Raw genomic sequence first — 52,515 nt, forward strand, 5'->3', positions numbered from 1 at the left:
AATTAGCCTGGCGACCATAGAAGGTTAGAACCACCTGATCCCATCCCGAACTCAGCAGTGAAATGACCGATCGCCGATGGTAGTGTGGGGTCTCCCCATGTGAGAGTAGGTCATCGCCAGGCACCATTTTTACCTTGAGTTCGCTCAAGGTTGCAAACCCCGATAGAGCAATCTGTCGGGGTTTTTGCATTGTAGCGAAAAAATATAAAGTGGATTAATTGCCCAACGGAGGCCACTGAAAAAGCCAGCTGTATTACCATTTGCCCAGCATTGGATTCCAGTTTGGCAGGCTGGTATGTCGTCCTGGCACATCATACTTGGCATGGAATATAGCTGAGTGATGTCCATATCGGAATAACCCGGGATGAAAAATGTTGCCATGGTATTGTCCCTGCATAGCAATAAAGCCTTTGATTTAAATTCCTCCTCCTAACCACTTCCCGGAACAGAAACTCTCAGCGGTCATTCAATTATCACGTCATAGCTGGCACTGCCACTGGCACCGGGTGCTAACTTCTCGCTGAATGACCAGATAATATCGCCACGATATCCTTGATAAGTTTCCTTACCATCGATGGTTCTGACTTTACATGTTTCGCGTAACGCTTCAGGGCACTGAACTTCACTGGCCAGCGATGTGAAGGGCGGCGTGCTGTCCCGAAGTGACAGCGATTGAATGGGCCCAGCCCCCGGATTACTGAAAAACAGGGTGTATCTCAGCATGTCACCGGGGCTGGCTTGATTGGCAGTGGATGGGCCTGTGCTTTCGCTCATATTTTGCACTTGTTTATTCAGTACCAGTCGTCCACTGCTGCCGGTGGTGACAGTAATGGTGTCGCGTATCCTTCGGGTAATTTTCTCTTCCTGGCCATGCTCTGCCATTATCCCGGCAGGCGCTTTGGTGAACTGTGCCGTGATCTCCAGCGTTGCCCTGAAACCGGACGGCGTTTCTGCAGGAACAAAAACCGAAGCATCAAAACAGATATTCTGACCGGCCTCCAGTCTAATGGGCTGAGATAGTTGGATATTGTCTTTTACTGCCTGATCACAGTCGGCTTCAAACAGCTGTACTGACCAGTTCAATGTCAGCGGCCGACCACTGCTATCGAGCCACTGGTAACTGAGCCTGGCATTACCCACCATAGAGCTGAAAAATGTATGGGTGAACCGGGTCGCCAGACCAGGTGCCACCGCCCGTTGATAATCCGGCGTCAGCGTCAACTCCGGAGTGCCCAGTACATAACCAAACATCGCTGGTGATTTCTGACTGGCTGCAACGGTCAGTTCAACAGGGTTGCCCTTCGCTCCGGGTTGCCAGTCTTTCAGCCCGGGCTGGTCTGGTAAAACTTCAACCTGGTAATTTCCCGGAAGAACATCAGCAAAGGTTAACAGTCTATTTGCGTCTGTTTTATCCTCTCGTTGCAACACAGGCATGCCAGACACTTTATCCAATTTAGTTAACCTGACATGAATACCTTGAAAGCCGGTTTCATTGGCCTGTCTCTCGCCATCGCGGTTCTGGTCTTGCCATATATCGGTTTTGATAGAGCCCGGAACAGAGCCTGTAGTGCCCACACTGAACTCCGAGGTATTGCCATGATCATCAATAACAATAGCCGCTAATGATCCGGTGAGCGGCATATTGGGAATTGTGAATTGGAACTGTTCCTGGGTGATCAGCTTGCTGCCCTGAACCGGGTCTATATAAGTGGCTCTGCCGTTATCCTTATCGTCGTTGGTACCTTCGATCCTCTCAAACAAATAGCGATACTCGCCGTTTATGACGCTGTAAAACTCGAGTTTGACCTTCGGCATGGCAAACCCCTCCACAATCAAAACACCGTTTTCCTGTCGTACATGGTTGATATAGGGAGCATCAATGCCACGATAAAAAGCCTTGGGTGAAGGGGCACCAACCGGGTTTTTGCCAATCACGGTATTAACCACACTGCACCCTTCATTACAGGCACTGGATGCGATAATGCCGTTCATATTGCCGGTGTTGCCGGAACCATTGGTCAAGGCGATGTGCTGCACCTTCTGACCACTTCCCTGCAATTGCAAGATGGCTTCCTGCGATACTTTGGTTTCCAGGTGTAAATCCGGGGCTTGCCAAAATGGTAATGACTTCTGTTCGGCTCCTGCTTTAAGCCCATCCTTGATTTTCTGAGGATCGGGATTAACTCGCTCTTCCGGGTTTGTCAGGCTGAACGCTCTGCCATTAATAATAAGTTGGCTTCGCTTAATCGCAGGCAATGACGTCTGAAGATCAGTTTTCCAGGTTGTACCATTGTTCGGATGCACTGTCGGCACAAATAGCATCTCTCCCGTACCGACACCGGCATTGGCATTGGCAATAAATTGACGCAAACTACCCTGCCCGGTATCCCCTGGCTGGGTAACAACATCAAAGCTGAAACCAAAATTCAGACGGTTATAGTCGTGTAATCCAGCGGGTACTTCAATCAGGTGTTCTGCACTTTCAGGTGTATTCTGATTCTTGAGTTCGTCACTAAGACCACCGGTTTTCCCACCATAGCAATAACCGGCAGTTGTTAACGTCACATCGCTGTAGTTTTTGCCAATACACCGGCCACCACGACTGCTCCAGGTTTGTTCAGGATAATAAACATTAACATCGTGAGCAGCTTTCAGGGTGGCAGCATCAACGGCTATCTGGTAACGGCCCTGGTCTTTAACGATAAACCGGTACTCTCCCCTCGGCCCGGTTTTTGTTTCCATCTTATTCTTATGGGCATCAAACAAAACCACGCGGGCATTGCTAAAATAGTCAAACGCCTTTTCATCACCTTCGGCCAAACGGTCTTCATTAACACTGCCAAGCCGGTGATGAAATAGACGACCGCTAAACAATCGCTCGCTTTTAAATTGGCCGATAAAAACGCTGGAGTCATATACCCCGATCCCCCTCTCACCGAGGGCTATTTTAACCTGGTACCACTCACCTGGTATTACCGGAATTGAACGGTTAATTACTTTGGTAACCCCCCTCATAGCAACGTGCTTACCTCGATGATCCCCGTTATCGATGTAGTATTCGGAGTTTTTGTCTTGATTCACGTATTTTGTGGAGACGGGGTCACCATTATCCAGAGTAGCTAAATTCACTGCCCGGTTTGCAAAGCCACCCTGAATATCCGGCCCACTGATAAAAAAACCGTAAGCATCAATATTTCCCAAGTTTTCGAGCCAGCCCCCATATTCATCAGAGCCGAAAACAAAATCGATTGAAATATTGTTTGACTTTGGCTTGATTTCAAATGTGATGATGACAGGATCGTGCTGCCAAACTTCTCCATCGAAGAGCTTGGCCAAGTCTGGATCGCGACCAAATTTTATGAATGCTGTACCAAGTTTATCCTTATTATAATAGCCAAGTGTACCCGCCTTTCCTGTGGAAATTACCAGTCCTTTAGAAATACCAATATTGGGGGTGTAATTTTCAGTGCCATTGCTGAAAGTACCAACCTGGGAATAGCTGTCATCATCGTCATAAGCAGCCTTAACAATTTTGATGTTACTGATCTCAACACCGGGACCCTGCAGGTTAGCTTTAACAGCATTTATAATTGCCAACCAGCTATTATGGCTTTCTATCTGGATCCTGGCTTGAAGGCTACAGGAAAAAAAACACATCAAAACAACAAAAAAACACCAGGCCAACGTCTTAAATAAACGGCTATTAACTTTTAAATAGCAGCATGAAAAACCACTCATTGAATCTGAATCCCAAACTTCAGGCATACCGACTGCCCTGGCATTAGCCCCTGGCTCCAGGTAGCGTTGATCGTTTGACCGGACACGCCATGCTCTCCTCCGTCACTCATTTCAGGAAGACCATGCAGATTATGCAGCTGGGTAAAATCCGTTGCCTTGTCATAAATCACCACATTATGAACCGGCTCACTGCCCTGGTTGGTAGCGGTCAGCTTATAAACGACACACTCACCCGGTTTGACCGGGAAAGTCTCGTTGGAAAAATGCGTTGGCAGCGAGCTGCTACAGTCCCATTCCGCCTGTATTTTGGTGATTACCACAATCGCATTGTTGGCCATTGATGAGTTTGTGACCGCCACAGACTGTTGCCCGCCAAACCGTGCGGTTAACGTGGTGATATTTTCACTACCCGGACTGGCACTGGCCGGGGCAAATACCTTGACGATCAGCTGGCGTGTTTCTTTGGCGGGCAGTGAGAATTCACCCTGAATCAACGGATCATCCCCATCTATCCGGCCATCGCTGTTTGTATCGTGGTAAACCAGTGACTGCCAACCCTCTCCACCCCGGGAATCTTCCAGATGCAGGGTAATCCCGGAGACCGTCTGGTTGCCGGGGTTACTTAACTGATGAATAAACGTGACAAAGCTGCCAGGGGATACCTGACTTCTGCCGTTATGTGTCAGGGTGATTTGCTGTTGCTCCTCAACGATCATGGCCAGGTGCAGCTGATCAGCAACACCCCGGTTAACCGGTGAAGCGGCCTTTACATAAAAGGACCAGGTGCCCGGTAGCAGATTATCGGGGAGTTCCACCAACAGGCTCAGCTTTTGCTGCTGACCGGCAACCAATACGCCGGTACCAGTGACCGTCTGATTAAACTCATTAACGAAGGACCAGCGAATACCATTCGGCAAAGTAACCCCTTCTTTGGGCAGCAGATCCAGCAAAGAACTGTCGGCCCGGTTGCCTGTATTGTTGACGACAATATGTTCAAACCGCAGAGTCTCACCCGCATTGCCGGTCAGCGTAACCACCGCACTGTCTTCCGGCCCCTGACCAGCGCCATTACCGTTCTGGCAATTTTCACAGGTCAGGTCCACCGAATAGTCAGCGGAGCCTTCAATCTGTAGCAATATATTCTCAGTGGTATCCTCCACCTTATAGCTGGCAAGGATATCAGTGGCTTTTAATTGCAGAGAGAAATCAGCCTGCTGACCAGGGCTGTTCTCTGGTAATTTCACCAGCAACCTGATCTCACGGTAACTGCCTGACTCAATGTCGTTTACCAGCAGCTCCGGCTGATCAATAAAAGGAGAGCATCCGCTATCCGCTGTCGTTAAACAATATTGAGCACCTTCAGGAAAGTTACTGCTTTCCAGGGTAACTTTGTACTGACTATTTGTTGTTCCACGGTTCCACAGGTAGTTGGTAAATTCCGCGATGCCTCCTGCAGTAGCGGATACCACTATTTGCGGTTCTCCGATGTATGGTTCAGAACTGTAGGGGCTGCCATTCAGGGCAACACCAAACCCCTTGATGGTCAGAGGGACAGAGTTGGTATTCTGTTTGACATTATCCGGGCAGGGCTTATCTCCACCCTTCTCACAGAAGGTATATTCAGCCACATTGTAAAGCGTTTGATTGGTGCCGCTTTTCACCCGGGTTTCAAATACCAGCTTCCCGTCATGGCGATGCACCGGAACACCAGCCTGATTAACAGACTGCTCAAGGCGAAAACGTAGACCTTCCGGAGTGCGAATACCCTCATCGGAAATGTGTACCTTTTCAGTCCCGTCATCGCTATACAGCCATGTGGAACCGCCTACGTAGTCCAGTTCAGCTGGCAGGCGATACAGCATTTCCACAACGCTGTTATCGCTATGACTATCCCGACGGGCAAATGACAACGTAGTGGTCACCGTGTCATTAATGGTGGCTTCCGCTTTGTCTGCCCTCTGAGTCACCTCATAAACAACCCCGAGACTGTGAGACATGGTGTCATAATTTACGGCCTGAAAACGACCCTGGCTCTCATGCTCATTGACCCCACTGCACTCGGGCTTAATAACCCGGGCAGAAAGAGTAATCGTTGTTTCAGCACTATCCGGCACCCAGGCCTTGACCAACAGGCCTTTGCTGTCACCGGGGGGCAGCAGGACCGGGCCTGTTACCCTGTCTTCCTCTGTCGTCTGACCGTCGTTGTTTTTATCAAAATAAAGCAGTGCATTGTGGGTAACCGTCAGCTGGTAGCTGGCGGTTATATTGCCACTATTGATTAGCCGATGGGGAAACACCAGCTCATCACCCGGTTTTCCCAAAAGACGCTGGCTATTTTCCAAACGGACGCCAGTGACTTCCCGAATCAGGGTGGTCACCTCATTGGAGTTGACCATATAACTTTGCTGATACTCATCAAGAAAATACGCCTGTGCCTGGCTGCGGATCAGGGTTCCCGGTGGGGTGGCAGCCAGAACAGGGCCAGCGATCAGCAGACTGAGCAGACACAGGGCAATACTCTGCCAGCAGAGCCGGGCGTAGAAACAAGGGGTTACTAAACGGCTCATGATCTAAACCAGTCAAAAAGCGATTCATCGAACTTGAACTGCAGGCTGAGATGCACTCCCTCAGCATTGTATTTTTCGCTGTCCAGATCGTCGTCCCGGAAACCTTCGATATTGTAATGAACGCCCACCCGCAGGTTACTGGCGACCAGATAATTCAGGCCGACACCAGCTGACCAGCGTACACTGTCGTCACCATTCACACTGAGCAGGCCGCTGCGCAGGTCCATATCCCAGCGCCGGTTCAAATCCCAGGTGAGGCGACCGTCGAACACCGTCGTCTGACTGTCAAAGGGGTCTCCGTCAAATTCATCGGTGACCCATTTGCTACCCAGGCGGCCGGAGAGGGTCAGGCCCGGGCGGATTTTACGGTTCTGATGGGTAGAGAGCAGATGCACCCGGCGATCTTCCTCCCGGTCATCATTTTCATCCCGTTCTTCTTTCCATTGATACAGATAGAGACCGTGCTGGACATTGTTCAGTTTTGGCCGACGGGCAAGTCCTAGCGTAAAAGCATGTTCCAGTCGCTGATCACCCTCGCCATCTTTCGGGTTTTCCAGCCGGAACTGTTCACGGATCAGGCCAGCCCAGTCACGATTTAACCGTCGCGCAATGGCACCATCCAGTCCGTAATAATCCTGCAGCTGTCCGTAGCGATACTCTATTCGCCCCGTAGCCCGCTGATTACCATGGCGCTTGTCGTCAATACCCACAGAGATGGCCAGGCCGTCATTGCTGCTGTCGCCACTGAGGGTGTTAATCCACTCGACACTGGGGGAGAGTGACAAGCCTTCGGTCACTTCCAACCGGGTATCCGCACCGTTGACCCACTCCAGCTGGTTACCATCGGTAGCCCCCTGCATACGGTATTCGGAATAGGTGTCGGTATTGGGCAACCAGTCACTTTTGACCCCGAAGGAGAACTCATTGCGATCGCTGTCACCAGACACCGGACCCAGGTGGTGATCCCGTTCAAACCGACCATACACGGAGACTTTTTCAGCAACCTGCCAGTCACTTTCCACCGCAGCCCGCCAACGACTGTCGGTAAATGCCTGTTCATATTCTGCAGAGAGGGAGGCGTCCTTATCCAGCAGGGTGAAACGTTTTTCAACACCCGCCTGAACGGTCAGGTATTCATTATGGTCCTCATCACTGCGCTGACGAATGTACCGGCTACCGGCGGTTAACTGCCAGCCGTTGCCTACTCGTTTATCCAGATAAACACCGGCGTTGTCGCCGGAACCGTTGCTATTGTCTTCCGAGCGGCTGACTTCCGCTTCGGCTCTCAGGTCGAGGCTGTCAGTCAGTGACTGTTTGTGCTTAACACTGCTCTCTTCCCGGCCGACAGATACTCCGCCGCTGCTGTTGGTAAAGTGTTGATCCGCTTTCGCCCAGGTGATCTCGGTTTCTCCTTTACCTGACCATTGTAGTTTAATCTTGATACGGGTGGCGTTGCCGGTCTGCTCATTAATCAGCGAGGGGTTGTTATCGTCCACCGTTTTACCGGTCATCCTGGCACTGGAAATGGCGACTGTGGTTTTCTCCGTTGGCTGGTATTCAACCCAGACACCGGCAATCTCACTGCCTTCGGTACTGTGCTGATCCAGGGTGTAACTGATGCCTGCGGTGACCTGATCCCCCAGTTTCTGCTGCACACGACCACCGGCCACGGTATAGGCTTCGCCATCGTCCTCCACCTCGTAGCTCACCCGGATTTTCTGTGGGTTGCCCTCGTCATCCCGACGGTTGACCGGAGCAGTGAATTTCAGATAGCCACTGAATTCATCCAGGGTGTAGTCGCTGCCCCGGCCCAGGGTGGTGGAGCTGAGCATCAGGCCCGGATTATCCCTGCTCCACACTTCCAGAGTGATGGTTTCGCTGTGGCGGACAATGGGTGCACCTGCCAGCCGGTAGTTCATCGCTGTACCATTGGGTTCGATGATCTCGCTGCGCAAGCTGTTTTCCGGCCGGGCGGCAAAGGTCTGAATACGGGTGCTGCCATTGTCATAGATGGCGTTGATGCCAGTGAGATTGCGCTGGGTTTTGGCCAGATCGTATTCCGCACTTTGGCTGTTGGTCTGGTAATCCCCCCACATAATGCTATTCAGGCCGCGCTCAATTTTTGCATAGAGTTTGCTGCGGCTCTGGGCTTCGTATCCTTTCTCGCTGGCATCGCCGGTGATGGGGTAGTAATCATCCGGATCCACATCACGGAACAGTTCGGCATCGTCGTTTTTATCACTGTCGTAGGAGAGGGTCAGTTGGGTGTCTTTGGCGATATCCCCTTTGACAAACATCGCTGCACGGGTGCGGGTCACCTTTTCATCTTCCGTGGCCGAGAGCAGGTCAGGCATGGTGCCGCTGTTGATATCTACCAGGCCCACCGCCATTAACGGCCGGGAAGGGGCTACCTGGGTGATGGTCGCCTCACCGGACAGCTGCCCTGTGGTTGCCCTGAGGGTAACCGGGCCAGTCTCGTTTCCGGAGCGCAGGTTTACCGTGGCTGCACCGTGATCAATACGAATCTGATGCCCGGGTTCCTGATCCTGAATATCGGTTTCATGCCAGCGACCAGCGGTGCTTTCCAGGGTGATAAAGTAGATACCCCGGGCAGGCAGGCCGTGGTTATCCAGCAATTTGACCGTTACTGGCAGCAGGGTTTGACCATCGTCCGCTGGCAATACATTGGCAGAAGGCACCAGTTGTATAGAAGCAGCCGAACCGGCGTAGCTAAAGGTGTTACCCGCCAACAGTCGTTCATTGCCGAACATATCGGTGGCTTTTATCTCCACCCGGTTCTCACCTTCTTGCAGGGAGACACCGTACCAGGCCAGCAGCTGGGCCTGCTCACGGTTATTGAGCAGCTGCTCACCCAGGCGGTCATTCGCTACGGCTGCACCGTTGATATACAACGTTGGTTGTACTCCGGCACGCACTACCGCCATAAAGCGACCATCGGCCGTTTGTTGCAGCGGCCAGAGGAAGGTACCTTTTTCGGCCTGCTGGCGGGTGACGGTTTTTATGGCTTCTTTGGGTAGAGGAATTTTTGCGCTTGCTGTTTCCTTTTTTTTGCTGTCCGCAGGCAGTGCTTCGGTTGTCTGCTTTTGTTCAGCCTGCTGGTTGGCTTCGGGGGCGCGAATCACACCATTGGACAGGTCGCCACTGGCGTCGGCGGTTTCTGACGGTTTGCTGCGGTTATATTTTGCCGCATCGTCCAGCAGCCAGTCGCCGCTGATGCTTTCGTTGCGGGCTTTGATCTGTTCAACAATTGCGTCGGTGGCAGGGCATTGTGCGGCAAAGTCAGCCCGGTGCATTTCGCCGGGTGTCAGATCGACAAAACGACTGTTGCCGTCGGTACCGTGGCGGTTATCCAGCGGTTTCAGGGTCAGCCCGTCAGGCAGGGTGACCGGGTCTACCTTAAGTACATGGTTGCCGGGCTTCAGGCCCATCAGGCTGTACTGGCCGTATTCATCGGTAATGACCCAGGTGCCGTCTTCCATATAAAGGCGTACACCACCCACAGGCCAATCGTTACTGTCTTGCACCCCGTAGCCGGATTCTCCTGCACACTGGCTATCAAGAAACACTTTACCGAACAGAATGGCTTTATCGGAGAGCACGCCGGTCATGCGAACCGTCACCTCCGCTTTCCCTTCGTTGGAACTGATCCGCTGTCCGGTCACACCCTTGCTGGCGGTGGCCGTGGCACGGTTGATGCCATCGCTGTCGATGGCCCCGGCACCGGCCTGGAGAATATAGGTAATAAGCAGTTCATCATCGCTGGCGAGTGCCGCCTGAGGGCTAAAGCGCAATTGAGGCCCTGGTGCTCCCACCGGGTCTGATGCCGTAATACCATCGATCTTTGTGGTGCCAGCCACGTACTTAAAACCGTGGGGAAGGGTATCCACAACTGACAGGTTAAACAGATCATTGTTACCGGGGTTGTGCAACTTCAGCTCATAGCGGATCCGCTCTCCGGGGGCGATCTCATCCCGATCGGCATTTTTTTGCAGGGTCAGACTGCCGCCCGGGGCGACCATGGCATCCACGGGTACATCAAATACCTCAACACCGGCACTGCTCACCTCAAAAGTGCCCTGTGTATTGATGCCCCCCCGTGCTAAAGCAAAAGGCTGTGGTGCATTATCATCCTCAGGTATGCCACTGCGCCCATAAGAGGCATCATGAATCTTTTTCCCGGGCATCATGGCGGGTGCCATTTTCGACGGAAAAGCATAATTAACCGGAGGAGTGACCTGAATAAAGTAGCGCCCCTCGGGTAACCGGGGATAGATAAAATGACCATTGGCATCCGATACCCCGGTATTTGACTGTGTGCGAGTATTTTCATCCAGTGCCGGATTACCGGAAACATTAAAAAACTCAACACGCGAACCCGCCACCGGTGCCAGGTTATCGGAACTGAACACCGTACCCGCCGGGCTGACTGTTGCCCTGGCTGTGTAGTTTTGCTGAGTCACCGGGTCTTGTACCGAAGCCACCAGCTGGTCATTGATCTGCGAGGCCAGATAACAGTTGCTGCCCGGCTGGCTGTAATCCGGTTGGGCCGCCAGGGCGATTTTGCTATTGGCTTTGGCAGAAAGGCACAGTCCATTATTGCCCTGCTGGTCGGTGGCTAACCGCAGTGGTGATACACTGCGAAACACACCGCTGTCGATGGCCGTTTCCTGCAGCTTTACCCGAACCGAATCGCCACGGTCGGAGCGAACTGTGACCGACTCGATGGTATCTATGGATTCTCTGGATTGGGCAAAATTTCCCCCTTCCAGCTCCAGATAAACGTCACCGTTTGTCGCAGGGCTGTCGATGTTCAGGTAGTAAACAGAAGAGGGAGTAAATTCACCATAAAAGTCCGGAGCGCTGTTGGCACCGGAAGGCTCAATAAAACGGAGGATGGGTTCCGGGTTAATGGTGTCTTCGGCCTCTGTAACCAGGGTGTACGCCGGGTTACTGACAACCAGTGCCTTACGAGCCTCAACAGTTTCGTAATCCAGTTTGTTGTATAGGCGTGCCCGGTTTTCAATCAGCGTACCGCTGCTGACATTCGGGTTGATGCGTAGTGCAAAACTTAACCGCCCCGTCTGGCCGGGCTGCAGCTGGGCAGCGGGCACCATAAGGCCAATACGGGTGGGTTTCAGTCGGCGATTCCAGTTTTCGAATCTCTGCCAGTTGCCGTCTTCCAACCGCAGCACCACCATGGCCTGGTAGGGAGCAAATTCCGGTATGGTGTAATCCAGGGTGGTTTGTGGCGGCAGAATATCTTCCAGCAGTATACCGTGGAACGGTTTGCCATCGATGGTGGTGGTGCCGTGGGGCAATGGTTTATTGCCCAGAATCTGGTACCGGATCTCATAGTACAGAGTATCTTCCGCTTTCGCCTTGTCTTTGCTAACGGTTTTATTCAGCCGAACCGCCACATCACTGATGGTTACCTGATCCGTGGCTTGTTGCTTGACTGTGTTGTCCTGCTCTGAGCTGACTTCCAGAATGATGGAATGGCTTTCCTCGTTGGCAGCACCAGCTGGAATGGTAGCCAGGATGATCAGCTGCATGTTCTCTCCGGGTTGCAGGGTACGGGTCTGCGTCAGTGAAGGCGTGCCCGGTGCCGGTAAGGCACCCCGATATTCAAATACCTGCAGATTGGTCAGGCCGCTCGCCCTGGCTGAAATAAACGACAACTGATAACGGTCGGCGGTATTACCCAGATTGGTTAGCCTGTGCACAAAATAGACTTGCTGCCCGGCAATACCAGACAGGTTCTGGTCGTGTTTCAGTTCAAAGGCATGCACTGCCCCGACCATGACCCAGGACTGATTGGAAATAGCGATGGCCGGTGTGCCGTGCTGGGTATCAAAATAGCTGGCATTGGCCTGGGTAAGAATCATAGTGTCCGCCGGGGTAATCGCCCACGCCCCAAAGCCTGCCAGCAGGCAGAGCAGGGTGAGCAGGGCGATGGTCAGAAGGCGCTTCAACATGAATAACTGCGTAATATCCGGGTTGTTGTTTTTCTTTGGCTTTCGCTGGGCTCTGTTGGCAAAGCGCAGGGAGAGCCCTTCTGCGTGGGGAGCGCAGAAGAGAGTTAGAGCGGTTATGGATTTGATTGATCCAGAGTCACTTCAAAGGTCATGGTAACGTGTTGACCAGGACTCAGAGTACCGCCGGAAGTCGCTGTTGCTCCTTTACCCACGTAGAAGGTGATGCTGTTGTTTTCGTTAACAACTGCAACCCCTTCGCCCTCAGTAATTGTTGGGTTACCTGCTTTAGCTGATTTGCTGGTAGCTGAAGTCAGTTGGGTAAATGGAGGGGCAGCATCAGTGATCACCACATTGTGAGCATCTGCAGAACCTTGGACGACAGCGTTTACTTGCCAGATAACGGTTTCGCCAGGTTTAACATCTTTCAGTTGGGTCTGAAAGTCTGAGGAACCCTTTTTGGCTACCTTTTTGGTCAGTACAACCTGGCCCTTGATAACGGTGGTGGAGTTGGTCAGGAATACCTTTTCCATAACAGTTTCCCCTGATTTGCCCTCAGCACCCAAGGTCAGGTTGAAGACATAACCAGCCGGGGCGTTGGCAGGAGCAAACACTTTTACGGCAATGTTTTTTGTTTCACCAGGTGTCAATGTCATGGGTCCTGACACAGGTGCAGCGCTGAGTTCGTTGGTAGCATCCCGCGTGTAGATCAGGTAGATCCAGCCAGAGGGTGGAGTGACAGCAGGGAATCTGACCTCCAGATTGGTGTTACTCAGGTTTTTCAGCACATGGTCATAGAACGTAATACCGCCCGCTTCGACCTGATTGGCACCGCCAGGGCCGAATTCCAGCAACAGATCTTTTTTGATGGTGATCTTGTTGGTGGTGCTGTTGCTCAGACTGTGAATGTTGGAGTTTATGGTGAAAGTGATGTTGTAATCACCTGCTTTCGCGTTACTCACATCCGCCGGAATCTCAACCTGGGCAATGACCTTCATGAATGAATTGCCGGGCAGGCTGGGTGTTGAGGTGATTGGCCGATCAGTGGCGCGAATCAGTTCCTTGCCATCATCGGTGTTATTGTTCTCAAAAATACCTTTATGGATATAGGTCACTTTCCAGCCAGGATTCTTGTCAATCTCTGAGGAGAGACTGAAGCTGCTGGCCGTTGCCGACTCATTGGCAATATAGAGACCAAATTTGGCGACTTTGCCTGGCTTCAGGGAGATTGTGGATATAGCACCAGCAGTCGTAGGGTGTGCGTCGTCTATACCAAATAGTTTCTCAATCGTAATTTCAGATCCAGCAGGGAAATTAATCTCTACATCGCTCCCGTCCTGTTCGACTTTATAGTTAGCCAGATCGATCCTTTCTTTTGTGATTTTTTCCAGCGTATTGATCACAGAGTCAGAAAAAGTAGCATCACCGGCAGAGGTCACAGTGAGTGTGACAGTTGATGGTGTGTCTTTGCCACCCACAGGCAGCTGGGCCTTGACCATAATCGTGATTTTGCCGTCCTTACCCAGTGTGCCCGTATCTACAGTGCCATCACCATTGGTGTCGTTCAGAGGGGTTTTACCGGTTGAGTCCCAGAGGCTGAGTACTGTGCCCTCTGGGAACGAGTGGTTACTGAAAGTCAGGTTGAATGTATCTGCACCATTACCCAGGTTTACGATAGTGTTGGTAAACTCGGCAATGCCACCGGCCGGTTCTTCAGGCAAAGTCTTATTTTCACCAGCCTCGACGCCGTAGAACTGGGGCAGTGTTGTGGAGACAAGATTGGTTTCTGACACTTTGTCACCGAAAGTGACAAACGCTTTGTTCTGCAGTAAAGCGTTGGCATAAAACGTTAAGCTATTACCGTCTACATCCTTGTCTGGGTAAGTAGCAGTAAACTCAAAGGCAACTGTAGCCCCGGTATCCAGGTTTTTCAGATCCATGTATAAGGCTTTTGCATGGTGAGGAAAATAGGGAATTTCAATGTTGGCAGGCTTGTCTATGTTTGTGACAAAACCACTCAGACGCGCATCCTGGCCCTCTGGGTTTTCAATACTGCTCAAATCAAGCAGGTGGGGCAGGAAGTCATAAATGCCACCTTCATCCAACAGAGAACCATTATTGGTAATCTTAATGCGGTAGGTGACAGAACCTGTATTTGCTTTTGGGTTTCCGTCCGAGCCAAACTCAGCAGGAATATGTTTAACCACCTGCTTGCTTGCAACAATTACCGGGCCTGTGGTTACGGTGATGGTATTAGTGTTTGTTGCCTGATTTGCACCACCAAAAGAAGAGTTGTTTGGTGCTGCAACGTTCATAAGCAATGTATATTTATCATTGGTCTGAGCAGTGCCAGGCACCCGAGCAGACACCACCAGATTGGCTGTGGTACCAGCAGCGACTTTAAGATATTCATCCAGTTTGATCTCGGGTTCATTGTCATCGGGCTGACCGTTGCCGTTGGTATCCAGATAGACTTTTACTTCACTTAGGTCATGGCTGTTTGTTGCCTCCAGCTGGAAACGGTCTTGAGTATTACCATCGTTGATCAGCTGGTGCGGGAAGTAAACGATTTGCCCGGGAGCACCATCTTTAGTTTGCCCGTCTTTTTCCAGCCTGGCTGAAAAAACTTCCGCCACGGTAACAGAAGATTCGTTGGATTGCGCCGTATAACTGTTACCCAGACTATCTTGATAGGTCACCGTCGCCAGGTTCTTAATCACCGTCCCTGCCGGAGTAAAAGCATAAGCCGATGCCCCCCAAAGCATCGAAATGGCTAACAGGGCAAGGGTCCAGAACGCCATAATGGGCTGTCGATTACTGCTGTACATTGTCTTTATTTTGACCCCTCGACCAAGCATTGCTCTGTGCATCATTGTTGAATTGAAATTATTTTTGCTTTACCACTCTCTGTACGTTTGTTGATGACTTGCCTTTTTCTGTGGACAAAGCCGTCATCTCCCGGCACCAGGCCAAGGTGTCAAACAAGCGTTTCAAGAATTCCCCGGTGGGTGCACCCCGTGGAGAGGCTGCGCTGTTCTTCTTCTGATGGCAGTGGGCTGGTTGCGTAGAATCAGATCACTTGAATCCGATATGTAAACTGCTGAACCTCGCCCCCTTTCAATGGACGCTGAACCAGCCAGCGCAGGTTGGTGTATTCCGTGGCCGGAATCACCACCTCTTTCAGCTGGCCATTATTATCTTTACGCAGTCGTTTAACCGGTTCACCTTCCCAGGTTTTTCCGCCATCAATGCTTACTTCAAAGCGGCTGGGCACTACGGTAATGGCGGTTTTGTCCAGATAACGGGTGTTGGCCGGTACCGGCACCGCCACATTCAGGCCCGACATGGCCTCGGCTGAGGTGTTGGTATAGGCCAGCTGATACTCCAGTACGTTGCCCGGCTCGGCAGTGGCGGCTTTCTTCAGGGTCTCTTTACCATTCTCACTGGTGACCACATAGGCCAGCATCTGGGAGCGGACTTTTTCTGCAGCCTGTGCAGTAGACATCATAAACGAGGCCGCAAGCACAACGGCCATGAATACACTTATCATTCGGTTCACAAAAAATACCCTCACGGTATTCATTGATACTGCTTTAAACCGCTTAACTGTCGTTATGGGCAGCGGGCTCAAAACGTCTCAAGTTAAAGAAATTTTTCAAAAAAGAGCCGCAAGATATTAGTTGATGCAACAAGGTGCTTGTGGAATTCACTCTTGTTGAGGCTTTGCACTGCTTGTTTGAAGTGTAAATGCTCGGTATGCCGATGGCGGCTTGCGTAAAATACATACAGAGTCACATGTGTGGTAATTGACTTATATCAATGAAGTAACCTCTTTTCTTATTGTGTTTTTGAATCACATTTTGACACAGTTCTGAAATCAACGAATTTCATGAATTGGTCCATGTATATCTTTCCGGGCAATAGCAGACACCTGAAAAGTGATGTTAATGGATAAGGTGACATGAGAGTTTAATGGCGGTGTTGAATTTGCGGAGAGGTTTGGTATGTATTCCTACAGGGAAGAAGTTGTCGTAAAAGACAGATCAAAAAGCGTTTTCAGGAACCGCAAAGAGCACTAAGCCTATATAAATATACTTGGTGGTCTTTGTGGTTTCAGTGCTTGTGCAACTTTCGTGACAGCCCCGGAACACCGGGAACGACTCCGAAAGAGTATCACTCGGCATTAATTGCCCGAAGAAGGTGACCAAAGTAGCCGCCGGTATCACCGCCTGCCCAGCATTCAGTGTTCTCATCTTGGCAGGAGGGTATGTACTCCTGGCATATAGTGCTGGGTGTTGTATATACAGGGCTGATATCCATATCTAAATACCCTTCGGGATGAAAAATGCGTCCTTTGTACTGCCCCCCTTCCATAGAGACAAAGCCTTTTACGTAAATGTCTTCTTCTACGGGGTAAGATGGCATTTCCATGTCATGTGAATAACAGGCAATAAAGCCATTGATGTCTCCTTCTTCTGCCTGGATTACTGGTATTAGCAAGCCATACAACTTTATGTTCCCCGTTTTCCATGGTTGAGCAGGTTCCGCAAAGCTGAAAAAGCTAATACAGAGCAGTGTTGCAAAGAATATGCTTAAGTGTGTTTTTCCTGTCATGGGTATGATCCTCAATAGTTTGTTCAAAGAATTTGATAGGAAGATCGTACCTTTAGTTCCCTGCAAAGGTGATAACAGGCCGGTCAGTGGTGCTGACACAATCATGTCGGTTTGCAGTGATTTCCATGGTTATTTCAAATATGCTGCATTCACATAATTTTGTGATGGACAGGCAGTACATTGATGATAAGAACCGCCAAACCAGATGATTGTGCCCAGATAGCGGATATCTACAACACCTATGTTTTGCACAGTACGGTTACTTTTGAAGTTAATCCTGTGACCCCTGAAGAGATCGGGAAAAGGCTGGAGAAAGCACACTGTTTTCTGGTCTATGAACAAGAGGGTGAGGTGCTCGGCTATGCCTATGCTGCCCATTATCATGCTCGGGCCGCCTATCGGTATACGGCGGAAGGTTCCATATATTTGCGCGATGGTGCTGGTGGACGTGGCATCGGTACCTTGTTGTATCAGGCGTTATTCAGTGCGGCAAAAGCGTTGGGGATTCGGGAAATGATTGGTGTGATTGCCCTGCCCAATCAGCGCAGCGAGGCATTGCATCAGAAACTGGGGTATAGAAAGGTGGGAGTGATGGAGCGCTGTGGTGTTAAGTTTGATCAGGTTATTGATACATCCATCTGGCAGCGTTCATTAATAGAAGAGCATGGATAGGTGGTTGTGCAGCAGATAAATACCTGTTGCACCGTGTTATGCTCAGGCTGCTTCAATCCGTGGAAATGGTCAAGTGTGACAGAGAATTATCGTCCCCTCCCTGATGACCATGCATCTTTATGAGCAGGCGCATGTTATTGGAGGAGTCAGCATGCTGGATAGCTTGCTGGGCGGTGATTTTTCCAGCCTCAAACAGCTTGAAAATGGATTGGTCAATGGTTTGCATACCCGAGTCTTTGGAGCGCTCCATCAGGTCATGGATTTCATCCACTTTGCCTTTTTTGATGAGATCGGCCAGCGCCGGTGTATTTAACAGGATTTCATGGGAAGGATAGGCGGCCGTACCATCTTCAGAGCTGAGCAGCTGTTGCCCGAGGATTCCCTGCAAGCTCAGTGATAAATCCAGAAGAACCTCTTCATGTTGCTCCCGGGGGAAGAAGTGAATGATGCGTTCCAGCGCCTGATAGGCCGTGTTGGCATGCAGGGTTGCAATACAGAGGTGACCCGTTTGCACAAACTCAATGGTATGCCTCATCACCTCGGGGGTGCGGATCTCACCAATAACCACCAGGTCGGGTGCCTGACGCAGGGCGTTCGACAGACCTTCTTCATAAGATTGGGTGTCCAGTCCAACTTCTCGCTGGGTGACGATGCATTGCCTATGGCTGTGGATAAATTCAACAGGGTCTTCAATGGTGATGATATGCCCTTTACCCGTAGTGTTGCGATGGTTCACCAGGGATGCCATCGCGGTTGTTTTACCGGCACCTGCTGGCCCGGTAATCAGGATCAAACCTCTTTCCTGAAGAATCAGGTCGCAGAAAATCTCCGGCAGGTCAAGCTCCCGGGGGGACGGAATATGGTGGTGAATGCGCCGGATCACCATTCCGGGTTCCCCTCTTTGGAAGAACGCACTGATACGAAAACGACCGGACTCCGGGTTCTGTATCGCGTAATTGCTTTCACGGGTCTCACAGAATTCTTTAAAGCGCTCTTCGCCCATCATGTTGGCAAAAATATGGTGGGCCTGCTCGCTGGTCAGCGAGGTGTTGGCTATTGGTACCAATTGGTCATTGATTTTCAAACAGGGGGGGTAGCCGACCGTCAGAAACAGTTCTGAACCGTTGCGATCAGCCAGCAGGGAGAGTGCTTTGTTAATATCCACGGTATAAGAGTGTCAGGTTGTTGAGACTCTTAGTTTGTCGGCTCGCTCAGCTCTCTCTTAATGCTTTGCAGATGTCTTCTTCGATATCTTCCGGCTTGGTGGTGGGGGCATAGCGGTCAATGATCTCGCCCTTACGACCGACCAGGAACTTGGTAAAGTTCCATTTTATCTTCTGAGTACCCAGCAGTCCGGGCGCTTCGGATTTTAAATCTTTATAGAGTGGCGCGGCATGATCACCATTCACCTCAATTTTCTCAAACATCGGGAAGGTAACCCCGTAGTTCTTCTGACAGAAAGCACCAATCTCTTCACTGCCCCCGGGTTCCTGACGACCAAATTGATTACAGGGGAAGCCCAGGATGACCAGCCCCTGGTCCTTGTATTTGTTGTATAGCTCTTCAAGGGTTTGGTACTGGGGAGTGAAGCCACATTTACTGGCAGTATTGACGATTAAAATGACCTTGTTCTCATAGTCAGCGAGTTCTTTCATTTCCCCGCCAAGCAAGGGCATTTTGTACTTCTGTAGTTCCATCGGTAGCGGCTCTTTTTCTGATTAGACCAATGCAGCAGGGTTACCATCCGAAAGGTGCTTGATAGCCAATATCTTGCTGCACACGTAACATGCAATTTTTCAGCTTATCAATAATGGACAGGATCGGATCAGGAAACAACAAAAAAAAGGCCTGAAATTCAGGCCCTAAAGATGAGGATTTGCGAATCACTGGCATTTGCCAGTTAGTCAGGTCTGAAATTTCGTTCGATGGCAGTCCCTCCATAAGTCAACAGGTTAAGTGCTTGGGTGGCTCAACAAAGGCTTGGGGAGAGTCAGGTTGAGCCTGATATGAAACATCTTTAATCTTAATGATAACGATTCTCATTATAATGTTGGGTGTGTGGATAACGCAAGTTCTGGATGAAAAAAAATTTAATTATTTGTTCAAGCTTGTTATGGCCTCGGCGTGGGGGCAACGGATATCAGCTTTGTGAGTTGCAGAAGCAACCATGGTTTTGTATAGCAGCTCTGGGAGGTATGTTTGCTTTGTGTCCGCAATGGGCTTCTTGTCGATATAGACTGTACTAATGCAGAAGACAGGTTTCGGGGAAGCTGGCATTGAACAGACGACTGGGTATTTTATTGTGCGATGAACATCATCCAGACTCTATTAAGCGTTTTGGCACCTTTGATAATGATTACAAAATGATGGTTGACCGGGTGATGCCAGGTCAGTGGCAGTATTCTGTCTGGCGCTGTTATCAAGGCCGCTTTCCATCCTCCGTTGACCAATGTGACGCTTGGATTATCAGTGGCAGCAAGTCTTCTGCTTATGATTCAGAGCCGTGGATCCTGAAACTCAGGCTGTTGATTATCGACCTTGTCAGGTGTGATGCATTGCTGGTGGGCATCTGTTTTGGTCATCAGATTATTCATCAGTCCCTGGGAGGCAGTGTTCGTAAGTTTCCCGGAGGATGGGGGTTAGGTGCTTATCCGGTGAAAGCGCTGTGTGATTTCGGGTGTTTTAAGTCCGGTAGCATGATTCGCGTTCTGGCGGTACATCAGGATCAGGTGGATCAAGTGGCTCCGGGCTTTGCCGTGCTGGCAACCTCGGATTTCTGCGAGAACGCCATTACTCGACGGGGGTCTTCCATCCTGACCTGGCAGGCGCATCCTGAATTTGTCGACGGATTTTTTATGGATGTGTGCGATAGGCTGCGCACCATGGTGGGTGATCGATTAATTGATAAGGCGTTGGGAGCGGTTGGATTGCCTGATGACCGGGCTCAAGCAGGCGAGGCTATCGTTCATTTTCTTGCGGGAAATGGGCTTAACAATTCAAGCAGAGTCAGTTTACCGTAAGGGTCTTGGTAAAGTTCCGCTTGCCACTGTGTACCACTGCTCATTTGAAAAGCAAGCAGATAACAGGTGCCAAGGATATTCTGGCGTTTTGCTTCTGTTACTTTCAGTACCGAGTCGTTTTGTAAGTCCCTGGCCGCAAATTTTGCCATGTTCAGCATCTCAGGGTTTGGTGGTATTTCCAGCCAGCCGCTGACGCTCTTTTTGTCAGCATATTTATTGCCATGTACCGGACTTTCTGTGATGCAGGCAGATAATAAGGTAACCAATAACAGAGTAATAACGGGGAGCTTGCACATCGCTATTCAAACCGTGCAGTGCTGTTTACCTGACAAAATTTTAGTTTATCTTTATTGCCTCAGCTGGAACTTTTTATTTTTTTCCCGGCTCTCTGGCAGAGCGTATCCAGCAATAATCCACAGTTGCCTTCTGTAACCTGATCCCGGGGGATCATCTCCAGCCAGCCGCTTTTTCCTGCGATGACAATAATATTGTCTTCTACCGTGATCATCTTTACCTGCTTGTAGGGTCGAAAAGCCGGTTTCAGTAATGATGAATGGATGCTGATGCCATGTTCCTCAAGGCACAGAGTGCGGGTTTCCAGGTCAAGGTCCGGCTGGTAATGAAGACCAAAGCGTTTATGCACGGCATACCTGAGGCCAAGGTTCAGTATCAGGAAAGTAATTAAGGCAGAGCCAAAGAGTCCGGAAAGCAGAATGTTGCTCAGGCTGTTCCGAAAGACCAGCATCGGCATCAGTAAACAGGCCAGTGAGGCAACCCAGATGACCAGCGTATGCTTCGGACTGTATTTAATCATCAACGGATTGATGCGGTTCTGGGTTTGCCCGGTTATGTGATAAGTGACGTGCATCAGAGCGCTTCGGCCTTGCGGTATTTGCCATCGTAGTCGAACAGCTTATCAATGATTTTCCAGTAATGCTTTTCCTTCTGCGCTATCACAAAGTCAGGTTTGCGAAATTTCTTGCGGCTGTGGATAACATTATCCACCGTTGACGCCCGGAATGGCTCAGCACGATTAATCAGGGCATGCTTGCCAAAATGATGATAGAACGCACCTTGCTGTGAAGGGGTATCCAGCCTGAAGAACTCATTGACTTCGGCACCGTCTTCATCGTGGTAGGTGATCCGGATGCGCTGTTTGCCCTGAGTGTCTTTATCCGCATTCATTTCCATGCCAGAGCAGCGGATCACCAGGCAGTTTTTCAGGTTGAGAGCCTCTCGAAGTTTTTTATCCGGGTCAACCAGTCCGTGCTGGCAACTGTGACACTTTCTGGCGGCTATATCGTTTTCAGCACCGCACTGGTCACATTCCTTAAAGCGGTAGCGGAACTCACATTGTTCTTTCACTTCGCTGCCGTTGTCCGCCAAAAACGTTGCAAAGCCCTGACAGCGTCGACCGTAGTGTTCCACCAGATCGCCATCGCCATCGACCACTCCCCAGAAATGGTTCTCATGGCCACAGGCAGGACAGGGCACCGTGACGGGCACCGCTTTGGAATCCGGTTTGGGTTCGCCCACTTCCGGACTGTATAAATTGAAGCGGTTGCCCGCGTAATCAATAATCAGGCACTCTTTTTTGTCCGGTGCCAGGCGCAGCCCCCGGCCAGCGATCTGCTGATAAAGGCTGACGGACTCTGTTGGCCGCAGTATGGCGATCAGGTCTACATGGGGGGCATCAAAACCGGTGGTGAGCACTGACACATTCACCAGGAATTTAAGCTGCTGCTGTTTGAACGCGGCAATCAGACGGTCCCGCTCTTTTGCGGGCGTATCGCCAATAATCAGGGCGCTCTCATCGTCTGGCAGGTAACCCATAATCTCACGGGCATGGTCTACTGTTGAGGCAAACACCATGACACCTTTACGGGTAGCGGCTTCTTTTTTCACCTGATTGATGATTTCCCGGGTGGCCCGGGTTTTCCCTTTCAATAGCTGATTCAGTTCCTGCTCGCCATAACGTCCAAAGCTATCCCGGGATAGTTGGCTGAAGTCGTAGAACACAATGGGGGCATCAACCACCTCGGGTGTCGTGAGATAACCATTATCAACCATGTAAGACAGTGGCAGCTCAAACAGGCACTCTTGGAAAAAGCGAGGCTCTTCAGTTCTGACCGTCCCCTTATTTTCAGCGCTTTGATAATACTGGTACAGCCAGCCCATCCCCAGGCGATAGGGGGTTGCTGTCAGACCGAGAACCTTAAGGTTTGGATTCAGGCGTTTAAAGTGGTCAATGGCCTTGTGGTAACTGGAGGTTTTCTCCATGGATACCCGGTGACACTCATCAATAACCAGCAGGGTAAATGCTTTCTGGTCCGGTGCGTTCTGGAACTGTTCAAGATTTCTGATAACACTTTGCACACTGCCAAATATCACCTGTTCAGAGGCTTCTTTCTGCCCAAGTCCGGCACTGAAGATGGAGGCTTGCAATCCATAGCTTTGGTATTTGCCGTGGTTCTGTTCCACCAATTCTTTCACATGGGCCAGAACCAGAACGCGGCCACGGGCAATGCGGGCCAGCTCGGAGATAACCAGACTCTTGCCAGCACCTGTGGGCAGCACCAGCAGGGCCGGGTCATTGGATTTGCGGAAATGCCGTATCACACTGTGAACGGCATCTTTTTGATAGGGGCGGAGCTGGTAGACCATTTCGGGATTAGCCAAAGCTCTTTTGCAGATATTGGATAATATCGCCGGACTCATACATCCAGATATCGTCTTTGCCCGTTTCCTGAATACGTAAGCAAGGCACCTGAACCTTGCCGCCCATCTGTTGCAGCGCATTACGGGCCTGAGTATCGTTCATGGCATCCAGGGTCTGGATATTCAGGCCCAGTATGTGAATGGCCCTGCGGGTTTTGATACAGAAAGGGCAGGCCGTGAACTGGTAGAGCGTCATATCGGCTGTTTGTGCATCCACCCGGGCCTGCTGCTCCGGTGAACGTGCCATCGCTTTCGGGCGGGTCAGCTTATCCGCTGCCGCAATACCGTAGCCTAATACATTACGAATAATTTTTAATAACATAGGTTTGAGTACCAGTGAAAAGTCCCATTGTATCAGTTAAGCCAAAGCCTTTGACTGATGGCCATGGATTTATACGAAATCAAGTGCCCGATGTATGATGTGCCATGGATAAGAAATGACAATTATATTTTGCATGGTTTCAATGAGTGGTTATCGTGCCTCCGCACTCCGTTCGTCCTGAAGCCTGTCGAAGGACCCATAGGGCTTAAAGGCGGAAACTCCGGACTCTGATAGATCGTGCCAAGCACCCTTCGACTCCGCTCAGTGTGAACGGAGACTGTACACGTCAAACTCATTGAAACCATGAACTAGTTATAAACCTTATCCGGCAACCAGGTTGCCAGTTCTGGCCATATTGCTAACGCACACAATACCATCAGTTGAATGATGATGAAGGGAATCACCCCTTTGTAGATATCGGCTGTCGCCAATTCTGGCGGTGCAACCCCCCGTAAATAGAAAAGGGCAAAACCAAAAGGTGGGGTCAGGAATGAGGTTTGCAGATTGACTGCAATCATAATCCCCAACCAAACCGGATCCAGCCCCATTGCCAGCAGCACCGGGGCAACCATGGGCACGACGACAAAGGTAATCTCGATAAAATCGAGAATAAAGCCCAGCAGAAACATCACCAGCATGACAATCAGTACGGCAGTAAACACCCCGCCGGGCATGGCTTCAAAATAGCTGTGAATCAACTCTTCACCATTGAAGCCACGAAATACCAGGGAAAAAATGGAAGCTCCAATCAGAATCATGAACACCATGCAGGTGACCTGTGTCGTTGAGCGAACCACTTCTCTCAGCGTTTTGATACTGAGTTGTCGGCGCAGAATCGCCAGCAGGATCGCACCAACCGCACCGACACTGGCCGCTTCGGTTGGTGTTGCGGCACCCGCCAGGATCGAGCCCAGAACCGCGACAATTAACACCAGCGGTGGCAACAGGCAGGATAACAGGGAACGGTTGCTGCCCATGGACGCCAGATCGTCGTCGGTCAGTGCCGGTGCAGCATCCGGTTTAACGCGGGCAACCACCACCAGATAGACGACATAACAGAAAACCAGCAGCAAGCCGGGAATGATGGCACCCACAAACAGATCGCCAACCGACACCGTATCCGGTGAGAAGACACCCATCTTTATCTGTGACTGCTGGTAGGCACTGGATAACACATCGCCCAGCAGCACCAGGGCAATGGAGGGGGGAATGATCTGCCCAAGGCTCCCCGTGGCACAGATCGTACCGGTTGCCAGTGCCGGGGAATAGCCCCGACGCAGCATGGTGGGCAGGGATAACAAACCCATAGTGACCACCGTGGCACCGACAATGCCGGTACTGGCGGCCAGCAGCATGCCAACCACAATCACCGAGAGACCAAGGCCGCCCCGGGTTTTGCCAAACAGCCTTGCCATGCTTTCCAGCAGGCTTTCTGCCACTTTGGATTTTTCCAGCATCACGCCCATAAAGACAAACAGTGGCACAGCAATCAGGGTCTGGTTGGTGATAACACCAAACAGTCGGCTGGGCAGGGCGTTCATCAGCGAGAAATCAAATACGCCAAACAGTGATCCGGCTCCGGCAAACAGCAAGGCGGTACCTGCCAGGGAAAACGCCACGGGATAACCAGCCAGCAGCACCAGGCAGACGGTGGCAAACATCAGAAAAGGAATGGCGTCCATCATGATCTGCCCTCCTGGCGGCTTGCACCGGTAAGGATCATCAGAGAACGCATCAGTTCGGCAACGCCCTGAAGCAGAAGGGTAACCACCATCACCAGGAGCAGGCTTTTCAGCAGATAGATAAAAGGCAGCCCTCCGGGATCCTGGGACTGTTCCAGAATGTGCCAGGAACGTGCGATGTAATCCCAGCTCATCGCACCAATAAACAGACAGACCGGTAGCAACAGGAACACGGTGCCCAGACTGTTGACCAGTGCCTGCTTCCGTGGGCTCATGGTTCGATAGAAGACATCCACCCGGACATGGCCATTGTGCTTGAGTGTGTAGGCGCTGGCACCCAGGAAGACCATGGCGTGCAGATACATGGCCGATTCCTGCATGGCGATGGAGCCGATATTGAGCAAGTAGCGCAAAACCACCACGGTACAGACGACGAATACCAGCAGTAATGTCAGCCAGCTGATCAATCTTCCGGTGTGTTCTGTGAATTGGTCGATGGCGGCCACCACCGACCTGGCAAGTTTCCAGGTGGGATTCATACTGTCTTTCCCCCGACAGCCAACGCATTCAATGCTTGGCTGCTTGTTATTATCATTATTTTTCAGTGTTCCATTACCAGACCCTGAAAGGGGCATTTTTGATGCTTGATTAAAAAAGTGCAGTAAACAGAACACGTTAAGCGAGGCCATTATAGGCTTTCCCATGAGGGTTGAGCAATTTCACTATCTCACGACCGCTCATGAGCTTTGTGAAGGTTGATGTTTTCCATGCCGCGAAAGGTGTCCGGTGATGATTACCGGTATTGTGTTGGCAGAGGGGGGAGGGGGCGTCCTTTGGGGGCAGTCTATACTTGGTTGTTTATTGGATGACAGGTCAAGAAATTATGTCGGAATTTGGATTTTTGGGAGAACGTATAGAGTTTTATCTTGGGGCTGAATGGGACGAGGAACCAGTCACAGAAGAAGAAATGAAAACCGAGTTTGAATATATTAATGAACTTGAAGACTGGATAGAAGAAGCAATCAAATATGGCCGCACAAATGGATATGGCTATGATTTTACAGAAACGGAATACATGGTAAGAAAGGATAGATATGAGAAACTTTTCCCTGTAACAAAGAAGGCATGGAGAGACAGAGTTATAAAAGGTAAGGAGGAAGGTGTGGATATACTTGATTTTCCCAAATGGCATGAAAACATGATTAAAAAAGTCCGTCAGCGACAACACAGAGATACAAGAACAAACACAATGATCGCTATAAAAAAAAGGCTCGAAGGCCGGTGATAGGGCGTGGTTTCTGGGCGATGGTTATGTTGCTTATGCGAAATGAGTTTGCATAAGCAGAGTGTTATGTTCACCCGCGCAGGCCGCATTGTGCAACTGGTTCTTTGATACTGTTCTTTAATCTTGTTTGTATCAACTGGTTGATATTGAAATTCGCTCAATTTCGGTGGGGCTATCGACGGGTTGATAGGCTGGCACTCACTGCCCGATTGGGTGATGCTTTACGCAGATTTGCGTATAAGATAAAAAATTTATAAAAAAATCAATATTTTTTGTCTTTTATTGAGGCTCAACTATATTTGCTGCGCATAAGAAAAAACCCGGTCACAGGAGTTGGTCCTCCTACCGGGTTTTCCTCTCAAAATATGAGCTGTTGCTCGCGGAGCAGTATAGCATGGTTTCCTTTGCTTACGGGATTGGTTTGTTAAAAATGATTCGGGTCAAACTTAAAAATAAAGGGATGGAGGCGCTGACACCGACGCAAAGATACTTGCTGGTCGTACTGGTAACGTTTGCCAATACTGAAGGCGAATGCTGGCCAAGCCAGAAACTGTTGGCAGATATGGTCGGCACCAGTCAACCCACCATCAGCGCCGGATTAAAAAAGCTGGAAGAAGAAGGCTTTATAGAAAGTTGTTACCGTACTAACCAGAAAGGGGGCAACATCTCCAAGCTGTATCGAATGTTGTTCGAGCCGTTCGTGTTCAAGCAGATAAAAGAGGATCATTACAACTGCTTCGGCCAGCGAATCGACGATCCGAGAATAACCGATACGTCATGGGCAGAAAACCTGGAGTAAAGCAAACATAACAACAGCACCCAGCGGACGGCGCTAGACGCGCCGCCCCTTACGCAAGAGGTTATGAGCTTTTTCCGAGCCACCTTGATGGAACCGGGCGCAGTGGCCCGAAATATCGCTATGGACTGAATTCAACGTGCATAGTGTCGTCCAGAGACATGCCAGCAGCGACAAGACGCCAGATTTCCACGGTGTACTTGCCACTTAAGGTCACCACCTGCCTGCTATCAGCACTGAAGTCGGCGCACTGAACCGGGTCGGCATGCTTCAGAACAGTCTTCTTCTCCCAGTCGCCTTCGGGATTCCGGCCCAGGATGATTGCAGTGCCATCCGCGCTTGCGGTCACTAAAAGGCTGGCATTGGCGTTGAAGCGTGCGGAGTTGATCGGGCCGTTATGGGTGACAGTGGCTCTTGGTCGCCAATTGCCATGCTCATCGCGACCGTAGATTTCTGCCTCATATTCGGTATTCAAGTTCTCTTCGTAGCAACAGAAAGAGACAATATGACAGCTATCAGCACTGAAACTGGCCTCAATTTTTGGCAATTCCGAGTCATGGACATGTTTAGGGCTAATGGTGGCTTTTTTTATCCAGCTCGCGGCTCCGTCATAACCGTATATGCAGCAGCAGGCACCATAATCCGGCATGGTGACTACCACATGGCTGCTGTCGGGACTGAAAAAAGCTTTTTTCATTTTTTGCTGCAAGAGAATAGATTTCTTTATCCAGTTGCCGTGTTCGTCATAGCTGAGGATGTCCAGGCTACGAAGATCTTCGGTAGCCATCACATGGCAGCTATCGGGGCTGAATTGGGGGGATAGGTCAGGATGATTGTCTTCAAAAATGGGAATATGGTCAGTTTTCCCAGTCCAGTTGTCGATGCCGTCATGACTGAAGATGGTTAGGGTTTTGCTCCTGGTTCCGGGTTTTTGGTTGACGGTAAAGACATGGCGACCATCGGGGCTGGCTGTAGCATGCATGATACTGTAGTCATTGTTATTGAGTCTGATGCTCTCCATCGTGTTGCCATCTTTTTTGTTCAGGCGAAGGATTTTTGCCATCTCCCTGGACCCAAACATCAGTAACGGGTTGCCATTGTGGTTAAACCTGACGCGTTTGGCACTGGGGTCGCCAATGGTTTCTGATGTCCAGCCACCCTCCTCATTCCGACTGAGGATTTTGGCGCTCGGGCCGGGGGTCCAGGGGGACAATGGACGGGCCAGTACCTGGCTGCCATCGGAGTTGAAGCAGGCCTTCCAGCACATGCCATCGGCCATGTCCGCTGTTAACGTCCAGTGACCCGCGCCGTCCCAGCTGTGGATTTTGATACTGCCATCATCACAGGTAATGACTGCCTGATGACCATCGTAACTCAGGTCAGCTGATATGATCCTGTCTTCATAGACTGTAGTGAGTTGCTCTGTGCAGCTGTGATCGGGGTTGTAGGCAAAGATTTTCGCAGTATGGCCGTCATCCCAGGTCAATACATGACGGCCACGGGCGATGAAGCTGGTCATGAGGGTGGTTGAAGCCGGTTCTTCGGGGTTGCGCCAGGAGTGATAGCTGAAGCCAGCTTGTTCATGCCATTGGCCGTTACCTGTGCAGCCAAGGATTGTTGCGGTATTGCTGCTTCTGAAGATCACTAAATGGTTGCCATGGGTGCTAAAGCTGACGTCATTGACTTCCGGTTTTTCAAAAATGCGCTTTTCCAGCACCGGTTCGAATTGTTGACAGCCAGCCATGAGTTGACCCACCTTGTAAAACAGGGCATGGGGGAAGTATTTCTTTTTTTGTGGTTCACTGGTTTTAAGACCATCGTCTTTTATTTGCTCTGGAAGGAATTGGCTGAGGAGTTCATCGGCGACTGTTGTATTCGTGGTAAATTGTTCCAGCCAGTTCAGCAGGTCATGATCACTGATGCCCCGGGCGATCTCTTTGAACTGGTTTTGCTGGTGTTCTGCCAATGTTGCAAACCACCTTATGGCCAGCACATGTTCCCTGGTGATTACCTGATGAAAAAACTTACACGTTTTTGCGATGGCGATTATATCCCGGGAAGGCAAGCAGCGCAGCAGCGTGCACATGGGAATCTGTGGCAATTTCAGCAATGCACTCTGGTCTTCGTCGGGAACAATCGAGATACCGCTGCTGCTCCACACACAGCGGGACGCCTCAGGTGTTACTCCGGCACATTCCGGACTGCTGCCATAACGGCCGTTGTTGTTCTCGGTAATGGAAAGTGCCATGGTGAGTTGCCCTCGTCTGGTGATTGCCGGTCCGTTACCTTGGATGGAAAAGTTGGTCAAAAGTTCAAAAATTCAAGGTATTTGGAATGATCGTTTAGACAAGATCTGTTTGCTATCGTCACTGAAGAAGGCGGGATGGAGTTTCGGCTGGATTGTCCAGAACCATGCCAGCAGCAAAAAGGCACCAGATTTTCACATTGTTCGAGCCAGTTACGATCGCCACCTGTCTGCTATCGACACTGAAGAAGGCAGAATTGATCGGGTAGCCATGTCTCAGAATGACCTTATTCACCCAGCTGCCGTTGGCACAGCGGCCAGAGACTACTGCAGTACCATCCTGGCTTGCGGTTACCAGATGGGTGCTATCGGCGTTGAAACGTGCGGAATAGATCGGGCCGGCATGTCTTATAAGAGCTTTTGGCAGCCACTTGCCGTGCCCATCGTAACTGTAGATTTTTACCTTGAATTTGCCAGGAATGTTGTCGTTCCAAAGGCAAACCGGGTGCCAACAGAAAGTGGCAATATGTCTGCTATCAGGGCTGAAGCTGGCGTTATTGTCTGGCCCTTGAAAGTCATGGGGAATGGTGCCGCTTTCTGTCCAGCCTCTGGCTTCATCATAACTGTATATTCTGGTAGTGAGATAATCAGTGCTAATGATCGCCGCATGTCTGCTATCGGGACTGAAGAAGCCTCTTTTTCTCTCTTCCAGACAGGAAATAGAGGTTGGTATCCAGTTGCCGCGTTTGTCACAACTGAGGATTTCAAGGTTAGATGTATTTTTGCTAACCATCACATGACGGCTATCGGGGCTGAATTTGGGCCAATACCGGGCACCATTGTGGATAATAATCGGGATATTGCCGGTTTTCTCTGTCCAGTCGCTGTTGCTGTCACGACTGAGGATTTTCATGGTTATGCTGTCAGTTTCACCGTCTTTCCGGTTGAAGGTAATGACATGGCGACCATCGGGGCTGGCGATAACCCGTATGACCGAGCCTCCGTTGTCAGTGAGGGGTGCACTCTCCAGCCAGCCGCCATCTTTGTTCAGGCTGAGGATTTTTGCGATCTTTGCGTTGATCCCCTCATAATCACTGTACATCAGCACATGGCTGCCATCGGGACTGAAGGTGACTGATTCGGCATAGAAGTCACTGGTGGCCTCTAATGTCCAGCCACCCTCCTCGTTCCGCCTGTGGATTTTTGTGCACGAGTTTGAGTGGGTCAGTACCCGGCTGCCATCCGGGCTGAAGCGAGCCTTCAAGGGCCGCCTGAAATCGGTAATATCCGCTGCCAGCGTCCAGTGACCAGTGTCGTTCCAGCTGTGAATTCTGGCGCTGCCATCATCACAGATAATGACGGCATGATGACCATCGTAACTTAAATCAGCTGAGCAGATCCTGCCTCCATGGCAAATGTTGAGTTGCTCAGTACAGCTCTTGTCGGCGTTATATGCGAAGATTTTTGCGGTATGTTTTCTACAGGCGAGCACATGACGGCTGTTGCTCTCAAAGTTGTAGAGAGGACGATGTGTTTTGCGCTCGTAATCGAAGCTAAATCTGGCTTGTTTATGCCATGAGCTGTTCGCTGTGTAGCCAAAAATTAGCCCGGTACGGAAGTTTTTCAAGATCACTAACTGGTCGCCATGGGTGTTCAAGCTGAGGGTATTACCATCAACACCAAGAATTTTCGTTGCCAGAACCGGTTCGAATTGTCGACAGTCAGCCATCAGTTTGCTCACCGTGTAAAACAGGACCTGGGGGAAGTATTTCCTTCTTTGTGCTTTACATGTTTTAAGACCATCGTTTGTTGTCTGCTCTTCAGGGCATTGGCTGTAAAGTTTACCGACTACCGCTGTATCGGTGGTAAATTGCCTCAGCCAGTGCTGCAGGTCACGATCACTGATGGCACGGGCAATCTCCTTGAACTGGTTCTGCTGGTGTGTTGCCAATTTTGCAAACCACGATCTGGCCAGCAGATGTTCATCGGTGATTACCTGGTTTAAATACGTACACGTTTTTGCGGTGGCGAGTATCTCCCGGAAAGATAAATAGCCCAACAACCTGAGCAAGGGAGGCTCAGGCAAATGCAGTAATGAACATTGGTCCTGGCAGGGCACAACCGACATACCGTTGCTGTTCCACACATAACGGGATATCTCAGGTGTTACTCCGGCGCAGTCCGGGTTATCGCCATAATTGCCGCTGGTGTTCACGGTAACGGGAGGTTCCATTGTGAATTGTGATCTTCAGGTGGTTGCAAGTCAGGCATCTTGGATAGCATTGTCGGGCAAAAGTTCACAGCAATCGGAATGATCGTCTAGAGCTCAAGCTGGAAGCTTTGTCTGCAAAAACGACACAGGAAGCGCAGTATGTCTGAAGGTACTTTCCCGTTTTTCACAACTCCATCTATGGTACCAGCGAAGCCCTGATAGGGTTTCCCATGAGGGTTGGGCAATTTCACTATCTCTCACAACCGCTCATGATCTTTCTTGATGGAACCGGGCGCAGATTCCGGCCCGAAATATCGCTATGGACTGAATTCGGTTTGCATAGTTTCGTTCAAAGACCTGCCCGCATTGACAAGACGCCAGATATTCACAATGTGTTTGCCACTTACGGTGACCACATGCCTGCTATCAACACTGAAGATGGCAGATCGGACCGCAAAGCTATGCTTCAGAATGGACTTATTCACCCAGCTGCCGTCGGCATACCGGCCCAGGATTACTGCAGTACCATCCGCGCTTGCGGTTACTATATGGCTACCATCGGCGTTGAAGCGTGCTGAACGGATCGGGCCAGTATGGGTGATAATGGCTCTTTCTCGCCAATTACCGTTCCCAGTACGACCATAGATTTTTGCGTGATATTTGGCACTGCCATGGGCTCGGCAAGAACAGCCACAACAGAAAGTGACAATATGACGCCCATCAGCACTGAAGCTGGCGTCAATTTGTGGCCTGTTGTGGTCATGGCGAATGATGTTTTTTTCAATCCAGCCTCTGGCTGCGTTAAAGCCGTATATGCTGGCGGAGCGATGACCTGGGACGATTACCACCGCATGGCTGCTGTCGGGACTGAAGAAGGCTCTTTTAATTTTTCCCCTCAAGGGAATAGAGTTCTGCATCCAGTTGCCGTGTTTGTCACAGCTGAGGATTTCAAGGTTAGAAAGATCTTTGGCTGCCATCACATGGCAGCCATCGGGGCTGAACTTGGGGGGCAGGTCAGGGTCAAGGGGGTTAATAATGGGGATATTGCCGGTTTTCTCTGTCCAGTTGCCGTTGCTGTCACGACTGAAGATTTTTAGGGTTATGCTGTCAGTTTTAGCGTTTTGGTGGTTAACGGTAATGACATGGCAACCATCGGGGCTGATTGTAGCCCGTATGATCCAGTTTTTGTTGTTACCGAGGGTAGAGCTATCGAGCCTGCAGCCATCTTTGTTCAGGCTGAGGATTTTTGCCATCCCCCTGACACCGAACATCAGAACCTGGTTACCATCTGGGCTGAAGGTGACAGATTTGGCATCGAAGTTACTAGAGGCCTCCAATGTCCAGCCACCTTCCCCGTTCCGCCTGTGGATTTTTGTGCATGAGTCTGAGTGGGTCAGTACCCGACTGCCATCGGGACTGAAGCAAGCCTTCAAGCCCCGCCCGCCATCAGCGATGTCCGCAGCTAACGTCCAGCGACCAGCGACGTTCCAGCTGTGGATTTTGGCACTGCCATCATAACAGGTAATAACTACCTGATGACCATCGTCACTTAAGTCAGCTGATATGATCCTGTCTTTATGGACAATGGAGAGTTGTTCTGTGCAGCTGTTATCGGCGTTATAGCCGAAGATTTTTGCGACATGGTATCCATCCCAGGCCAAGACATGATGGCCGCTGGTCATGAAGCTGGTCTCGACGGTGGGGGAAGGAGGGTTGACCCAGGAATGATAGCTGAAACCCGCTTGTTCATTCCATTGGCAGTACGCTGTGAAGCCAAATATTGTCCAGGTATGATTGTTTCTGAAGATCACTAAATGGTCGCCATGGGTGCTAAAGCTGACGGTATTGACATCAGGGTTATTAAGAATGCTCTTTGTCAGAATCGGTTTGAATTGTCGACAGTTAGCCATCAGTTGACCCACCGTGTAAAACAGGACCTGGGGGAAGTATTTCCTTTTTTGTGCTTCACAGGTTTTAAGATCGTCGTCTGTTGTTTGCTTTCCAGGGCATTGGCTACAAAGCTTATCGGCTATCGTTGTATCCATGGTAAATTGTCCCAGCCAGTACTGCAGGTCAGGATCACTGATGTCCCGGGCAATCTCTTTGAACTGGTTTTGCTGGTGTGCTGCCAATGTTGCAAACCACCTTCTGGCCAGCAGATTTGCATTGGTGATTACCTGGTTTAAATACGTACACGTTTTTGCGGTGGCGAGTATCTCCCGGAAAGATAAGTAGCCCAGCAGCTTGAGTATGGGAAGCTGTGGCAAGTTCAGTAATGAGCATTGGTCTTTGGGCACAACCGACATACCGTTACTGCTCCGCGCACTCCCCACACAATGGGGTGCCTCAGGTGTAACTCCCACGCAGTCCTGGCTGCTGACATAACTGCCGCTGGTGTTCACGGTAACGGGAGGTTTCATTGTTAATTGTCATTGTCAGGTGACTGCCAATCAGATGTCTTGGATGGGGTTGCCGGGTAAAAGTTCAAGGCATTCGAATAAACCTGATTAATCTTCCCGTGGGTTCTGTGAATGGGTCGATAGAACGACCTGGCATGTTTCTCAATTCTGACTGTTTGCTTCCGGCTTTTGGTTGCCAGCATGCAGAACAACACCCTGGCCAGTTGCAGCCTGTGGAGTTCCGGGCGGATTGTCCAGAACCATGCCAGCAGCGACAAGACGCCAGATTTTTACGTTTTGCGAGGCACTTACGGTCACCACCTGTCTGCTATCGACACTGAAGAAGGCAGAATTGACCCGGTAGTTATGTTCCAGAATGACCTTAGTCACCCAGCTGCCGTCGGCACAGCGACCAAGGATTACTGCAGTACCATCCTCGCTTGCGGTTACCAGATGGGTACCATCGGCGTTGAAGCGTGCGGTATAGATCGGGCCGTTATGGCTGATAACGGCCTTTGGCAGCCACTTGCCGTTCCCATCGTGACCGTAGATTTTTGCCTGAAATTCGTTACTGGCGTTGCCTGGGGGCCAACAGTAAGCTGCGTGCCAACAGAAAGTGACAATATGGCTGCTATCAGCACTGAAGCTGGCGTCAATGTATGGCCCCTCACGGTTATGGGGAATGATGCCGCTTTTTATCCAGCCTCTGGCGGCGTTATAACTGTATATACTGGCGATGCTATAACCAGCGCCGATGATCGCCGCATGGTTGCTATTGGGACTGAAGACGGCTCTTTTGCCTTTTCTAAATAAGGGAATAGGGCTCTGCATCCAGTTGCCGCGTTTGTCACAGCTGAGGATTTCAAGGTTAGAATCACTCTTGCTAATCATTACATGACAGCCATCGGGGCTGAATTTGGGCCATAGTCGGGTATCATTGGGGAGAATAATTGGGATATTGTCAGTTGTCTCTGTCCAGTCGCTGTTGCTGTCACGACTGAGGATTTTCATGGTTATGCTGTTAGTTTCACGGTCTTTCTGGTTGATGGTAATGACATGGCGACCATCGGGGCTGGCGATAACCCGTATGACCGAGCCTTCCTTGTGAGTGAGGGGTGCACTCTCCAGCCAGCCGCCATCTTTGTTCAGGCTGAGGATTTTTGCGATCTTTGCGTTGATCCCCCGATAACAACTGTACATCAACACATGGCTGCCATCGGGACTGAAGGTGACTGATCGGGCATAGAAGTCACTGGTGACCTCTAATGTCCAGCCACCCTCCTCGTTCCGTCTGTGGATTTTTGTGCACGAGTTTGAGTGGGTCAGTACCCGGCTGCCATCCGGGCTGAAGCGAGCCTTCAAGTGCCGCCTGAAATCGGTAATATCCGCTGCCAGCGTCCAGTGACCAGTGTCGTTCCAGCTGTGGATTCTGGCGCTGCCATCATCACAGATAATGACTGCATGATGACCATCGTAACTTAAATCAGCTGAGCTGATCCTGCCTCCATGGAAAATGTCGAGCTGCTCCGTACAGCTCTTGTCGGCGTTATATGCGAAGATTTTTGCGGTACGTCCTCTACAGGCCAGCACATGATGGCCGTGGGTCTCAAAGTTGGCGAGAGGAAGACCTGTGCAGAGCTCGTCATCGAAGCTAAAACTGGCTTGTTTATGCCATGGGCGGTTCGCTGTGTAGCCAAAGATTGTCCCTCTATGATGGTTTCCCAAGATCATTAAATGGTCGCCATGGGTGTTCAGGCTGATAGTAGCGTCAGGAGCATCATTAATTTTCTTTGCCAGAACCGGTTTGAATTGTCGACAGTCAGCCATCAGTTTACTCACCGTGTAAAACAGTACCTGGGGGAAGTATTTCCTTTTTTGTGTTTCACCGGTTTTACGACCGTCGTCTGTTGTTTGTTCTGCAAGGTATTGGCCGCAAAGTTTACCGACTACCGTTGTATCCGTGGTAAATTGCCCCAGCCAGTGCTGCAGGTCACGATCACTGATGTCACGGGCAATCTCTTTGAACTGGTTCTGTTGGTGCGTTGCCAATTTTGCAAACCACGATCTGGCCAGCAGATGTTCATCGGTGATTATCTGGTTTAAATAAGTACACGTTTTTGCGGTGGCGATTATCTCTCTGAAAGATAAATAGCCCAACAGCCTGAGCATGGGAGGCTCAGGCAAATACAGTAATGAACATTGGTCTTGGCAGGGCACAACCGACATACCGTTGCTGTTCCACACATAACGGGATACCTCAGGTGTTACTCCGGCGCAGTCCGGGTCATCGCCATAATTGCCGCTGGTGTTTACAGTAACGGGAGGTTCCATTGTGAATTGTGATCTTCAGATGGTTGCCATTCAGATATCTTGGATGGGGTTGCCGGGCAAAAGTTCACAGCAATCGGAATGTTCGTCTGGGAGGCTGACCGAAAACCGCTTTGGCAGTCTAGGAGCCTGTCCGAGAATAGACTGCCCTACTGCGGTTGCGATAAATTGGTCTAAAAATTCCTGCTTCTTCGTCAAATAGCCCCGCTATTCTCCTCAGAATCAGAAATTTTTATCCTCAATTTCTCGCAATCCTCGCTACGGGCGCTATTCTCGGACAGGCTCCTAGCCACAACCTTTCTTGCCCTGTGTACAACCTTTGCCTACGATAGTATTACTATTTCAATATAGTAATACAGAAAGAGGTGTGACGTGCATAAATTAACGACCAAAAGACAAGTGACTATTCCTCAAAGTATCTGCCAAAAGCTCGGGCTAAAACCAGGCGACTTTATACAGGTTTTCGAGCGCGATGGTGTGGCACATTTGGTAAAGATGACCTCCGACGACCTTTCTGGCACCATCAAATTACCTGGTGATACCCATCAACACATAACGCGAGAGGACACCAGGAAGGCCATCAAAAACAAAACCGCCAGAAAATTCGCGGGCGAATCATGATTGCTGTTGATACAAATGTGCTGTTGCGTTATCTGATAGCGCCAGTCGATGCCCGTAACCCGCCCTGGCAAGCGAGAGTGGCGGCTGAAACCATTAATTCTGCTGACTCCGTTTACCTCTCAGACATTGTCCTGGCCGAAACCGAGTGGGTGCTGGAAACCGTCTTTGAATTAACCAAAGCAGAAATACACTCCGTTCTCAAACAGCTCGCCAGTAACACCCGGTTCATTTTTGAAGACTGGAGTGCCCTGCAGAGCGCGCTTATGGATTACAGCGAAACTCCAAAAGTGGATTTCTCTGATTGTCTGATTGCCCGACGTGCCACCAGCAAAGGCTCCCAAACGCTCTACAGCTTTGAAAGCCGCAAAAAGCTGGGGGCTTTATCCATCGTCACCACGCTGGTAAAGGAGCAAGTTGGGAGTGACTGATGAACGCCTCCTGCTCCCCGTAAAGCCACCCTTTAAAAATGAAAGACCCGGCCACGGTTTGCTCTCTTCACTTTTTAAAAAGTGGGTGTCCTTTTTCTTTTCTCTTTTTCTTTTCATAGAATTGTCACATTCAAGCTCTATATTTGATTCCCGGAAGTCAAGCAAGGAGGCTCACGCCTCAGATCAACCTTTGATAGCCCTTAATGATGAGAAGGTGCTGTTAATCGAACAGGGCGCGTAAATCCTGGAGAGCAAATGATGAAAATAACAACACACGTAACGGCATTTAAGCGAGTCCTGGCTGTGTCTGCTACCGCAGCGCTGGCGTTGGCCAGTGGTGCTGCCATGGCCAGCCAGCTGGATCCATCCCTGCCAAAGTACAGTAAGTCCAGTGGCGTGTCCGGTAACCTGTCCTCCGTGGGTTCAGACACGCTGGCAAATCTGATGACGCTCTGGGCCGAAGATTTCAAGCGCATTTATCCCAATGTGAATGTTCAGATTCAGGCGGCGGGTTCTTCTACTGCACCTCCCGCTCTGACCGAAAGTACCTCAAACTTCGGCCCCATGAGTCGGAAAATGAAGGACAAGGAGCTGGAAGCATTTGAGAAAAGGCATGGTTACAAGCCAACGGCGATTCCTGTGGCGATTGATGCGCTGGCAGTCTTTGTTAACAAAGATAATCCCATCAAAGGCCTGACCATGGCCGAAGTGGATGCGATTTTCTCGTCAACCCGCAAGTGTGGCGCAGACAGTGAAGTGAAGACCTGGGGTGATATTGGCCTGAGTGGATCCTGGCAGAACCGCTCTGTGCAGCTGTATGGACGTAACTCGGTATCCGGCACTTATGGCTACTTCAAGAAGAAGGCGCTGTGTAAGGGGGATTTTAAAAACAGTGTGAATGAGCAGCCAGGTTCCGCCTCGGTGGTTCAGTCGGTTTCTGCATCGCTGAACGGTATTGGCTATTCCGGTATCGGTTACAAAACCTCCAGTGTGAGAACCGTTGCACTGGCGAAGAAAGAAGGCCAGTCCTTTGTTGAGGCGACGCCGCTGAATGCGGTTGATGGCAGCTATCCTCTGTCACGTTTTCTGTACGTGTATGTGAACAAGCAGCCTAACAAGCCACTGTCTCCCCTTGAGCGCGAATTTGTTAAGTTGCTGCTCTCGAAACAGGGGCAGGAAGTGGTTGTGAAGGATGGCTATATCCCACTGCCAGGCAAGGTGGTTGATAAATACCTGGCTAAGCTCGGACTGGATAATACGACGATTGCCAGCAAGTAATGTGATTGCTGAGTGGAGATAAAGCCACTGTCTTCAGTGGCTTTATTTTTTAGTTAACCCTTCAAAGGATACGCATTAATTACAGAATCATTGCCGCGATCCAGGCAAACAGGATCATGGGAATGTTGTAGTGCATAAACGTTGGAATAACGGTGTCACGGATATGGTCGTGCTGGCCATCCACATCCAGCCCGGCGGTTGGACCAATAGTGGAGTCGGAGGCTGGAGAGCCTGCATCACCCAGCGCGCCGGATGCACCAACAAGCGCAGCGGTTGCCAGAGGTGAAAAGCCAAGGGCCAGTGCCAGTGGGACATAAAGTGTGGCAATAATGGGAATGGTTGAGAAGGAAGAACCAATGCCCATGGTGATCATCAATCCAACAAGCAGCATCAGCAATGCGGCCAGTGCCTTGCTGCCATAAACCAGCTCTTCAACCATGGCCACCAGGGCAGGAATATCCCCGGTTGTCCTGAGTACTTCGGCAAAGCCAGAGGCAGAGATCATGATAAATCCACACAGGGCCATCATTCTTACACCCCGGGCAAAGACATCATCCGCTTCCCGCCAGTGCACAATGCCGCCGAGGATCATCATCATAAAGCCTGTGGCTGCACCCATGGCCATGGAGTCGGTGAACAGTTGCACGCCGAGTGCCGCCGCAATGGATACCAGGGTAATCAGCACGGCCTTTGGCTCCATGGATGGCTGCTCTTCCTTAGCGGTTTTCAGGGCGCTCTCTGCAATGTGGTAGTGGCGGGGTTTACGGTAAGTCCAGAACACAGCCACAAGCAGACCAATAAACATGCCGAGTACCGGTAGAGCCATGGCCGATGGCATCAGGTCAGGGTCAATGTTCAAGCCATTATCGTTGAGGTTGCCCGCCAGGATCTGGGTCAGGTAGATATTGCCGAAACCAATGGGAACCAGCATATAGGTGGCGATCAGACCAAACGACAGGGTGCTTGCTACCGCCCTGCGGTCCAGCTGTAAGGAGCTGAAAACACCCAGTAGCGGTGGGATCAGAATAGGAATAAAGGCGATATGCACAGGGACCACATTCTGGGAGGCAAAGGCCATCAGCAGAATGCTTCCCAGGATTGAGATCCTCAGGCCAGCTGTTTTGTGGGTCTTGGCTACCCTCTGAATAATTCGATCGGCCAGCCACTGGGGAATCCCGGATGCGGATATAGCCATGGCGAAGGCACCCAGCATACCGTAGCTGATGGCGATGCTGGCACCACCCCCCAACCCTTCGGCAAAAGCGGACAGTGTGGCATCAAACCCCAGTCCACCGGCAAGACCTCCACCAATAGCCCCGAAAAAAAGGGCAAGTACAACGTTTACACGCAAGACACTCAAGGTCAGCATGATGGCAACAGCCAAAATGACAGCGTTCATAGTAATCCAGTTTTGTGTTCTTTTGAGTTATAAGCGGTTTGCGATACTTCAATCCACAGCATTATCCACAGCACGATCTATAACAGATCAGTCTATAGCAGATCAGTGCAGAGCTCGTCAGGAGCTGTCGCATTCCTTGATTGGTTGTGCCTTGAGCTCTTTTTTCTAGTTGTAAATTAATATATTACACATTGAGGCTAGAAGCTCAGGCGATAAAAGTAAATGTATTCGATCAGGGTCGAATCAGCCGTTCAATGGTGATGATGGTGTCGGTGGGCATGCAGGGAAGGGATCATGGAAAGGGCAGAGCTACACTGTTCTGATTGGGTGTCAATACCGGGTATTGTTAGCAGATTTCTGGGTAACATCGTTATTTTCTCTGATCATGATGCACTTTCAACAGGTCTGTAGGCTCGGTAATTCAGGCTTACAGCCGTTATTGGCAGCCACTAAATTACATTGATCTGTTGGCCCGGGCAATGATTTTTTCCCGGTGTCACATTACTGTCATATTGATTCTGTAAGTTACGGGCATGATTTAATCAGACTTGCGCCATGTATCAAAATTCGATGGATAACAGCCCGGGTATTGATTTCAATACACCGGCACTAAAAAAATATCGTTCCCTGCGCTTCTTGAAAGACCGTCTTGCCCGCTGGGGGGTTGCCTCCGGTGGTCTTGGCGTGATTGTGGCGATTCTCCTGATTTTCTTTTACCTCCTCTATGAGGTCCTGCCGCTATTTAACCGCGCTGAGATTACCCGGGTTGCTTCATACCCATCGGCCCTGACTTTTGTTGATGAGCCAGTTGCTACAAAAAAAGCGCCGATATTTCTCGCTGTTGAAGAGCAGGCCGAAGTGGCCATGCAAGCAGAGGCTTCCGGTAATCTGCGTTTTTTCTCCTCCCAGACCGGTGAATGGCTACAGAATGAGTTGCTGCCAATACCTGCGGGCAGTGAGGTGGTCAGGGTGGTCAGGGATGCTGCTGGTTCCAATCTGATGGCGGCCGGTCTTACCAAAGGTGAGGTCATACTGTTTGATCAGGGCTACAGGATTACCTGGCCAGATGACCGCCGGAAGATCACACCGGAAGTCAGCTACCCTTATGAGCGGCAGCCTTTTGCCATCAAGGACTTTTCGGCTCCGGTTGCACAACTGGCCATCAGTGACGGTGAGGAAAAGCTGTTGATGGCCGCCAGCAGCAATAACCAGCTGGTGATGGAGGTTGTCCATAAGGAAGCGGATTTTTTAACCGAGTCCATCACTGTTGAGCAGCAGTCCGTCGCCCTGCCGGTGATCAGCGGACTTTCTGCGCAGGGTGGCCTGGATATCCGCCAGTTGCTGATTGATCCGGAACAAACCTGGCTTTATGTCCTCAGCGGCAGCAATCAACTGACGGTGATCAATATCAGCGATATTGACCGTCCCTATATCCATGAGACGCTCAACCTGACCGCTAAGGGAGTGGAAGTTACCGCGATGACGTTTCTGTTGGGCGGGGTGTCCCTGCTGGTGGGTGACTCAGAAGGCAATATCGCCCAGTGGTTTATGGTTCGTGAAGATGGCCGTCTGAATTTGCACAATATTCGTTCTTTCAGCCTCGGCAGTGACCCCATCGACAAGATTGTTCCGGAGCATCGGCGCAAGGGCTTTCTGGCGTCGGATGTGAAGGGTCAGGTTGGTCTGTATTACACCACGGCAAACCGTTCTCTGCTGGTGGAGCCATTGGCTGCGGGTCGAATAGATCAAATGGCCGTAGCGCCAAGAGGCAATTATCTCATTCTGGCCAGCCAGGGTGAGACGCAATTCCTGAAAATCGACAATGAGCACCCGGAAATATCCTGGTCTGCCCTGTGGGGTAAAGTCTGGTATGAGTCTTACAATCAGCCGGATTACATCTGGCAGTCCTCGGCATCAAACAATGATTTCGAGCCCAAGCTGAGCCTGATGCCACTGTCGTTCGGGACGCTCAAGGCGGCGTTTTATGCCATGTTGCTGGCAGCGCCACTGGCCATTTGTGCGGCTATTTACACCGCCTACTTTATGGCTCCGGGCATGCGCAGAAAGGTAAAGCCGGTGATCGAGCTGATGGAGGCCCTGCCTACGGTCATTCTTGGTTTTCTTGCCGGGCTCTGGCTGGCCCCGCTGATTGAAAATCAGCTGGTGGGTATTTTTGCCCTGTTGCTCTTTGTGCCAGCGGGCATCCTGATGTTTGCTTTTGCCTGGGATGGCTTGCCTGCAACGATACGTCACCGGATTCCTGACGGTATGCAGGCCGGATTGCTGGTGCCCGTGGTATTACTCAGTGGTGCCCTGGCCATGTCGCTCAGTTCCAGTCTGGAACTCTGGCTGTTTGACGGTGATATGCGTACCTGGCTGACCACCGAGCTGGGCATTCCCTACGACCAGCGTAATGCCCTGGTGGTAGGACTGGCCATGGGTTTTGCCGTTATTCCAACCATATTTTCCATTGCGGAGGATGCGATATTCAGCGTACCCAGGCACCTGACCTATGGTTCCCTGGCGTTGGGAGCCACACCCTGGCAGACCCTGACCCGGGTGGTTCTTCTGACCGCCAGTCCGGGTATTTTCTCTGCGCTGATGATCGGTATGGGAAGGGCTGTGGGTGAAACCATGATCGTGCTGATGGCCACAGGGAATACGCCCATTATGGATGCCAATATCTTTGAGGGCATGCGGACGCTGGCGGCCAATATTGCGGTTGAGATGCCAGAGTCTGAAGTGGGCAGTAGCCATTACCGAATTCTCTTTCTGGCCGCACTGGTGCTGTTCCTGTTTACCTTTGTGGTGAACACGGCGGCGGAGATGGTGCGTCATCGACTTCGTAAGAAATACAGCTCGCTCTAAGAAGGGAAAGAGGATAAGAAATGACTATGAATAATTCCCTTCAAAGCCCCGGAAAACGCTCTGTTGGTGCATGGATTAACAGCGGTGCTCCCTGGGTCTGGCTAAATGCCGGTGCGGTTGCCATCAGTCTGGTTCTGGTGATCGGGCTGCTGGGGTTGATCGCTGTGCGCGGGCTGGGGCACTTCTGGCCGGGCCAGATTATGGTGGCCGATTACCAGCCTCCGGGGCAGGCTGTCCGAATGGTTGCCGGAGAGATTACCGACAGTGAAGAAGTCCCCGCAGCCCGTTTGGAGTCGTCCGGCCTTGAGGTGGTCAACGGCCAGGAGCTATATACCCGTGTTCTGTTGAAGCAGGGCAATCGGGACCTGAGTGGTGCTGACTTTGTCTGGATCGTCGATGAGTGGCTGAGTAATCGCCAGTACCCTGAAGACATCATGGTGCTTGAGCGTCGTGAATGGGGCAATTTCTACGGCTTCCTGGAGTCTGTTCAGGAAGATGGTGTCACCGTTGCCAGTGGTGAATCGGCCTGGACCGTTTTCAATAAGCGTTTGGATCGGGCTCTCGAGATTTATCAGGCAATCTACCAGATTGAAAAGCACGACATTGGCTCAATAAACGCCGCAATAGAACAGCTGCGTCTGGCCGAGCGTCGTCTGGAGCTGAGCGGTGATAGGGACCCTGTCCGTCAGGCAGAGATTCAGGCTGAGCGAAAACAGCTGAATCAGGAATATCAGCAACTGGAAAACCAGCTGGGCGATCTTTACCGGGCGTTCAACCGTGACAGCTTTGTGGCCAGAACCGTTGCTGGTCAAACCCTGGAACAGCCAATCAGTAAGGTGGTGCGTGCCTATCAGCCCAATGCCCTGTCACTGACCGATAAAATAGGTTTTTATTTTGACAAGGTCAGTGAGTTCATTCTTGATGATCCCAGGGAGGCCAATACCGAAGGCGGTGTCTTCCCCGCCATCTTTGGCACAGTGATGATGGTGATTCTGATGTCCATTATGGTGACCCCTTTCGGTGTTATCGCTGCCGTCTATCTGCGAGAGTACGCCAGTCAGGGCTGGATGACCCGGGCCATCCGGGTGGCAGTTAATAACCTGGCGGGGGTTCCCTCCATCGTTTACGGGGTGTTTGGTCTTGGTTTTTTCATCTACTTTGCCGGGGCAAAAATCGATAATCTGTTTTTTGCTGAGGCCCTGCCATCCCCCACCTTTGGTACTCCGGGGCTGCTGTGGGCATCCATCACTCTGGCTCTGTTGACCCTGCCGGTGGTGATTGTCGCCACGGAAGAGGGGCTGTCCCGTATTCCCCGCTCCGTTCGGGAAGGGAGTCTGGCCCTCGGTGCCACCAAGGCAGAAACGTTGTGGCGGGTTGTGCTGCCCATGGCCAGCCCGGCCATGATGACCGGTTTGATTCTGGCGGTTGCCCGTGCGGCAGGGGAAGTAGCACCACTGATGCTGGTGGGGGTTGTTAAGCTGGCTCCCAGCTTGCCGCTGGATGGCAACTACCCCTATCTGCATCTTGATCAGAAGTTCATGCATCTGGGCTTTCATATTTTTGATGTGGGTTTCCAGAGCCCGAACGTGGAAGCCGCCAGGCCGCTGGTGTATGCCACTGCGTTGCTGCTGGTGATGGTTATTGCCGTGCTGAATCTGTCCGCCGTTGCGATTCGCAACCGGTTACGTGAAAAATACAAGAGCCTTGAGGACTGAACACGATGTCTGCGGAAGAGCTTTATAACGTCATCGATAGAAAGCCGGAAGGGGATGAAAAAAAGGATGAAAGCCTGAACAAGACTTTGAGTGAGGCTCTTACTGTGAAAACCGCCATAACGTATCCTGAAAACAGCCCTGAGAAGTACGCCAGTGTTACCGCTGATGGTCGTGCTGAACCACCTTCCGCACTTCCCGGAGCTGTTAATCCTGAGTCTCTTGGGCGTGGTCGTTCTGTACTGAACCTTGAGCTTGAACCGACCAGTATGGAGGTGTCTGGCCTGAACTTGTTCTATGGCGAGAAACAGGCGTTGTTTGATGTCTCCATGAAGATACCGCAAAAGCGTGTAACGGCGTTTATCGGACCTTCGGGCTGTGGTAAGTCCACGCTGCTGCGCAGTATGAACCGGATGAATGATCTGGTGGATGGCTGTCGTGTGGATGGGCAGATACGGCTCACCAATGCTTCCGGTGGGCAGCAAAATATCTACGAGAAATCCGTCAATGTGGCTGATCTTCGTCGTCGGGTAGGGATGGTGTTCCAAAAGCCCAACCCATTCCCAAAAAGTATTTATGAAAATGTTGCCTATGGCCTGAGAATTCAGGGCATCAATAAAAAGCGGGTACTGGATGACGTTGTGGAGTGGGCGCTGAAAGGGGCTGCGCTCTGGAATGAAGTGAAGGATCGCCTCCATGAAAGCGCACTGGGCCTATCCGGTGGGCAGCAGCAGCGTCTGGTTATTGCCCGGACCATTGCGGTGGAACCCGAAGTATTGCTTCTGGATGAGCCTGCATCTGCACTCGACCCTATCTCCACTTTGAAGATTGAAGAGTTGATCAATGAGTTGAAGTCCAGATTTACCATTGTGATTGTCACCCATAACATGCAGCAGGCGGCCCGGGTGTCGGATTACACCGCATTTATGTATATGGGGCGGATGATTGAGTATGGCGACACCGACAGGCTGTTCACCAACCCCCGCAAGAAACAGACTGAAGACTACATTACTGGCCGTTATGGCTGAAGAGCTTTCCTGAATCTCAACAGTTTCTGGCAGCCTCCAAGGATTATCCATGCCTAACCAAAGCGATTTGCTGACCCACCACATTTCCCAGCAGTTCAACCATGAACTGGAAGAGCTGCGCAATAACCTGTTGTCCATGGGCGGCACGGTTGAGAAGCAGGTCAGTGATGCCATTGAGTCACTGATCAATGCCGACAGTGACCTGGCCATCGTTGTTTGTGAAAAAGACACCGACATCAACTTTATGGAAACGTCCATTGATCAGGAGTGTTCCAGAATTCTGGCCCGCCGCCAGCCTGCAGCCAGCGACTTACGCCTGGTTCTGGCATGCACCAAAGTGGCCACGGACCTGGAGCGCATTGGTGATGAAGCGGCCAAAATTGCCCGATTTGCCATAAAATTGTCAGAACAGGGGGAAGCACCCAAAGGCTATATTGAAACCCGTCATATTGGCAGTCATGTCCGCCAGATGACTCAGGATGCCCTGAATGCCTTTGCCCGGTTTGATGCAGAGCAGGCCCTTGCGGTGGCTAAAGAGGATAAAGCGGTGGATCGGGAATACAAAAGTGCCACCCGTGAACTGGTGACTTATATGATGGAAGATCCCCGCTCCATTACCCGGGTGTTGAATATTATGTGGGTATTACGCTCTCTGGAGCGGATTGGTGATCATGCCAGAAATATTGCCGAGCACGTTATTTACCTGGTCAAGGGTAAGGATGTCAGACACATTGGTCTTAAACGGATGCAGGAAGAGGTGTTTGATCAGCAGCTGGATGATTGAAGCAGTACTGTCTTTTAATTTAATTGAAATGGTTTTAGGGGAATTAAATTCCCCGGTTTTTTATTTCTGATATGAACACCATTTAAAAATGTGTTTTTCAATTTTTTATTTTTCAATTAGCTGTTTGGTATTTTGCGCTAATCTTTAGTTATTAATACCTTTCAGGCAATCATGCTGTTTGTTTCTGAATCAATCTTTTGTAAAAAAACACGGATGAAACAATCAGCAGGTAGCTATGAATTACTCCAGTACCCTTCATGACGGCTGGGATATCCCTGATGAACACCCCGTCAGCAGCGATGACCTTCTTGAATGCCTCGCCTTGTTAACCCGCCATTATGGTAATCCGTATTCACGGGAATCTTTAAAAGCTGGAATGCCCCTTGAGAAAGGCAAATTTACTGCAGAAGTATTTATTCGATCGTCTGAAAGAGCGGGTCTGGCCTGTAAAGTTCATAAGCGGGAGATTGCCGAAATATCTTCACTGGTTGTTCCTGCCGTGTTGTTACTGAATAAACGCAAAGCCTGCATTTTGTCCGATATTGACCATGCAAAAGGCACTGCCCGGATTATTATGCCGGAAACCGGTGAGGGCACGACAACAATCAGTATTGAAGAATTAAATGAATTTTACAGTGGCTATGTTATCTATGTCCGTGAAAAGCATCGTTATGATCGTCGGACCCCGCAGAAATTAACGGTTAAATCCAGACATTGGTTCTGGGGAACTATTCTCGGTTCATGGAGAATTTACCGTGATGTTTTACTGGCATCACTGTTGATCAATATTTTTGTGGTTGCCAGCCCGCTGTTTGTGATGAATGTGTATGACCGGGTGGTTCCCAACCAGGCATTTGATACACTCTGGGTTCTGGCCGTTGGTGCGTTAATTGTTTTCAGTTTTGATTTTATTCTGAAAATGGTGCGCAGCTATTTTATTGATCTGGCCGGTAAAAAGTCCGATATTCTGCTCTCTTCTGCCATCATGGAGCAGGTTCTGGGGTTGAGCATGAAGGCCAAGCCCGCTTCAGTGGGTTCCTTCGCGAAAAACCTTCAGGACTTCGAAAGTATTCGGGAATTTATTACCTCTTCAACGGTCACTGCGCTGGTTGACCTGCCGTTCACCTGTATCATTCTTTTCGTGATATTTATGCTGGGTGGGCCCACGGCAGTTGTACCTTTGGTCGCCATGCTCATCATTGGCCTCTACAGTTTCTTTATTCAGGAGCCTCTCAAAAATTCCGTTGAAAAAACACTTCGTTCCAGTCAGCAGAAAAATGCCACATTGATTGAAAGCCTCTCAGGCATGGAAGCCCTGAAAATTGCCCAGGCCGAGAGTGATATTCAGTACCGTTGGGAAAAAGCCGTTAGCCATATTGCCACCTGGAGCATTAAAACCAAACTGCTCACTTCTTCTGCCACCAGTTTCAGTGCCTATGTTCAACAAATGGCCAATATAGGCATGGTTATTCTTGGGGTTTATCTGATCTCTGAAGGTGAGTTGAGCATGGGGGGACTGATTGCCTCGGTCATGCTGTCTGGCCGCTGTCTGGCACCCATGGCTCAGATTGCCGGGCTGGCAACCCGCTATAACCAGGCCAAATCGGCTCTGGATGGCTTGAATCAGATCATGGACATGCCAACCGAACGTCATGAAGACAGGGATTACGTTAATCGTCCGGACCTGAAAGGCAGTATTGACTTTGATGGGGTTAACTTTTCCTATCCCGAGCAGGAAATTCAGGCCTTAAGAGATGTCAGCCTGAGCATTAAAGCCGGTGAAAAGGTTGGGATTATCGGGCGAATTGGTTCCGGCAAGACAACCATCGAAAAGCTGATACTGGGACTTTATGAACCGGGAGAAGGCGCAGTTCGGGTTGACGGTGTTGATTTACGACAGATCAATCCCACTGACCTGCGCTCCAGTATTGGCTGCGTTAGCCAGGATATCACACTGTTTTACGGCTCCATTAAAGACAATATCACCCTGGGGGCAAACCATGTTGACGACAGCCAGTTGCTTGAGGCTGCTGAGATTGCCGGAGTAACGGAGTTTGCCAATAAGCACCCTAACGGGCTGGATATGATCGTGGGTGAGCGCGGGCAAAACCTGTCCGGAGGGCAGCGACAAAGTATTGCCCTGGCCCGTGCCCTGCTGATGAATCCACCGATTCTGGTGATGGATGAGCCATCCAGTTCTATGGACAACACCACTGAGCTGCGAATGAAGGAGCAGCTAAAGACCCGGTGCACCGGCAAGACGTTGATATTGGTTACCCATAAGGCCTCAATGCTGGATCTGGTGGATCGACTGATCGTAATGGACAGTGGACGTATTGTTGCGGATGGACCCAAGGATCAGGTACATGCGGCGTTAAGGCAGGGCAAACTCAAAATAGGATAGGCTGGAATGAGTAGCAGCGATGATAAGGACGTAAAGGGCTCGACAGAGGCACCTGTGAATCAGACTGAACCGTCAGAAGGCCACATAACGAAGTCGGCTGAGTCAGAACAGGCGATATCAGGCCCGGCATTTAGTGTTGCTGATGGCCAGGAGCAGAATGCTTCTGAGGATGGCAAAAGGGAGGATTCTCTGGAGAACTCTTTAGAGGCTTCTTCAGAGACCTCTTCAGAGTCGGCTGAGTCAGAACAGGCATTTACTGTTGCTGATGGCCAAGAGCAGAGTGCTTCTGAGGAGGGCAAAGGGGAGGATTCTCCGGAGAACTCCTTAGAGACTTCTTCAGAGGCTTCTTCAGAGAACTCTTCAGAGAACTCTTTAGAAAAGATAGAAGACACAGTGCTACCAGATGATATGGAATATATCTCTGATACCAATGTCGCCATGCTGATAAGAACGCCAAAAGGTGGCCGTTTACTGATATACACTATGCTGCTGGCGCTGTTCTCCTCCATCGTCTGGGCCAGTGTTGCCCGGCTGGATGAAATTACCAGGGGCCTGGGGATCGTCATTCCATCCTCGCGGTTGCAGGTGGTGCAAAATCTGGAAGGTGGGATTCTGGAGCAGATTTTTGTTGCAGAAGGGCAACAGGTGCACTCAGGGCAACCGTTGATGCAGCTGGATGACACCCGTTTCTCTTCCACCTTTCGGGAAAGTGCCATTGAGTATTACAGCGAGCTTGCCAAAGCGGCCAGACTGAGAGCCGAGTTGTCGGGTGAAACATTGAACTTCCCGGCTGAGTTGGACGACTATCCGGCTTATATGGAGCGAGAGCGGGAAATTTTTTATCAGCGTGCCGACCGCTTCATTGCAGAGCTCAATGTTGCCCGGGAGCAGGCGGTCCAGGCTGAGCATGAGTTAGCCACCACAGAGGATCAGCTGATATTTTTGACCACCAGCTTTGAACTGGGACAGGATGAACTTGAATTGACCGTTCCTCTGGCAGAGCAGGGTGTTGTCTCCAGGGTTGAGCTGATTCAGTTAAGACAGCGGGTGAATGACCTTGAGTCACAAATGCGAAGAACTGAGCTGAGTATTCCAAAGTTACAGGCGGCCTATCAGGAGGCGCTGTCCCGCAAAGAAGAGGTTTTTCAGGAATACCGTGCTGATATTGTTCAGGAACTCAAGGAAACGGAAGTTCATCTGGATCAGTTAGGTGAGTCTAACCATGCCCTTGAAGACCAGGTAGACCGGACTCTGATCAAATCACCCATGGATGGCATTGTTAAGAAAATCCATGTCACTACGCTGGGTGGGGTCGTTCAGCCCGGCATGAGTCTGCTGGAGATTGTGCCACTGGAAGATAACCTGATGATTGAGGCGCAAATTCAGCCCAAAGACATCGGTTTTCTGCGTCTGGGGATGAAAGCAGTGGTTAAGCTGACGGCCTATGACTTTGCGATTTATGGTGGGCTTGAAGGTGAGGTTGAGCACATCAGTGCTGATACCATCAAGGATGAGAAAGGCGAGAGCTTTTATATTGTCCGAATCCGGACTAAAAATAACTTCGTCGGCTCAGAAGATAAACCGCTTATGATTATTCCCGGTATGAGAACCAATGTGGACATTATCACCGGAGATAAGACGCTGATGGCCTATCTGCTTAAGCCTATTCTCAGGGCCAAACAGAATGCGTTGACAGAAAGATAAACAGGATGAGGCTGGTTTTCCGGTGTGATCATAGCCACTGAAGCGGCCAGCCTTACTCAATCATTGTATCCGGTGCGATTCGGGTATTGTGCAGTTGCCACTGATCAATATCTGAGTCTTTGATAATGGTTCCGATAAAACAACTCTGGCTGAAGTGCGCATCGGTCAGGTCGGTATGCTCGATCAGTAAATGATTCAGATGGCACTGGGTAAAGGTGGGTGCCTTTTCCACACTGAAGCAGTCGGTGAAAACGCCTTCATTGAAGCTGACCTTGTTGAATACGGCATTATCCAATTGGGCGCTGGTTAAGCTGACACGTTCCCAGACACACTGAGATATTTCGGTATTGGCCAGACTCACAGACTGTAGTTCACAGTCAGCCATGGTTACTTCATTCATTGTTGCCCCGGAAAAAGAGGGGCCTTCATCAAAACTTTCACACCCTCTGAATGATGCGTTTTGGATCGCCGCATTGTTGAATGATGTTTTGGTCAGGGTACAGTGACGAAACTCCATATCCTGAATCTCTGCCTGTGAGAAATCGGTATTATCAAAGAATCCGTGGATGATATGACTGTTGTATAAACGTATTTCCCGGCAGGAGCTGTTGTGGAAGGTTTGTGCGGTCATATCACAGTTTTCAATCACCGCCTTATCCAGCACGGCATGATCAAAATTCGCTGCTGAGAGGTCGGAATCAATAACCCTGGCATTGGCCAGGTTGGCGTGACGAAGGTCGGCTCCATTCAAATTACAGCCATCCAGAATGCAGTCCCGCAGATCGGTATGGCGAAAATCGGCACCACGCAGGTCACAGTTTTTCCAATAAACGCCTCGCAGTTTGCCGGACCGGAATTTACAGCGCTGCATCAGGCTGTTTTTAAAACGCATGCGCTCCAGATCCCGATGGTTCAGAGATAGCCCGGTAAAGTCGGATTGATCCGGGGCGGTCCATCCGGGGTGGAGACTTTCCAGCAATGCCCGTTGCCGCGCAGCTTTCTCTTTTTCCTGCTCAAATTGAGAAGCCAGCCCTGATGTCTGTTGGACCTGATACTTGCCAACCTCTTTGTTGACCAGAATGCTGTTATTGGCTCTTAAGCCAGAGGTTTTGAGCCCATCGGTATCCAGAATGTTGTGGTTACCCGACGTTGTTGAAACTTTCTTTTTTGGTGAAGACTTCTGTTCTGAAGACTTCGATGATGGGCGTTGTTTCTGTGGCACAGGTGGAAATCTCCGGACAAACTCGTTTCATTCTGAGTCGCCCGGATAGGTTAAAGGTTTAGCCCGGATATTTCATATTAACAGGAGGTATAAATTACCTCCTTTATTTTCAATAAGTTATATATTTATCAAGTGGTTATAAATGCACTTTCGTTCAACCATTGATGGTTATTAATGGTTGTAGGCAGTTTTTTTCGACACCTGTCCACGCTAAAAGCGTCAGGAGTCATGCTCTTTCAAAGAATTTCTTGGCATTCCTTGAAGCAGAGGATAGTTTGTGTACCCACGCAAATTGGCAGCTATCCACTGCTTCTCAGAAATACCGTTTCTTCGGCTTGGATTCTTGCTTTACCTGAAGGTTGCATATTCTGGCTAATCGTGAACCCTCATTCTGGCAAAGCGTGAACACGAATTCTGGCCAGGCGTGAACATGGATTCTGGCTGATCGTGAACATTTTTGCCCGATTTCCAGAATC

General features: G+C 50.4%; 33 protein-coding genes and 1 rRNA gene. 15 read left to right on the forward strand and 19 right to left on the reverse strand.

Annotated features, from left to right (window positions below; translation table 11 throughout):
- The first annotated feature begins 6 nt into the window (after positions 1-6).
- Positions 7-122 (forward strand): 5S ribosomal RNA (rrf, locus tag ACO6VE_RS15890).
- Positions 123-462: 340 nt separating this feature from the next.
- On the opposite strand, the gene ACO6VE_RS15895 is transcribed toward rrf, so the two are convergent.
- From ACO6VE_RS15895 to ACO6VE_RS15920, 6 genes are all read right to left on the reverse strand, one after another.
- Positions 463-3,597: a choice-of-anchor L domain-containing protein gene (locus ACO6VE_RS15895; protein ID WP_422462259.1), complete on the reverse strand. Its 3,135-nt coding sequence runs from the start codon at positions 3,595-3,597 to the stop codon at positions 463-465.
- Between the two features lie 137 nt (positions 3,598-3,734).
- Complete coding sequence (locus tag ACO6VE_RS15900) at positions 3,735-6,305, reverse strand: hypothetical protein (protein WP_422462261.1); 2,571 nt, start codon at positions 6,303-6,305, stop codon at positions 3,735-3,737.
- Positions 6,302-12,301 carry a hypothetical protein gene (locus ACO6VE_RS15905; protein WP_422462263.1) on the reverse strand — a complete coding sequence of 2,000 codons (6,000 nt, stop codon included), beginning with the start codon at positions 12,299-12,301 and terminating at the stop codon, positions 6,302-6,304. Before ACO6VE_RS15905 ends, ACO6VE_RS15900 begins: the two co-directional genes overlap by 4 nt.
- Positions 12,302-12,414: 113 nt before the next feature.
- Positions 12,415-15,126: a hypothetical protein gene (locus ACO6VE_RS15910; RefSeq protein WP_422462265.1), complete on the reverse strand. Its 2,712-nt coding sequence runs from the start codon at positions 15,124-15,126 to the stop codon at positions 12,415-12,417.
- A 242-nt stretch (positions 15,127-15,368) separates the two neighbouring features.
- Positions 15,369-15,857 carry a hypothetical protein gene (locus ACO6VE_RS15915; protein WP_422447751.1) on the reverse strand — a complete coding sequence of 163 codons (489 nt, stop codon included), beginning with the start codon at positions 15,855-15,857 and terminating at the stop codon, positions 15,369-15,371.
- Positions 15,858-16,471: 614 nt separating this feature from the next.
- The gene (locus ACO6VE_RS15920) at positions 16,472-16,912 is read right to left on the reverse strand and encodes a hypothetical protein (RefSeq protein ID WP_422447749.1); all 441 of its coding nucleotides are present in this window, start codon (positions 16,910-16,912) and stop codon (positions 16,472-16,474) included.
- A 183-nt stretch (positions 16,913-17,095) separates the two neighbouring features.
- Between ACO6VE_RS15920 and ACO6VE_RS15925 the strand changes: the two genes are divergently transcribed.
- A complete protein-coding gene (locus ACO6VE_RS15925; RefSeq protein WP_422447747.1) occupies positions 17,096-17,584 on the forward strand; it encodes a GNAT family N-acetyltransferase in 489 nt (162 codons plus the stop codon).
- A 52-nt stretch (positions 17,585-17,636) separates the two neighbouring features.
- Here the strand turns inward: ACO6VE_RS15925 and ACO6VE_RS15930 are convergent, their stop codons facing one another.
- Both ACO6VE_RS15930 and ACO6VE_RS15935 read right to left on the reverse strand, forming a co-directional pair.
- Complete coding sequence (locus ACO6VE_RS15930) at positions 17,637-18,749, reverse strand: PilT/PilU family type 4a pilus ATPase (RefSeq protein WP_422447745.1); 1,113 nt, start codon at positions 18,747-18,749, stop codon at positions 17,637-17,639.
- A gap of 46 nt (positions 18,750-18,795) precedes the next feature.
- The gene (locus ACO6VE_RS15935; protein ID WP_101747585.1) at positions 18,796-19,281 is read right to left on the reverse strand and encodes a glutathione peroxidase; all 486 of its coding nucleotides are present in this window, start codon (positions 19,279-19,281) and stop codon (positions 18,796-18,798) included.
- A 579-nt stretch (positions 19,282-19,860) separates the two neighbouring features.
- On the opposite strand from ACO6VE_RS15935, the gene ACO6VE_RS15940 reads away from it, so the two are divergent.
- Complete coding sequence (locus ACO6VE_RS15940; RefSeq protein WP_422447743.1) at positions 19,861-20,604, forward strand: glutamine amidotransferase-related protein; 744 nt, start codon at positions 19,861-19,863, stop codon at positions 20,602-20,604.
- A 355-nt stretch (positions 20,605-20,959) separates the two neighbouring features.
- On the opposite strand, the gene ACO6VE_RS15945 is transcribed toward ACO6VE_RS15940, so the two are convergent.
- From ACO6VE_RS15945 to ACO6VE_RS15965, 5 genes are all read right to left on the reverse strand, one after another.
- Positions 20,960-21,472 carry a hypothetical protein gene (locus tag ACO6VE_RS15945; RefSeq protein ID WP_422447741.1) on the reverse strand — a complete coding sequence of 171 codons (513 nt, stop codon included), beginning with the start codon at positions 21,470-21,472 and terminating at the stop codon, positions 20,960-20,962.
- Positions 21,472-23,268: a DEAD/DEAH box helicase family protein gene (locus tag ACO6VE_RS15950; protein WP_422447950.1), complete on the reverse strand. Its 1,797-nt coding sequence runs from the start codon at positions 23,266-23,268 to the stop codon at positions 21,472-21,474. Before ACO6VE_RS15950 ends, ACO6VE_RS15945 begins: the two co-directional genes overlap by 1 nt.
- A gap of 7 nt (positions 23,269-23,275) precedes the next feature.
- Positions 23,276-23,644, reverse strand: a complete 369-nt coding sequence (locus ACO6VE_RS15955; protein WP_422447739.1) for a glutaredoxin family protein — start codon at positions 23,642-23,644, stop codon at positions 23,276-23,278.
- Between the two features lie 308 nt (positions 23,645-23,952).
- Positions 23,953-25,329 (reverse strand): TRAP transporter large permease, encoded by a 1,377-nt coding sequence (locus tag ACO6VE_RS15960; protein WP_422447737.1) that lies wholly within the window; start codon positions 25,327-25,329, stop codon positions 23,953-23,955.
- Complete coding sequence (locus ACO6VE_RS15965; RefSeq protein WP_422462267.1) at positions 25,326-25,865, reverse strand: TRAP transporter small permease subunit; 540 nt, start codon at positions 25,863-25,865, stop codon at positions 25,326-25,328. The genes ACO6VE_RS15960 and ACO6VE_RS15965 overlap by 4 nt, the downstream gene beginning before the upstream one ends.
- Before the next feature lie 344 nt (positions 25,866-26,209).
- Between ACO6VE_RS15965 and ACO6VE_RS15970 the strand changes: the two genes are divergently transcribed.
- Together ACO6VE_RS15970 and ACO6VE_RS15975 are read left to right on the forward strand one after the other, a co-directional pair.
- A complete protein-coding gene (locus ACO6VE_RS15970) occupies positions 26,210-26,611 on the forward strand; it encodes a hypothetical protein (RefSeq protein WP_422447733.1) in 402 nt (133 codons plus the stop codon).
- A gap of 394 nt (positions 26,612-27,005) precedes the next feature.
- The gene (locus ACO6VE_RS15975) at positions 27,006-27,410 is read left to right on the forward strand and encodes a helix-turn-helix domain-containing protein (RefSeq protein ID WP_422447731.1); all 405 of its coding nucleotides are present in this window, start codon (positions 27,006-27,008) and stop codon (positions 27,408-27,410) included.
- Positions 27,411-27,528: 118 nt separating this feature from the next.
- On the opposite strand, the gene ACO6VE_RS15980 is transcribed toward ACO6VE_RS15975, so the two are convergent.
- The 4 genes from ACO6VE_RS15980 to ACO6VE_RS15995 form a co-directional block, all read right to left on the reverse strand.
- On the reverse strand, positions 27,529-29,655 hold the full coding sequence (locus ACO6VE_RS15980; RefSeq protein WP_422462269.1) for a hypothetical protein: 2,127 nt from the start codon (positions 29,653-29,655) through the stop codon (positions 27,529-27,531).
- A gap of 118 nt (positions 29,656-29,773) precedes the next feature.
- Entirely contained in the window at positions 29,774-31,885 is a 2,112-nt protein-coding gene (locus tag ACO6VE_RS15985) for a WD40 repeat domain-containing protein (RefSeq protein WP_422447728.1), read from the reverse strand.
- 296 nt (positions 31,886-32,181) lie between these two features.
- Positions 32,182-34,284 carry an F-box protein gene (locus ACO6VE_RS15990; RefSeq protein WP_422462271.1) on the reverse strand — a complete coding sequence of 701 codons (2,103 nt, stop codon included), beginning with the start codon at positions 34,282-34,284 and terminating at the stop codon, positions 32,182-32,184.
- A gap of 141 nt (positions 34,285-34,425) precedes the next feature.
- On the reverse strand, positions 34,426-36,594 hold the full coding sequence (locus ACO6VE_RS15995; RefSeq protein ID WP_422462273.1) for an F-box/WD repeat-containing protein: 2,169 nt from the start codon (positions 36,592-36,594) through the stop codon (positions 34,426-34,428).
- A 369-nt stretch (positions 36,595-36,963) separates the two neighbouring features.
- Here ACO6VE_RS15995 and ACO6VE_RS16000 point away from each other — a divergent pair, with 369 nt between their 5' ends.
- From ACO6VE_RS16000 to ACO6VE_RS16015, 4 genes are read left to right on the forward strand one after another with little or no spacing between them, the layout of a single operon-like run.
- Positions 36,964-37,212, forward strand: coding sequence for an AbrB/MazE/SpoVT family DNA-binding domain-containing protein (locus ACO6VE_RS16000; RefSeq protein WP_422447723.1), 249 nt, complete (start codon positions 36,964-36,966; stop codon positions 37,210-37,212).
- Positions 37,209-37,640 (forward strand): PIN domain-containing protein, encoded by a 432-nt coding sequence (locus tag ACO6VE_RS16005; protein ID WP_422447721.1) that lies wholly within the window; start codon positions 37,209-37,211, stop codon positions 37,638-37,640. The genes ACO6VE_RS16000 and ACO6VE_RS16005 overlap by 4 nt, the downstream gene beginning before the upstream one ends.
- The gene (locus ACO6VE_RS16010) at positions 37,633-37,881 is read left to right on the forward strand and encodes a hypothetical protein (RefSeq protein WP_422462275.1); all 249 of its coding nucleotides are present in this window, start codon (positions 37,633-37,635) and stop codon (positions 37,879-37,881) included. The genes ACO6VE_RS16005 and ACO6VE_RS16010 overlap by 8 nt, the downstream gene beginning before the upstream one ends.
- A 17-nt stretch (positions 37,882-37,898) precedes the next feature.
- Entirely contained in the window at positions 37,899-38,918 is a 1,020-nt protein-coding gene (locus ACO6VE_RS16015; RefSeq protein WP_422447948.1) for a PstS family phosphate ABC transporter substrate-binding protein, read from the forward strand.
- A 79-nt stretch (positions 38,919-38,997) separates the two neighbouring features.
- On the opposite strand, the gene ACO6VE_RS16020 is transcribed toward ACO6VE_RS16015, so the two are convergent.
- Positions 38,998-40,317 (reverse strand): Na+/H+ antiporter family protein, encoded by a 1,320-nt coding sequence (locus ACO6VE_RS16020; protein WP_422447719.1) that lies wholly within the window; start codon positions 40,315-40,317, stop codon positions 38,998-39,000.
- Between the two features lie 555 nt (positions 40,318-40,872).
- Here ACO6VE_RS16020 and ACO6VE_RS16025 point away from each other — a divergent pair.
- The 6 genes from ACO6VE_RS16025 to ACO6VE_RS16050 all read left to right on the forward strand — a co-directional run bounded on the left by ACO6VE_RS16025 (position 40,873) and on the right by ACO6VE_RS16050 (position 50,817).
- Positions 40,873-43,185, forward strand: a complete 2,313-nt coding sequence (locus tag ACO6VE_RS16025) for an ABC transporter permease subunit (RefSeq protein WP_422447717.1) — start codon at positions 40,873-40,875, stop codon at positions 43,183-43,185.
- Positions 43,186-43,211: 26 nt separating this feature from the next.
- Positions 43,212-44,900, forward strand: a complete 1,689-nt coding sequence (pstA, locus tag ACO6VE_RS16030; RefSeq protein ID WP_422462277.1) for a phosphate ABC transporter permease PstA — start codon at positions 43,212-43,214, stop codon at positions 44,898-44,900.
- A 5-nt stretch (positions 44,901-44,905) separates the two neighbouring features.
- Positions 44,906-45,925, forward strand: a complete 1,020-nt coding sequence (pstB, locus tag ACO6VE_RS16035) for a phosphate ABC transporter ATP-binding protein PstB (protein ID WP_422447713.1) — start codon at positions 44,906-44,908, stop codon at positions 45,923-45,925.
- A 49-nt stretch (positions 45,926-45,974) separates the two neighbouring features.
- The gene (phoU, locus tag ACO6VE_RS16040; protein WP_422447711.1) at positions 45,975-46,709 is read left to right on the forward strand and encodes a phosphate signaling complex protein PhoU; all 735 of its coding nucleotides are present in this window, start codon (positions 45,975-45,977) and stop codon (positions 46,707-46,709) included.
- Between the two features lie 235 nt (positions 46,710-46,944).
- Entirely contained in the window at positions 46,945-49,113 is a 2,169-nt protein-coding gene (locus ACO6VE_RS16045) for a type I secretion system permease/ATPase (protein WP_422462279.1), read from the forward strand.
- Between the two features lie 6 nt (positions 49,114-49,119).
- Complete coding sequence (locus ACO6VE_RS16050) at positions 49,120-50,817, forward strand: HlyD family type I secretion periplasmic adaptor subunit (protein ID WP_422462281.1); 1,698 nt, start codon at positions 49,120-49,122, stop codon at positions 50,815-50,817.
- Between the two features lie 52 nt (positions 50,818-50,869).
- On the opposite strand, the gene ACO6VE_RS16055 is transcribed toward ACO6VE_RS16050, so the two are convergent.
- Positions 50,870-52,039, reverse strand: a complete 1,170-nt coding sequence (locus tag ACO6VE_RS16055; RefSeq protein WP_422462283.1) for a pentapeptide repeat-containing protein — start codon at positions 52,037-52,039, stop codon at positions 50,870-50,872.
- Positions 52,040-52,515: the final 476 nt, after the last annotated feature.

Source organism: Endozoicomonas sp. ALB115, assembly GCF_049310245.1.
GTDB lineage: Bacteria > Pseudomonadota > Gammaproteobacteria > Pseudomonadales > Endozoicomonadaceae > Endozoicomonas.

Excerpts from the sequence above, each read along its gene's own strand:
- ACO6VE_RS15975 (WP_422447731.1), top strand. The coding sequence starts at position 27,006 with ATGGTTTCCTTTGCTTACGGGATTGGTTTGTTAAAAATGATTCGGGTC.
- phoU (WP_422447711.1), top strand. The coding sequence starts at position 45,975 with ATGCCTAACCAAAGCGATTTGCTGACCCACCACATTTCCCAGCAGTTC.
- ACO6VE_RS15950 (WP_422447950.1), bottom strand. The coding sequence starts at position 23,268 with ATGGTCTACCAGCTCCGCCCCTATCAAAAAGATGCCGTTCACAGTGTG.
- ACO6VE_RS15985 (WP_422447728.1), bottom strand. The coding sequence starts at position 31,885 with ATGGAACCTCCCGTTACCGTGAACACCAGCGGCAATTATGGCGATAAC.
- ACO6VE_RS15995 (WP_422462273.1), bottom strand. The coding sequence starts at position 36,594 with ATGGAACCTCCCGTTACTGTAAACACCAGCGGCAATTATGGCGATGAC.
- ACO6VE_RS16050 (WP_422462281.1), top strand. The coding sequence starts at position 49,120 with ATGAGTAGCAGCGATGATAAGGACGTAAAGGGCTCGACAGAGGCACCT.
- ACO6VE_RS15980 (WP_422462269.1), bottom strand. The coding sequence starts at position 29,655 with ATGGCACTTTCCATTACCGAGAACAACAACGGCCGTTATGGCAGCAGT.
- ACO6VE_RS15955 (WP_422447739.1), bottom strand. The coding sequence starts at position 23,644 with ATGTTATTAAAAATTATTCGTAATGTATTAGGCTACGGTATTGCGGCA.
- ACO6VE_RS16045 (WP_422462279.1), top strand. The coding sequence starts at position 46,945 with ATGAATTACTCCAGTACCCTTCATGACGGCTGGGATATCCCTGATGAA.
- ACO6VE_RS15990 (WP_422462271.1), bottom strand. The coding sequence starts at position 34,284 with ATGAAACCTCCCGTTACCGTGAACACCAGCGGCAGTTATGTCAGCAGC.
- ACO6VE_RS15900 (WP_422462261.1), bottom strand. The coding sequence starts at position 6,305 with ATGAGCCGTTTAGTAACCCCTTGTTTCTACGCCCGGCTCTGCTGGCAG.
- ACO6VE_RS15925 (WP_422447747.1), top strand. The coding sequence starts at position 17,096 with ATGATAAGAACCGCCAAACCAGATGATTGTGCCCAGATAGCGGATATC.
- ACO6VE_RS16015 (WP_422447948.1), top strand. The coding sequence starts at position 37,899 with ATGAAAATAACAACACACGTAACGGCATTTAAGCGAGTCCTGGCTGTG.
- ACO6VE_RS15935 (WP_101747585.1), bottom strand. The coding sequence starts at position 19,281 with ATGGAACTACAGAAGTACAAAATGCCCTTGCTTGGCGGGGAAATGAAA.
- pstA (WP_422462277.1), top strand. The coding sequence starts at position 43,212 with ATGAATAATTCCCTTCAAAGCCCCGGAAAACGCTCTGTTGGTGCATGG.
- ACO6VE_RS15905 (WP_422462263.1), bottom strand. The coding sequence starts at position 12,301 with ATGTTGAAGCGCCTTCTGACCATCGCCCTGCTCACCCTGCTCTGCCTG.
- ACO6VE_RS15970 (WP_422447733.1), top strand. The coding sequence starts at position 26,210 with ATGTCGGAATTTGGATTTTTGGGAGAACGTATAGAGTTTTATCTTGGG.
- ACO6VE_RS15920 (WP_422447749.1), bottom strand. The coding sequence starts at position 16,912 with ATGACAGGAAAAACACACTTAAGCATATTCTTTGCAACACTGCTCTGT.
- ACO6VE_RS15910 (WP_422462265.1), bottom strand. The coding sequence starts at position 15,126 with ATGTACAGCAGTAATCGACAGCCCATTATGGCGTTCTGGACCCTTGCC.
- pstB (WP_422447713.1), top strand. The coding sequence starts at position 44,906 with ATGTCTGCGGAAGAGCTTTATAACGTCATCGATAGAAAGCCGGAAGGG.
- ACO6VE_RS16020 (WP_422447719.1), bottom strand. The coding sequence starts at position 40,317 with ATGAACGCTGTCATTTTGGCTGTTGCCATCATGCTGACCTTGAGTGTC.
- ACO6VE_RS15965 (WP_422462267.1), bottom strand. The coding sequence starts at position 25,865 with ATGAATCCCACCTGGAAACTTGCCAGGTCGGTGGTGGCCGCCATCGAC.
- ACO6VE_RS16005 (WP_422447721.1), top strand. The coding sequence starts at position 37,209 with ATGATTGCTGTTGATACAAATGTGCTGTTGCGTTATCTGATAGCGCCA.
- ACO6VE_RS15960 (WP_422447737.1), bottom strand. The coding sequence starts at position 25,329 with ATGATGGACGCCATTCCTTTTCTGATGTTTGCCACCGTCTGCCTGGTG.
- ACO6VE_RS15945 (WP_422447741.1), bottom strand. The coding sequence starts at position 21,472 with ATGCACGTCACTTATCACATAACCGGGCAAACCCAGAACCGCATCAAT.
- ACO6VE_RS16025 (WP_422447717.1), top strand. The coding sequence starts at position 40,873 with ATGTATCAAAATTCGATGGATAACAGCCCGGGTATTGATTTCAATACA.